The sequence below is a fragment of the Natronoarchaeum mannanilyticum genome, assembly GCF_039522665.1.
GTDB lineage: Archaea > Halobacteriota > Halobacteria > Halobacteriales > Natronoarchaeaceae > Natronoarchaeum > Natronoarchaeum mannanilyticum.
In genome coordinates, this window is record NZ_BAAADV010000006.1 from 1 (window position 1) to 57,671 (window position 57,671).

The window sequence follows — 57,671 nt, forward strand, 5'->3', positions numbered from 1 at the left end:
CTCTTCCAGTCCCTCGATGGCGAGATCGAGGTTGATGCTCAGATCGTACGTGTTCGTCATACCCTTCCCCCGTCCGCGACCGTGTCGGTTCTTCACTAAGATGTTGGAGTGGGCGAGGTCGTTCAGCTTCTCGCGGAACGTGTTCTGGGAGTTCTTCTCGAGATCGATCTGGTTGCAGATACGGCAGTACCGTCTGTATAGATCAGTCGTACCAGCGGGTGTTTCGTCTTCGGAAGCGGCGTTTGCGACGGCGATCAACGCAACCTTCCGTTGGATCGTCTCAGAGACGATGCCCTGTTTGGTCGCCTGGGTCTCGATGCGGCTCTTGGCTGACCGTACGTGCTCCTCCACGATCTGGTCGGCTTCTTCTTCGAGAGCGAGATCGCAGGCGTACCGAAGGAGACGAATCGCTTGTCTGGCGTCACCGGTGTCCTGAGCGGATAGAGCGGCTGTCAGGGGGATCACCTCGTTAGTGAGTACGTCGCTATCGAGATTCTGGTAAACCTCTTCGTCGCCGTCGAAGTAGGTCTCGTTGAGCGCTTCGACCGTGCGACGCGCCAGAATATTCTGGAGATCGCCGGCAGTGTACGGCGAGAAGTGGATCTCGCGCTCGCCGAGGGTGGATCGAACGTCGGCGTCGAGGTTGGATCGGAACTGGAGATCGTTCGTGATGCCGATCAGACTGAGCTTCGCGTGCTCGAACTCCGCCCGCGATAGCTCGTAGAGCACGTAGTCGTCGTCCCCGATCGCGTCGACCTCGTCGAGGACCAGGATGATCGTCCCGCCGATCTTCTCGAGTTCCTCGAGAACCATCTCGACGAGCGTCTTCCGCTGGTAACCCATTGGTTTATCCTCGCCAGGACCGCGACGGACCTCTCGAATGTCCTTCACCAGTTGACGAAGAACGTGATACGAACTATCGCACCCCTTGCAACGAACGTGTACAGTAGTCAGATCGACGTCGTTCTCTTCCGCCCAGTTCTCGAGCTGCGCCGTTTTGAGCTCTACGCCGACGGTCTTCCCCTGTCCGGTCGGGCCGTAAATGAGACAGTTGTGCGGGGTACCGCCCATCGTGACGGGCCGAAGTGCCATGTGAAGCTCGCTAAGCTCATCCTCCCGTTCGGGGAGCTCAGTGGGTCGATAGGTCTGGGGGTCGGGCTTGAGGACATCGATGTCGTCGACGATTGTAGTCGGAGCCTCAAACGATTCCATACTCGACACATATCGCGTTGATTCTTAAAACCCCCTGCCATAGTGAACAGAGTGACGGGGGGCCTCCCATAGTGTAAACGTCGGTATTCCAACTGGCCAGTGGTTCGTCTGATCCGGGGCGGGGGGAGGGGGTGCCAGAGTGTAAGTGCGAACAGACAGTGGGGCGACGAGGAGAACAGCAGTGCGTTTTAACTTAAATGCCCGTGTCTCCTTCCTTCCAGACCTCCCGAACTATTTCTAGATGCTGCTGATAATCCTTGTATTAGTGCATTTTATCGCCGTTCGCTGTTCTTCGAAGCTGTACTACTACTAGCATAAACAGTAAAATATATAATAACGCGGATGGGTCAGGGAGACCGCAATCGAACACGTGGTTGAAGCATTCGGGCTATACGAGTGCTCTCGGCGCTCTGCACGGCCGATAGCTGCTTCTCACAAATACGACCTGCAGTTCGAGTGGATCGGGGGTGGACCCGTCCTCTGAGGAGTTTACACTCTGGACCCCCCTCCCCCACCCTGCCGAGAATCCAACTGAGACGAGACCAGCAGGGCCAGTGCGATTTGTGTCGACCAGATATCACCGATCTCCTTCCGAATTGGCTCTATCACAGAAAGCACTGGAAATGCGGGGTGGGGGTGTAGTCCGTCAGCGACCACTGCCACTGACCGCTAGCTACTGATCCGGTAGCGCCGGGTTCCGAAACACGTCGACGCTCGTCGCGTCGTCCTCGACGAGCGCGGTGACGAAGTTCGTCGTGTCGATCTTGTCGGCCAGCAGCTGCCGACGGCGCTCGGCCCAGTCCTCGTCGCCGTCGAGGATCGAGACAGCCTTCTGGATCGCCCGTTCGTGGCGGCGTCCGTCGGCGTAGCTGAACACCAGCCCGTACTCGTCGCGCAGCTCGCGGACGTTCCCCATCCCCTCGATCGTCGAGACGAGGATCGCCGGCGTCCCCAGCACCGCGCTCTCGGTCGCCATCGTCGCGCTTTCGCCGACGAAGAGGTCCGCGCGGTACAGCAGGTCGTGGATCCGCTCGGGAGCGACCGACAGCTCGCGATCCTCGAGTTCCGGCGGGAGATCGCCCTCGGCCGTGATGATCACCCGCGCACCTTCGGCTTCGAGCCGCTCGACCGCGTCGGCGATGTCGTCGATCCCCTCGTCGCCGATGTCGTGGGCGGCCTCCCAGGAGACCAGCCGCATGACGACGAGCTGCTCGTCCGGCGCGAGCCCGATCTCCTCGGCGATCGCGGGGTCCGGCTCGAATCGGTCGGGATGGAGGTAGGCGAGCTCGTGGTAGCCGGGGTACTTGACGTGGTTCTCGCCGATGTCGTCCTGGTAGAACTCCGGACTACAGACCCGGTCGGCCATCGGGTAGACAAAGCGCTTCCGGTACGTCGCGTGCTCGGTATCGGTGAAGACGATGTCTCGGCAGCCCAGCGCCGCGGAGACGTGGACGACGCCTGGTTCGCCGATGGCCATCATCACGTCGGGGCCGATCTTGCGCGCGCGGCGGAACAGTCGCCACTCGTAGGCCAGCTGGATGGCCGCTTTCCCTGGGAGATTCGACGCCCGTCCGGCGATGACCTCGTGGTCGATCCCGTAGGCCTCCAGCAGGTCGATCGCGATGTCCTTCTCGCGTGCGAACACGTGGACGTCGTGGCCCCGATGCTCTAGCTCCTCGATCGCGTTCCGGAAGAAGTGGACGTGAGCGGGGTGCTGGATCGTGACGATCACGTCCATCGACTCGGGTGTGTCCGCGCCGGCGCCGGTGTCGACGCCGGTCTGCGTTCGGGAACCCGCCCCGCCGCGGTCGCCGCCGTCGCGATCGCCGTGACGTTGTCCGACCATGATCAGGCGACGACGTTGATGCCGCGCTTGGCGACGTTGATCGCGTAGTCCTTGGCCGATTCGATCGCCCACTCTCCGGGCGTTCGTGCCCACCGATTCGGATGGGTGAGCGCGCAGAGCCGGTCGACCTCGTCCGATCGCAACAGCGCCGCCAGCTCCTCGGTCGTATCGACCTGGATCCGCTTGTCGCCCTCGCCCATCGTGTGGTCCTTGATCTTCAGCGCGCCGTCCCGCCAGGTTCGACCCGTGTCGGAGAAGTACGTCACGTCCTCGAAGTCCATCGAGAGGTACGCCTCGCCGAGCAGGCCGTAGGTGTCGAACGTCGGCGTCCCGCCGTGTTCGTCGGATGCGACGACGCCGCTCGTCGTTCCTGATTTGCTCTCGGTCGTCCCCGCGTCGCCTCCCGCCGCCTTCGCCTTGCCGGTCAGTCCCCCGCCGTCCGTCGCCGCTCCAGCAGCGGCGGCCTCACTGTCCCCGCCCCCGGCGTCCCACATGTCCCGGTTGTCGTGGGCGGTCAGCGGGTTGCCGTGCATACATACTGTGTCGACCGACACGAGCGCCCGCATCCGGGCGAGCTCGGCGCTGAAGGACTCGTGTGCGGCGGCGACGTCGCCGTCGGCCCGGTCCATGTCCTCGTAGTGGTAGCCGACCTCGTGGCCCAGTTCCTCGATCCGACGGATCAGCCCCGGCCGGAACGTCTTGTCGATCGTCCGGACGTAGTAGGTGCTCGGGACGCCCCGCGCCGCCTCCAGGCGAGCCATCGCCAGAGCGTTCTCGGGCTTCCGGTCGACGTCGTGCCGGAGGATGACGAACTGGCCGGGGAGCTCCTCGTTGTCCGTCGCGAGGTACTCCCGTACCGTGAGGAACTCGTACTCCGACTCGAGGCCGGCGTCGAGGAGCTCCCCGTAGGTTTCGAAGGTGAAATCGCGGTTCATTTCGATCGTTGTTGGATCGAAGCGGCGTTCGGTGTTAGTAATCGGAGTCCTATTCGGGCGTCACGGGGAGTAAACGGCTGTTAGGCGAGAGAGTGCGGTGCTTACTCACCGAATCGGTTGTATTCTATTCACTCTGCTCTCCCACCCCACGATTTCATGTGTTCTTCGTCTCAGAACCTAGTTCGATCTGCTGGAACAAATCATCCGGCAATATAATCCTGTATGGTTGGTGGCTCTCTAGTGTGCGGATGTGGTTTGGTACCACTGGACATAATGTTTTCGCTGTAAAATTACTGATCTGCGAGAAGCCATCCGACTTCTACGAAACACATGAAGTCGTGGGGTGGTGGTGTGGGAACAAAAGAAACAAATGAAGCGGGTGGTTTTATAACTCCCGACACACAAGATGTCTCGATATGGATGACTTCGGCCACCTGACTCCGGAAGACGAGATCTTCCTCGATGAGGATGTCCTACGGGACGAATACGATCCTGATAGAATCCTAGAACGGAGTGACAAACTCAACGAGTACCTGAAAATGTTCAAGGAGGTCGTTCGAGGGAAACGACCGCGAAACGTGTTCGTCTACGGGCCGACTGGCGTCGGAAAGACGGTCGGAACGAAGGTTGTCTTAGATCGTCTCACAGAGGATGCAGAGGAGATCGATCAGGTTAGCGTTGAGGCCGTCCATCTGGAGTGCAAGGATCTGAACACTTCGTATCAGGTGGCAGCAAATCTCGTGAACAAGCTCCGCGTGAATACAGGACGGAGCACAATCAGTACGACGGGATATCCGGAGGGCGAAATCTATCGAATGCTCTTCCAGGAACTCCGTGAGGCTGACGACACCCACGTCATTATCGCTCTAGACGAAATCGATAACATCGGTTCCGACGACAATATTCTGTATAAACTCCCCCGATGTAACAACACGAACTCGGCACAATATGTTGATCCCGAGGACACGAAAGTCGGTGTGGTCGGAATAACGAACGACGGGACGTTTCGTGACCGTCTTGATCCGCGAGCTCAGTCTACGCTCTGCGATCACGAGATTCACTTCCCCCCGTACGACGCCAACGAACTCCGAACTATTCTAAATGACCGCGCGGGTGATGCGTTTAAACCAGGCGTTTTGGAAGACGATGTCGTTCCACTCGTTGCGGCTTTTGCGGCACAACGATCGGGATACGCTCGGACTGCTCTCGAACTTCTATACGCTTCCGGAAAAAGAGCCAGCGATGAGGGTGCCAGTAGCGTCACTGAAGAACACGTACGCAATGCCGAATCCCGCCTCCAACAAGGCGCTGTTGTAACCGAAATAAACGGGCTTTCACCGCAAGGGAAGTTGATCACGTACACGCTGGTTTTGATGGACGATAGAAATGAGCTCCCTGCGCGGATGGATAAGCTCTATGCGCGGTACAAAGACATGGCCAGGAGGATGGATGTAGATACGATCACGCCACGAAGCGTCCACAATATTCTAAATGACTTAATGATGAACGGCATCGTCACGAGTAAGGAAATCAATAAAGGCAGATCTGGCGGCAGACACTATCAGTACGAACTTGGGACGGAATATGACCTCGTCGCTGAGGGACTACAGGGTGATTCTGATATTGAGGATATCGACGACGGACTACTCTGATCTAATACCAGATGGCCGTCTCGGAGTTTGAACCTATTTTCGGCTTCTCTACATATTCCCCTTGATGTGTTTTCCTGCTTCACGAGGTCGTTATGAGCTAATACTCGGGTTTGGAGCTTTGCAGAACACATGAAGTAGTGGGGGTGACGTCCTCTTGATTTGACGTGTCTAAAGACTCCGGAAACGGTGGTGTGTCTGTGTGGCGCCGTAACTGCCGAGCAATCTCATCTGTATTATCAACACTCCCCGGATTGTATGTGTTTTCCGGCTTCATGTGATCTTCAGCGGCCGATAAACGGACTTGAGTTTTGAAGAACACTTGAAGTAGTGGGGTGCAACGCCTCTCAACGTGTACTCTGGACGTGATCTTTACCACACCCCAATTTGCAAGTGTTTAACGGCGTTAGAGGCGATATTGCGCCATATTTCAGCGGTTTCATAACACTTGTAACGAGGGTGTGTTCACCTGAAGACTCCGGAAACGGTGGTGTGTCTGTGTGGGTGTCGTAACTACCAAGAAATCTAATCCGCGCTCACGACACCCCTGGGTGCGTCCGGATAAATCTGCTGTACTGCGTCGGCACGGCCCGCCAAAACGAATTGCGGAAACGGGGGTTGTGACGTGAATCGAGAAGCGGAAGGGGCGGGATTTGAACTCGGGAAGACGGTCGCCTCGCTTCGCTCGGCGCTGCGACTTCCCTGCTCAAATCCCTTCGTCGACCGCTCACCAGAACAGCAGTTGCTCGGCGATGGAACGCCTCGCAGAATAGTTCTGGTGAGCGGAAGGGGCGGGATTTGAACCACGCGAAGCCGTGAGGCTCCCACCCGAAGGTGGTGCTCTGCCACTGAGCTACCCTTCCAAAGAGTGTGGGGTCAGCGGTGCAGTGGGCCAGGGGCACTGACGCCAACAGTTCGTAGGCCGGCTCTCCCTATTGTTATAGGGCGTATACCTGGGTAGTAATCGGCAATTACCGGCTGATTGAACGAAACAACCTGGACGGAACACCGGACCGATCGATACCCGAACCGGGCTACTCGAAGTCGCGCTCCTCGAGCTCTTCGTTCGCCTGCATGTCGAAGATCATCGCGAGCACGAGCGACAGCGCGCCGAGCAGCACGATCGGCAGGCCGCTCGACCGCGATTCGTCGTCCCCCCCGGACGCGACGTTGCGCAGCGAACGAACGATCCCGGCGAGGCTGCCGGCGGCGCCGAGCGCGTACAGGAACACGAGCGGGTTGAAGTCCCGCGCGAGGTACTTCACGCGGAGGCGCCAGATGAAGTTCGAGAGCAGCATGCCCGACACCTTCGGGATGTACTCGCGGTAACTGATGTGGCTCTCCTCGTCGTCGTACCGGCTCGGCACCGGCACGTCGGCCACGCGCAGCTCGTAGGCGTTGAGCTTGACCATGAGGTCGTTGCAGTAGCCGTAGTACTCGTACATGTCCTCGATCGGCGCCGCCTCCAGGGCGTCCAGCGAGATCGCGGTGTAGCCGTTCTGGGGGTCGCCGAGCTTCCAGTAGCCGCTGGCGATCTTGGTCAGCACCGAGAGAATGCCGTTGCCGATCAGCCGGAACGTCGGCATCTCCTCGCGGTCTTCGGCGTCGAGCAGCCGGTTGCCCTTGACGTAGTCCGCCCGGTCCTCGACGATCGGATCGAGCAGTCGGTCGAGCAGTTCGGGGTCCATCTGGCCGTCGCCGCCCATCACCGCAGTGATCTCGATCTCGTCCTCGCGAGCGCGTTCGTAACCGGTCTTGATCGCGCCGCCGACGCCGCGGTTCTCCTCGTGCTGGATCGGAACGACGCGGCGGTCGGTCTGGACGCCGCCGTCCGCCACCGCGACCGACGCCGACTCGTTGACCCGGCGGGCGTGCCGGCGGATCTCCTCCCAGGTGCCGTCGGTCGAGCAGTCGTCGACGACGTACACCCGGTCGGCGTAGTCGGGGACCGTCTCGATCACGTCCCCGACGAACCCCTCCTCGTTGTACGCCGGGATGACGATCGCGACGCTACGCCCGCGGTACATTGTCGGCCCTCCCCGGCGTCGATAGCCCGGTTCGTTCCGCGCCGCGAACAGTCACTGGCAAAAAGTGCTCCATTGGCTCGTCAGGACAGAAGCGGGAGCGCCCCATTGTTATTGGTCGCTTGTCCCCGTGACGGGGGCTGAACGACCGCTGACACCCCGTCTGCGGTCGGTAGCTGCCGAGACTCGTTGGTCGCTCGGCCGCGCTGCGTTCCCGCGAGCAGTCTCGCGATATCGCCGTCTGATGCTACGGGACGCGCCCGAATCAAACGCCCCCTAGCGGTCCTCTCACTGTTTTGGACGCTCCATTACTAAGCCCGCAACTTCGGTAAGCATCGGCAACGTCGCCGTGCGGTTCGGTGGCGATGGACTGAATCATGCGAAACAGCACCACGGCTGCGGTACTGTGTATAGTCTGCGCGCTCGCTCTGAGCGCCGGTAGCGTCGCCGCCCTCCCCGCGGCGGACGGCGCTACCCCCTCCACAGCGGTCGGCGCTACGCCCCCCACACTGGACGGCGCCGACGCCGATGCGTCGGTTTCCTTCCAGCAGGGCGGATCGGCGGCGATCCAGGAAGACGACTCGCAGACGTACGCGGTGACGCAGGGCGATCAGTGTATCACGATCCAGGCGCTCGGAAACGGCTCTCAGACCGTCGAAGAGTTCTACGACTACCGGAATCCCGAGACCCACGACGGGCCGAACAACGTCTACAGCTCCTACGGGACCCGGGACCTGCAGCGCGACGACACGACGACGATGTTCGTCTACGAGGGCAGCGAGGGGACCAGCCTCGTCGTCATCCACGAGCGCGTCGGCGGCGACTCCGACGGCGGCGCCGTGACAATGCAGTTCGACGGCCTCGCCGAGAACAGCGAGTGGGCGGTCAAAGACGACCTCTACAACGGGACCCGTCCGGGCGGCAACCTCGACGAGTGGAGCCACTCCGGAACCTCCGCCCGCGCCACGTGGGCCTACACCGACGGGCGCAACGACGGCGGCGCGCTCCGCGGGTTCGGCGAGGACGTGACGGTCACGCCGTACTTCAACGACCGCGCGGACTTCCGCGAGTACCCCGGCGACATCACCGAGTGGGAGGTCGTCTCGGCCGAGGACGGCGAGTACAACCGGTCCTCGCTGGACAGCATGACCGAGGAAGTGCAGGTCCTTGCCGGCGGCTGCGCCGAGCTCACGGTCGCTTCGCTCACGACCTCGCCGTCGGAGCCCTCGCCCGGCGAGACCGTCGACGTCCAGGCGACGGTCCAGAACGACGGCGCCGTCGCCGGTACGTTCCCCGTCGAGATCACCGTCGACGGCGAAGCGATCGACACTCGCGAGATCGAACTCGACAGCGGCGAGAGCCGGGATATCGCCGTCGAGACGACGTTCGACGAGACGGGCAGCTACGAGATCGCGGTCGCCAACACGACCGCGACCGTCGAGGTCAGCGACGACGCTGGCGGCGGATCGGGCGGCGACGTGCTGTCCGGCTTCGGCGTCGGCGCCGCGCTCGCGGCCCTCGCGGGCGCCGGTGCGATCGGGCTACGTCGGCGTCGCTGAGCCTTCTTAACGACTGTCGGGGGCTCCCTCGGCGGTTTTCGGTGACTCTTTTTGCGAACGATAGTAGGACGCGCCGGCAGCAAAAGTAGTCGCGGAACGTCAGCGGTCGCGAAACGAGGTCGTCAGTCGTCGGCGCCGCGCGTCCGAGCGGTGCTCTCAATCGTCGCCGCGCCCGATCGTGTGGACGCGGTGGTCGTCCAGCGCGTCGTCGGCGTCGGGATCGAGCGCGTCGCGGCCGTCCAGCAGGACGATCGGGTCGTCGAACGTCCCCCAGTCGAACCCCTCGAACTCGTCGTGGTCGGTCACCAGCACCGCGGCGTCGACGTCCATCTCTGCGACGTGATCGAGGTCGGCGAGGTAGACGTCGTCGAACGCCGAGAAGTCGTCGAGCAGTGGATCGACGCCGACGACGGTCGCGCCGAACTGGCTCAGCGTCTCGCCGAGCGCCACCGCCGGCGACTTGCGGGCGTCTGCGACTGCGCGGCGGTAGGACAGCCCGAACAGGACGACGACGGCGTCCTCTACGTGCGTGTCGGCGGCCGCCAGCTCGCGAACGAGCGTCCGGGCGGTGAACTCCGGCATCGACTCGTTGCGCTCGCGAGCGGCCGCCAGCAGCGGCGTCTCGGTGGCGCACTCGTTGACGAAGTAGTAGGGGTGGTCCGGCAGCGCGTGGCCGCCGGTGCCCGGACCGGGCTCGTGGACCTGGCAGTGGGGCTGGGTGTTCGCGGCCTCGATCGCCCGGCGCACGTCGGTCTCCAGCTCCTCAGCGAGGCGCGCCAGCTCGTTGGCCAGCGCGACGTTGACGTCCCGGTAGGCGCTCTCGATCACCTTCGCGCACTCGGCGACCGTGCTGTCGGGTACCGTCACGACGTCGCCGACGCGCAGCTCGTCGTAGACCAGCGCGGCGGCCCGCGCGCTCTCGGCGTCGACGCCGCCGACGATCTTCGGGTGGCTCCCGCGGAGATCCGTGAGCGCCCTCCCAGGTGCTGCCCGCGACGGGCAGGCGGCGACGCCGAACTCGTCGGCGCTGAGGTCGCTCCCGGCCTCAAGGATCGGCTGGACGATGTCCTCGCAGGTCCCCGGCGGCACGGCCGACTCGACGAGGACGAGATCGCCGGGATCGAGCCCGCCGGACACGTCCCGGAGCATCGTCCGGAGCTCCGAGAGGTCGGGCGCGTCGTCGTCCCGGACGCCGGTCTCGGCGACGACGACGTGGACGCTCGCAGCGTCGGCGACTGTCGGGAGGTCGGCGGTCGCGGTGAGCGCGTCGGCGCCGACGGCGGTCCTGAGAAGCGACTCCAGGCGCGGTTCGTGGGCGATCGGACACTCCCCGTCGGCGATCTCTCGAGCTCGCTCACGGTCGGTCGCGGCGGCCAGTACGTCGCCGGTCGTGCTCGCGTACACGATCGACAGCGGCAGCCCGATCCGGCCGAGCCCGTACACCGCCACGGGCACCTCTCCGGAGCGGAACGCCTCGCGCTGCCGCTCGGGCGCGGCGTCGCTACCGTAGAGGCGTCGGCTGGTCTGCCTGGAGACGGCTTCGCTCATTGCTTCGGGGTGACCTGCTTGGTCTCGGTCGCCTCGTCCTCGATCTCGCGGGCCAGCTTCAGCGCTTCGAGGCCGTCCTCGCCGGTGACGACGGGCTCGGTTCCCTCCTCGATCGCCTCGGCGAACGCCGCCAGCTCCTTTTTGAGGGGTTCGCCGTTGTCGACCGTGGGGTGCTCGACGATGTTCTCGTGGCGGTAGCGGACGTCGCCGTTCTCCTCGATGTACTCGGGGATCGAGTGGCGGTGGATCTGGACCGACCGGGAGATGTAGTCGACGTGGACCTGACAGCTCTCGGCGGTGATCGACAGCTCGCGGACCTTCTGCTGGGTCACGCGGCTGGCCGTCAGCGAGCCGACGACGCCGTCGTCGAGCTCGACCGTCGCGGTGACGTACTGGCCGTCGGCGGCGCCGGCGGCCTCGGTGACCGTCGCGTCGTCGCCGACCAGCGCCAGCAGGATATCGAGGTCGTGGATCATCAGGTCCAGCACTGCGCTGGCCTGCAGGTCCCGGTCGAGCGGCGGCCCGAGCCGGCGCGCGTCGACCGCGATCACGTTCAGGTCGGGGACGATATCGGCCAGCGCCCGGATCGCGGGGTTGAACCGCTCGATGTGGCCGACCTGCAGCGTGAGGCCGCGCTCTCGCGCGCGGTCGATGAGACGCCGGCCCGCGTCGAGCGAGTCGACGAACGGCTTCTCGACGAGCACGTGGGTATCGCGGTCCAGCGCCTTGCTGGCGGTCTCGTAGTGGTACGGCGTCGGGACGGCGACCGACACCGCGTCGACCGCGTCCAGCAGCTCTTCCATCCCCATCGCCGCCGTCTCGTAGGTGTCGGCGGCCGCCCGCGCGGCCTCCGAATCGGCGTCCGCGACGCCGATCAGTTCGGTCTCCGGCAGCTCTCGGTACACTCTGGCGTGGTGACGGCCCATGCTTCCCACGCCGATAACGCCCGTTCTGAGTTGGTCCTGGGACATGTGATCACTCGAAGTACGACTGCACGATGGTCGCGATCGTCCGCACGTCGTCGTCCGACAGCTTCGGGTGGACCGGCAGCGACAGCACCTCGTCGGCGGTCTGCTCGGCCACCGGCGCGTCGGCGTCGACGTGCTCGTAGGCTGGCTGTTCGTGGATCGGCGTCGGGTAGTACACCCCGGTGTCGATGCCCGAGCTCTCCAGATACTCACTGAGCCCGTCGCGATCCGACGAGCGGATCGTGTACTGGTGGTAGGCGTGGCGGGCGTGGGGCGGGTCGAACGGCGGCGCGACCGCCGACATCCCGCTCAGGCGGTCGGTGAGTTCGCGGGCGTTGCGCCGCCGAGCGTCGACGTACTCCGGGAGCTTCTCCAGTTGCGCGCGGCCGATCGCCGCGGCGATGCTTGTCATCCGGAAGTTGTGGCCGAGCTCGGCGTGGTCGTACGCGCCGTCCCGGCCGTGGTTGATGAACTGCGCCGCGCGCTCGGCGACGTCGGCCCGGTCGGTCGTGATCATCCCGCCCTCCCCAGTCGTCATGTTCTTCGTCGGGTAAAAGGAGAAGCAGGCGGCGTCGCCCAGCGAGCCGACGGGGCGACCCTGGTAGGTCGCGCCGTGGGCCTGCGCGGCGTCCTCGACGAGGTCGGCGTCGTACTCGTCGGCGAGCTCGGCCAGCGGCTCGACGTCGGCGGGCAGCCCGTACAGGTGGACCGCCAGGATCGCGTCGATCTCGCCGTCGTGGGCCTCGAACGTCTCCGCGACGGCGCCGGGATCGAGGTTGTACGTCTCCGGGTCGATGTCGGCGAACACCGGCGTCGCGCCGGTCATTCGGACGGCGTTCGCGCTCGCGACGAACGAGAACGGCGAGGTCACTACGCGGTCGCCCTCGCCGATCCCCAGCGCGTGCAGGGCGGCGTGGAGCGCCGTCGTGCCGTTCGAGGTGGCGACGGCGTGGTCGGCCTCGCAGTAGCTCGCGAACTCCTCCTCGAAGGTGCGGACGGTCGGGCCGTCCGCGACGACGCCGCTGTCGATCACCTCGCTGACGCGGCGCTGCTCTTCCTCGCCGAGGTCGGGGTCGGCGATCGGGATCGTCGTCACGGCGTCACCTCCGCGGCGGTAGCGGGCCGGCTTCCGGCGTCAGTAGCGGGCCGTCCCCCGGTGTCGGTGGAGGACTGTCCCTCGGCGTCAGCCGGAGACCGTCCCCGAGCGAGGAGCGAGGGCGTTGCTGGTCGGTCGTGCGGCTCCAAGGTAGCCAGGTATGTCGAATCCATGGTATATCCGGTGTCGGTACGCGTCTCGGACTACTCGCCGCTTATCAACGTGCCACCTTTGTTATGCGCCAGTTGCTTCGGGCGTAGAACACGTCTTATCGCCGCGCTGTCGGGCGAAACTCGTATCCACGAGCGCCGTCTAGATCGTCACATGGAGCGTTCTCACACCTCGCCCGGCTGCTCGTCAGGCGGTCCCGTATCGGTGCCTGTCCCTTTTAGCCACTATGTAACAAAGTAATGATTGAAAGACAGCATGCTGTAGAGGTTCGGAACCGCACCCAGGCGAGCGCCGAGCATGACACGTAATTAATGTCCCAACCCGACCGCGACGTACTCTCCCAAGACGTAGTGTTTGATCTGTTGAGCAGTCCTCGGCGACGGTTCGTGCTGTACTACCTCAACCAGGAGGACGGCGAAATCGAGATCGGCGAGCTCGCCGACGAGGTCGCCGCCTGGGAGAACGACACCGACGTCGACGACCTGACGAGCCAGCAGCGCAAGCGCGTGTACGTGTCACTGTACCAGACCCACGTCCCGAAGATGGAGGACGCCGGCATCATCGAGTACGACTCCGACCGCGGCGTCGTGGCGCTTGCCGACCAGGCCGACGACATCAGCGCGTACCTCTCGCGAGAGGAGGACGGCCGTCCCTGGCAGCGGTACTATCTGGGGCTGGCCGCGGTCAGCGCACTGTTCTATCTCGCAGTCGAGTTCGGCGTCGGCGCCCTCGCCGCCCTGGGGGAGTTCACCGCCGGTCTGTTGATAATCGTCGCGTTCGCGGCGATGGCGATCGTCCACCTGATCGACACCCAGCGCGGCGGCGGGGAGATCTCGACGGAACTGATCGACAACCGACAGCGGTGAGGCCTTCCGGTCGGTTCGCTCGCTCTTCAGTCGCAACTCTGCTTCCCGGCGGTGAACTCGTCGTCACTCCGGCTACGAAGTAACCCGATCGTCCTCATTCGCCCATCGATACGGGCGTTTCTCACTCGTCAGTCGTGTCACGTCGGTGTGTCGGCGGACGGAAAGAAGGAAGACGCTGCTACTCTCCGTCTCTCGCGTGCGCGAAATGGCGTACTCGGGAACGATGACGTCCTCGATCGCAGCGGTCGTCGTCCAGTCCCGGACCGTCAGAAGTGGGGGTAGTCGATCAGTGCTCTCGCGATCAGCCGCCGGCCGTCCCGTCGACGGTGATCCAGAGGTGCTCGTCGGCGCTCTCGGCGTCGGCGTCGTCGGGCGCGTCGCCCTCGTAGAGGTAGTAGTTGATCCGGAGCGTCTCGCCGGTGATCGACGGATCGACCGTGTGTCGGGTCTGTGCGGTCGCGCCGGCGTCGACCGACGTCTCCAGGCGCGTCATCTCGGACTCCTCCAGCGTCTCCAGCGATCCGTCGGTCTCCTCGACCCGGTGAGTCTCGACGACGACGGTGTACTCACGGTCTTCGTCGGCGCCGTTGGTGATCGAGACGACCAGTTCGTCGCTGGCGCCCGGCGGGAGTTCCTCCGGGTAGTCGCCGGCGACGAGATCGCCCGACTCGTTCTCGGCCAGCAGCTGGAACTGCGTCGTCGCGGCGCCGCTCTGGGGCGCGACCAGCGCGTAGCCGACCGCGCTCAACGCGACGACCATACTCAGTATCAACACGACGTTCAGCGCCCCGTCGAACCGGGTGTCCGGTGCGAACAGTCCGCGGTAGGCGTCCGTCGACGCGGCGTCGACCGGCGCCCGGAATCGCTCGCTCCGGGAAAGTCGCGATCGCCGGACGACTGCGACGAACATTCCGAGCACGGTGAACCCCCCCAGCGTCACGAGCACTGCCCGGGGCTCGAACCCCCACCGCGTGCTGGGGAGGGCGAGTCCGAACAGCGGTAGTACAGCGAGACTTCCGGCGAGCGACAGCGCCAGGCGCTCGTACCAGCCCGGCGTGCCGCCGTCCAGCAGTCCGTCGACCGACGACACCCCGATCGCCGTCGCCTCGTCGCGACGCGCGGGGAACGCCGCGGCGACGAGGGCGTACCCCGGCAGGAACAGGACCAGCGGAAGGCCGAGCAGCGCCCGAGCCGTTCCGCCGACCTCGAGGACGTACAGCGCGACGGCGCTCGCCGCCAGATACCCCAGAACGACGAGCACGTCGAGCGCGCCCGACCGGACCGACCGGCAGAGTCGGGTGCGCCAGGTCGTCTCGACGTCGCCGTGGGTCATCGATCGGGCGGAGCGGCGGAGCGGTCGACGTGTGACGCGCGCGCGGGAGACTCGATACTGGAAAGCGTCATTCGGGTCACTCGTTCGACCAACTGACCGGTCAACCGCATTGTAATAGCGTCCTTAGCCGTTCCCAGACGGTCTAACCGATCGAACGGCCCGATCAATCGGCCGATAGTGACCCGGATCGGCTCTCGATAGCGTCCGATCGGGCGTCGACAGTCGACATCCCCTCCGCGGCGAACGCGACGCATCGGATAGCCGCACCCGAGACGGCGTCCAGCAGGGATCGAGACACCGCGTCGCGCACGAACCGTGCCAAACGTAACCACCCCCGGAATGACGGTACGTATCGTCAGTTGGCTATCAACTACACCGGTACAGATGCAGGGAGTGGTGAGTATCTGTATTCAGACCGAAGTAAAACGAACATACTGTAGACGATACACGCAGTCGTCACAGTTTTTCGTGGCTTAAAGTATGATCGACTGGGGAATTCCGTTTTGACGATAGACATGTATTAAGCCGTTTGCCAATACCAAAAGGAAACAAGCGAGTGATACAATGAACGATGAGTGGGACGAGATCGGGTTCGTCATTAGTTCGAGGTACAGAGTGGAGGTGCTGCGGAGGCTATCGGAGGGACCGGCAACACCGACGCAGATAGCGACGGACTCCGGCGCCGGCATCGCGCACATCTCGCGGGCGCTGAGCAGCCTGCGGGAGCGCGACCTCGTCGAGCTGCTGGTGTCGGAAGACCGCAAGAAAGGGCGGGTGTACGGCATCACGGAACCCGGCGAGGAGATCTGGCAGCAGATCCAGGCCGAGAACATGGTCGAGTGACGCCGCGGGCGAGCTGGCGACGCGATCGACGCCGTAGCGCGAGCGCGGGGACGCACCGACCGTTTGCGAGGACGCGGGTCCGGCGACCGATAGCGGTGTCGGCGGTTACGGGATCCGAGCGCACTCCGTTCGCGCGCCGATCGTCGGGAGACCGGTCGGTCTCGACGGCATAGCCCGTCCGATTTCGGTCGATCGTCTTCTTAGAGCCGATCAGCGACGCCGCGACTGACTGACGAGCAGACGACGATTAGGTGGCGAGTGCGTCGCCGATCGACAGCCCGCTGCCAGATGCGAGGCCGAGAGAGCCGCCTCAGTTGTGTCCGAAAGAGGAACGGTCCTGTGCAGCGCCGGGGTCTAACCCCACAGCGGGAACGACGCGGTAACGCGGGCGGTGCGGTCGTGCGAAAACTGCTGGTCGTAGATAACCCGCCTGAACTACCGATCGCCCGTCACTCCTCGTCGTCCTCGTCTGGCTCCGGAGCGAGCATCTCCGGGTCCCGCTCGTACTTCGGCGTCTGTGCGAACTCTTCGATCCGCTCGCGATCGCTGTCGGACAGCCATCCTGTCATGAGGTCGTAGCTTCAACTTAGCAGTATAAATTAGTATCGGGACCTGTAGTGTTTCTTTGATTACTCCGGTGAAATGACTGCCAAACTTCATCGAGACGTCGCTTACGCTCGTCACAGGAAGCGTGCGGCACCGCCAGAGCTCCCCCGAGGCGGCTCTCTGTGCCGCTACGGTGCGCCTGTGGGTCACTAGTGCTTGCTTGGATCGTCGATCCAGGGATCAGCCCCAGCCGCTCAGCCGGCGTGTGCGGCGCCTGATCGATCAGTGAGGCTCACGGTACGCGACGGACGACGATCAGCCCATCGCCGTGGACGGTCACCGAACAGCCCGCGAGCTCGAACGAGAGCGTTCGCGGACGCGTCGCTTCACCTTCGAACAAGCGATCGAGCGCGTCGGGGTCGAGTACGTCGTACAACCGCTCGTCGAGCGACAGCGGATCCGTGCTAAGTGTGGTTGCGACGGCCTGTACTACGCTGGTGCTCAGTCGTCGCTCGCCCGCGAAATCGTGGCGCGTTCGGTGGTCGTCGGTCGGCGCGTCGGACGCGATCAGCGGACTCGCGGTGTTCTGTGCGGTCGCACTCTCGTCGTCGGTCGTCGAGGACAATGTCGTGTTACTGGTCATAGCGAAGGTCGACGGTCAACGTCGCCCGTATGTCCTCTCGTCGGGCCTCATAATCGTATCGCTCTCCGCTCGTCAGGTGACGGGAGAGCGGCTTACGGCGCCGAAACGGAGAGCGGTACGTATAGATTACTGGAGTATAGCGGCAACGTACTCCCGCTTGCGGCGCTGTACGGCTACTTTTCGAGGGGACGCCATCGATCGACTCGGAGCGGAAGACCGGCTTGCGGCGCGCGGTAGCATCTCCGTACCGCCGTTGTCGATCGTCGAGAGCGCGCCGGCGACGAGGAAAAACAGTTTTGGGCCGGCCGCCCGTAGGACCGGAACGTGAGCGAACACGACGACGTTGACGAGAGTTGTGACTGCAAGATTGGGCGAATCGTCGACCGCTACGACCTCCAGGATCTGAACGACGATCTCGCGGCGGACTGGACGGGTGCCGCGGGCGAACGACGGAGCCTGAGAGAGCTGGCTCGCGAGGTCGACCGGCGGGTCCTCCGGACGGCGATGGATCGTGCGGGAATGGAGTACAGGGACGGCGAGGTCGAGAACGTCTATCGGATCCTCACCGACGACGACGTCAGCAGCGGGAGTCGGACCGAGACCCGTCGCGAACTCGAACACGCTTCGGTGCCGATCGAGCAGGTCGAGCGCGACTTCGTCTCTCATCAGACCGTCCACACGCACCTAACCGACTGCCTCGAGGCCTCGATGGAGGAGCCGGACGACGCCGAGCGGATCGAGAGCGCGCGCGACACGCTCCGGGCGCTGCAGAACCGCACCGTCGCGGTGACTGACGATACGATCGGGCGTCTCGACGGCGCGGACGCGCTGTCGGTCGGCGAGTACAGTGTTCTCGTCGACGTGACGGTCGTCTGCGAAGACTGCGGCGGCCACTACACGGTCGGCGAGCTGCTCGACGCAGAGGGCTGTGACTGCGCCGACGTGTGAGCGTTCCGGCGTTCGATTGACGGGCTGTCCCCGGACTTTACACCAGTATGACTGTAACCGAAGTCGCCTGAAGCCGCCGGAGAGTACCAAAGCATAAATACAACCGTGATGAACAAATTCGTAATGAGCACTGGATCATCACAGCAGACAGCGGCTCCCCCGCAGAGCGTCACCGTTCGCGCACGGAACATCGGCGGCATCGACGAGACCGAAGTGACGCTGCACCGCGGTATCACGGCGCTGACCGGCCGGAACGCGACCAACAGGACGTCGCTGCTGCAGGCGATCATGGCCGCACTGGGCAGCGACGACACGTCGCTCAAAGCCGACGCCGACGAGGGACGGGCGATCCTCGAGGTCGGCGACGAGACGTACGAGCGGACGCTGCACCGACGCAATGGGACGGTCGTGACGGAGGGCGAGCCCTACCTGGAGGACAGCGGGATCGCCGATCTGTTCGCGTTTCTGCTGGAAGACAACGAGGCCCGCCGCGCGGTGGCGCGGGGCGACGACCTCCGGGACATCATCATGCGCCCGGTCGACACCGACGCCATCCGCGAGGAGATCTCCCGCACCGAGCAGGAAAAGCGAGACATCGATCAGCGCCTCTCGAAACTCGAGGACCTGTCCGCGAAGCTGCCCGACCTCGAACAGAAACGCACGCGGCTGACCAACGAGATCGAGGAACAACGGGCGGAGCTGTCTGAGGCCAGAGAGCAGGTCGAGGACGCCGAGGCGGGCGTCGAGGAAACCCGCGAGGAGAAAGACGAACTCGACGCCAAACTCGACGAGCTCCAGGAGACCCGCTCGGAGCTCGAACGGGTCCGCCGCCGGATCGACACCGAGCGCGAGAGCATCGAGGCGCTGGAGGACGAGCGCGACGAGTTGGCCGACGAACTCGAGGACGCTCCCGAGCGCCCCGGCGCGGAGATCGATCGGCTGGAAGCCGAGATCGACCGGCTCCAGAACGAGAAGGAGGAACTCACCGCCGAGATCAGCCAGCTCCAGAGCACGATCCAGTTCAACGAGGAACGGCTCGAGTCGGCCGGCGGCGCGGTCGACGCGAACGGCGGCACCGGCGGCGAGTCGGGCGGCGACGTGACCGACCAGCTGCTGCCCGACAGCGACGGCGAGACGGTCGAGTGCTGGACCTGCGGCTCCTCGGTCGCCCGCGACCAGATCGAGACGACGATCGAGCAGCTCCGATCGACCCGCCAGGAGCGCCTCGACGAGCGTAGCGAGCTCTCGACCGCGCTGCGGGAGACGCGCTCCGAACTGAGCGATCTGCGCGACCGCCGCGACGAGCACGAGCGCACCCGGAAGAAACTCGACAGCGTCGAGGAGGAGATCGAGGAACGCGAGGATCGCGTCGAGCAGTACGTGGAGCGCCGGTCCCGGCTGACCGAGGAGATCGAGGCGCTGGAAGAGGAGGTCGAGCGACTCGAGGAGGACGTCCAGGACGAACTGCTCGACCAGCACAAGGAAGTCAACGAACTGGAATTCGAGCTCGAGCGTCTGGAAGGGCAGCGCGAGGACGTCGATGAGGAGATCGCGTCGATCGAGGACCGCCTCGACGAGCGCGAGGAACTGGAGGAGCGACGCGAGGCCGTCGCCGACGAGCTGACCGAGCTCCGGACCCGGATCGACCGCATCGAGGCCGACGCGGTCGAGGCGTTCAACGAGCACATGGAGCAAGTGCTCGACGTGCTGGGCTACGAGAATCTCGACCGGATCTGGATCGAGCGCACCGAGCGCGAGGTCCGCGAGGGGCGCCGCAAGGTCGAGAAGTCGTCGTTCGACCTGAAGATCGTCCGCAGCACCGACAGCGGCGCCGCGTACGAGGACGACATCGACCACCTCAGCGAGAGCGAGCGCGAGGTGACCGGGCTGGTGTTCGCGCTGGCGGGCTACCTCGTCCACGACGTCCACGAGACGGTGCCGTTCATGCTGCTGGACTCGCTGGAGGCGATCGACTCCGCCCGGATCGCCGATCTGATCGAGTACTTCCGCGACCACGTGCCGTACCTGACCGTCGCGCTGCTCGAGGAGGACGCCGCCGCGCTGGAGGCGCCCCACGAGCGCGTGACCGAGATATAGAGCGCAGGGGCGTCGCGGCCGCGCTCGACGCCTCCTGACGGACGGCGCCGAGCTTTACAAGCGCGTCTCGAAGCGCCTGGAGAACTACAGCCACCGCATTCAGACCGTTTCGGCGCTCCGGCGCGCCCGTCAGCACGACGTGGCGAAGCGGCCGGGCCAGTCGGTCCAGTACGTCGTAGTCGACGACGCGCGGTCGCGGGAACGGGTGCGACTGGCGTTCGAGCTGATCGACGACTACGACGCCGACCTGCTCGTCCGGGCCTGCGAGAGTGTCGTCTCGCCGCTGGGCTGGAAGCGCAAGCGGATTCGGCGGTATCTTCGGGACGGAGAGAATCTGACGCTCGGAGCGTTCGAGTAAGGCGCTGAAAGAGAGATATCAAACGGGGAAACACCGGCCGGGTCGCCTCACCCCCACACCGCGTTTCCGGTGGGTTGGTGATTTTGCTACCCCTGCAGCACGATCCGGCTGCCAGACACCGTGTTTCCGGTGGTAGGCGTACGGCGAATGAGGTCAGCAGACTACTTAACCTCGGATATAGATAGTAGGGTTTATATGTTATAGCTTGTTATATCCCTTCAAGTGGATCAGCATACCGAATAGACGATCACAGACCGTCTTCCGCCAGTTGAACTGTCGGAGGTCTGGTCGCTCTCAGTGTTCTCCGGGTCCTCGCAGTACGAGTTCCACCCGGGCTGTTTAATCAGTCTAACCGTATTTCCGGTGGTGACAATTCCTGCATATACCGTGGAGAACTGCTCTCTATTTGTCTGTCCCACCGGAAACGTGGTGTGTGTCTCTCGTCGAAATAGTAAAGGCGCATCCACCGGAAACGTGGTGTCAAAGAATGACCGACCCAGAAGAGTTCTTCCGGCGCGACGACGCTATCTTCGCGAACAAAGAGTTGCTCGAAATCAATCATCTACCGACTAACGACCGCATCGTTGGCCGGGATGAAGAGATCAAACAGCTCGCGAATGCAACGAACCCTGCAATCTTCGGGCAGTCTCCCAGCAACGTTCTCCTGTACGGGAAGACTGGGACGGGGAAATCGCTGTGCGCAAAACACGTTTCACGAACACTCGTCGATATCGCTGACGAGGAGGGCATCAACGTCAGGTACGTGTATATCGACTGCGCCCAGGACACGACTGAAACACAGACAGCTCGCTCTATCGCCTTCGGGTTCAATGACCCCGACGAAACTGGAATCACGATACCGGAAAAAGGGATCAGCACGTCAGCGTACTACAAACGGCTCTGGGAGATTCTCGATCAACAAACGGACGTCGCTATCGTCATCCTTGACGAGATCGACAAACTCGACTCTGATTCGATTCTCATGCAGCTATCACGTGCCGGTGAAGCCGGAAAGATCTGCGACTGTAAGATTGGTGTGATCGGTATCAGTAACAAAATCAAATACAAGGATCGGATGGACGAGCGGGTGAAATCTAGTCTCTGCGAACGTGAGTTCGTGTTCCCTCCCTATGACGCGAATCAGTTGCGCGAGATCATGGACGCTCGAAAGGACGCGTTCCACGACGGGGTTCTGGAGTCTGGCGTGATCCCGAAAGTGGCCGCGCTCGCAGCACAAGAGCACGGTGATGCCCGAAAAGCGATCGATATGCTCCGCTACGCCGGAGAGATTGCGCAGTCCAGGGGAGATGGGACCGTCAAGGAATCGTACGTTACCGAAGCTCGCGAACAAGCCGAAACCGACCGGTTCCGAGAACTTATTCGGGGTGCAACGCCGCATTCGCGTTACGTTTTGCAGTCGCTCGCACTGCTTTCGTTGAACAGCGAAAGCGACGATCAGTTTCGAACGACGACCATCTACGACATGTACGAACGAGTCTGTGGTGAACACGCGTCCGAACCCTTTCTCTCCGCCGCGTTCGTGATCTCCTGAAAGAACACGCCTTTCTTGACGTCGTCGAGCGATCTCGAGAAGGTGGTGGCCCTAAGGGGAATTACACTACACATCGGTTGCTCGAAGCCTCAGAGACCGTTCAGGAAGTTTTGCTAGATACGGAGTGACGCAACCACCGGAAACACGGTGTGTCTTCGGGTGTTGTCCCCGCACTTCGACTGACCACGTCGATCAGCAGTTCCTCGTTCTAGGAGAGACTCTCCACCGAGTTTCAGAGACATCAGACACCTATTCCCCGAGCTCCCGCAGATACTCCGGCGGCACGCGATCGGTCGTGTACGTCTCCCGGCCGCGCTTGACGACTCGCAGGCCATCCTCCCGCATCGCGGCGGCGTCGATCGCGAGCACCGCGGGATCGACGGCGTGACGGCGTCCGACCTCCCGAGCTTCCGCGATCGATCCCGAGAGGTGGACCTTCTGGCGACTCATCGGTCGCAGTCCCTCCGCGCGGATCGACGCCAGGTTGTCGGGCGCGGTGCCGTGGTAGAGCTCGTCGGGGACCGGCGTCGCCTCGGCGTCCAGGTCGACGTCGACGGAGTGGCCGTAGGCGGCGCGGACGCGATCGACGTCCCGCTCGAACCGACCCTTCGGGTCGGTGGCGATCACCGCGGCGACGTGCTCGGGGCGCGCCCAGTCGTACTTCCCGACGGCGGCGTCGACGAGCGCGTCGTACGGCGTCCATCCCTGATCGTCGAGCTCGAGTCCGGCGTCGCCGGGGAAGTGCCGCAGCGCGCCGCTGAGAAACTTCGATAGCCGGGTTCGGCGGTCGCTCCCCAGGACGACGGTGCCAGCGTCCGAGCAGATCGGGCAGGAGTCGCCGACGACGTAGCCGTGGGCGTCGCACTCGCGAACTTCTGTCATCAGGTGAGCGTAGCCCTCAAGTCACTTCAATAGCGGCGTCCTGAATCGAGATTGGAGTAAACGGCAACTAACTGTCAACCCACGTATTAGCAGAGATATACTAATTTAGGGAGTTCCGCTACGAGTAGCAAATGGGTACACGTTCGGCACGCGATTCGGTGGTGATTCCGACCGGGTTCGATCCGGGGAGCTATCCCTGCGTCCGATCGCTCTCGCGCCGGGGCGTCCGCACGATCGTCGCCTCCGAGCACGAGAACGTCATGGCCGCGGCGTCGCGGTTCTGCGACGAGTCGGTCGTGATTCCGCCGCCGGATGACGATCTCCTCGCGTACAGGGACGCGCTGCTGGGGCTCGCTGCTCGGCCGTCAGTTCGGACGATCGTCCCGGTACGGCCCCGCGACCAGTATCTCTTCGCGAGGTACCGGGAGTCGTTCGAGAACTACGTCTCGGTCGTGACGCCGCCGCTGGAGACGCTGAACGTCGCGATCGATCGCGTTCGACTGATAGAGGCCGCCGAGCAAGCGGGCGTACCGGTGCCGGACACGCGTCGGCTCGGCGAGGTCGACGACTGGTCGGGGAAACAGATCGTCAAAGCCCGCTACAACCTCCTGGCGGACGAGTACCTCGACGGGTACTCGGAACGAGATTCGGACGTCGTCAAGGAACTCGAACACCTGGCGCCGGGAGAATGGCCCGATCGGGAGGAGCTCCACGACGAGATGCTCCACGAGCCGATCGTCCAGGAGTTCGTGGAGTCGACCGACGAGTACGTGTTCTGTGCCTCCTACGACCGCGGCGACGCACTCGCGACGTTCCAGCACCGACAGGTCCGCGGCGACTCCTACACCGGGGGCGGCGGTGTCTATCGGGAAACCGTCGACATCCCGGAGCTCGACGCGGTCGGGCGGCAGTTGCTCGATCACCTCGACTGGCACGGCCCCGCCTGCATCGAGTACATGCGGGGCGCCGACACCGGCGAGTTCGTGCTCACCGAGATCAACCCTCGAATGTGGCAGTCGCTGGCCTGCGCGGTCCACTCCGGCGCGGACTTCCCGTACTACTACTGGCTGCAGGCGACGGATCGCGCCGACGAGATCGAGCCCAAGTACGACGTCGGGACCGGAAGCCACCTGCTGTACGGCGAGATCGGTCACCTTCTGTCGATCTATCAGGAGAATTCGCCGCTTGTCGATCGACCGTCGCTCCCCGGCAGGGCGCTGGAGATCGCCACCTCCTGTTACGCTGTCCCGCAGTTCGACACGTTACGACTGGACGATCCGATGCCGTTCCTGAGCGGCGTCCAACGCGTTCTGAGCGGCGACAGATGATCGCGTACAGCGGGTGCGATCGCTCGGCGAGCGTACCTCGGTCCGAGAATCCTCTCAGAGCACCGAATCGCGGGGGTGCTTCTCAACCGGCCCGCGCGGCGTCGTCCCGCGAGCGGGCTTGGGAGCTACGTCAGCACGCGGCCGACCAGCACGCCGAACCCGAAGCGGATCAGACTCGCTGATCTACCCCCTGTCGCTGGCCTGCTACCCGATTCGTCTCGCCTTTCTGTTCGTCCTCTCCTTTCGGATTCGTCGCCGGCTTCGACGGGGACACGTGACGGACTCTGATGTCGTCGTTCAGCTCCGACATCGTCTTGACAGTAACGTCGTCGTTCTCTCTGAGCGATGCGAGCGTCTCCAGAAACGATTCGATCTGCGGGAACTGGTACTCGTTGCTGAGATCGTACAGGTGACACCAGACGTGCAGCGACGAGCCGTCGTCGATCGCGGCGTCAACCGCCGTGCGGAGATACCGCTCGTGGAGCCGACGACGAACGCGAACGGGAAGCCACCGAAAGGCTAGATGTGTCGCTCGCTGACCGGACGGTAACGACGCGGCGGTGAGCGTCGGCTGCGAGGCGCAGTACGTTTCGACGATCCCATCTTCGATCTGTGGTTCCCCGACGTGCGGGGGACCGAGCAACAGTTCTCGAAATCGACTGATACCGGTGGCGGCACTCTCGTCGGTCGGAACGCGGATGATTCCGATGCCTTGTTCGCGCAGAACGTCGGACGAGGGCTCGTAGTGGCGCGGCGGTACGAGAGACGTGGTCCGTCCGTTCGCCTCGCTCTCGTGGAGGTGCTGGGAGTATTCGATATCCCTCCGCTGCGTGTCCTCATCTGCTTCGCCGCACAGCACGTGCGAAAACGTGTGCGTGCACAGCTCGTGGTCAGTCCGCCGGGCAGCGATCTCGTCGATCATGTCGGGCGCGTAAAACAGTGGATCCGTCTCACTGTCGGTCCCGGGATCCGCTTCGAACCAACCGTCGTCGTACGGTCCCGGGTGCGATCCGGCGCACTCCTCGAGGAAAAGGTGGCCGACGACGTCGAAGGAGACGGGGATCCGATGCGCGTCGCAGGCGTCCAGCAACTTCCGCAGGTACCGCCGTTCCTCTCGTCCCCGCTCGCTCAGGTGGTCGTACCGCTGCAGGTCGTGGACTCCCCAACCCAGCTCGATCTCGATGCTGATCGTGACTGTCGCGGCCATACTCGCGACCTCTTAGGGATCGTTCTTAGTTACTGTATCTATACTATAGATATACTTTCCATACTAGTGTGGGATTGGGAAGTGCGATCAAAATAGGATCCGACTCCGAAAGTCGGTCGTCGACTACACTCGACGGCGACGGGCGACAATCGCCGCGCCCAGAAGGCTACCGATCGCCGCGGCGACGCCGAAGCCGGGCAACTGAGCATCGTTCCCATCCTGGTCGGTGTCAGTTTCGCCAGTCGTTTCGTTGCTCGCTTCTGTGACCGTCACTTCCACGGCTTCGTCGCCGACCTCGATCGCGTGCGTCCCGGTCTCGTTCAACGTCACGGTCGTCGTGACCTCGGTCTCGGCGCCGGCGTCGAGCGTGACGTCCGTCTCGTCGACGACATCGCCGTCGATCGCGATCGGGACGGTGAACGTGTCCTCGACGTTGCCGTCGTTCTCGACGGTCGCCCCGATCTCGAAGCTCTCGTCGGCCTCGACGTCGCTCGGCGCGGTCACGTCCGACACGTCGAACGAGGAACACGGACCGGAACGGAGTTCGATCGGCCGGAAGTCGAGTGACGTGCGCTCGGTGCCGTCGCCGCCGCTCGAAAGCGCTTGCCAGTCGGTGATCTCGCCGGGATACACGCGGAAGTCGGCGTTATCGTTGAACGCCGGATCGATCGTGATATCGACGTCATTGTCGTCGAGTCCGCCGCGGAACACCGCCCCGTCGGTGCTGTTCTCGCTGTACACCCACGTGATCCGGCTCGACGTCTCTCCGTGGTCGAACTCGTCGGACGGGCCGCCGCTGAGGTCGTCGCTGTAGCTGTCGTCCTCGACGGCCCACTCGCCTTCCTCGGGGAGGCTGTCGAACTGCATCGTGACCGCGCTGCCGTTCGTACCACCGTAGACGCGGTCGTGGACGAGCACGAGGCTGGTCCCCTCGGTTCCCTCGTACAGGAAGAGGATGCTCGTGTCGTCCCGCTGGAGGTCCATCGTCCCGAGCGAGCTGTACGTGTAGCTCGAGGGCTCGGTCTCGGGCGTTCGGTAATCGTAGAACTCTTCGACCGACTGCGATCCGTCGCCAAAGGTCGAGATCGTCGTACAGTCGCCGTCCTGGAGGACCGAGTAGTTCCCGGGAGCGGCACCGTCCTGCTGTTGCAGGGCCGCTTGGCCGGCGCCTCCCGCGACTGGACCGGCGGCGATGGAGAGGATCGCGATCACCGCGACGAACGTCGCGGCTGCCGTGGACAGGTTGCGTATCGTCATCAAGGCGTGAGACGAGTCGTCGTAGACACTCTTCGTTATGAATCGTATACTGTCCAGCAACTATCCGTCGGCAAGACCGAACTATCCGTCGGAAGCGCTCGCGGTCGGCGACGCAGTACCGTACCGCTCGTCGGCGTCGACGACTGAACGATACACGGATCGAAGTCGCTCCGCCATCTGCTCGCTGCTAATATCCCTCGCGTGTTTGCGCCCGTTCGAGCGCTCGCGTGCGCGGAGAATCTCCACTGTGGCGTCGGTCAATCCCTCGTCCGTCCGGCGGACAGCGGAGGGATCGACGCCGTCGAGACGCTCTGCGACGTCACCCACGTCCGTCGAGACCACCGGCAGATTGCAGGCCATCGCCTCCTTGACGACGTTCGGCGACCCCTCGCGGCGCGAGGTCAGCAGCAGGCAGTCCGCGGCGTTCATGTAGTCCGACATCTCCGCGTGCGCGACGTCGCCGACCGTCTGCAACTCGACGGGGCTGGAGAGTCGATCGGTCGCGGCGTCGGCGATTCGCTTCGCTCGCGGGTAGTTTTTCACCTCTCGATCCGGGCCATAGGGGAACAACACGTGATGAGCGTCGAGGTCCCACCCGACGCGATCGATGGCGGTCGATCGGTCGAGCGGTTCGAACTTGTCGAGCTCCACGCCGTGAGGGATGACGTGGTACTCACAGTCCAGTCGCTCGCCCATCGACTCCGACATCACGATCGTAGCGTCGCAGCGGGGAGCGCACCGCTTGCTCAGCCAGCCGAACTGTCCCTCGAGATCCGAGCCCCACAGAGAGAGCACGACGGGCAGGTTCGGCTGTGCGAGCGCCATCGGCGCGGTCAGCCCGTAGTTGACGTGGATGAGATCGTACTCGCCGAACGACCGCCGTAGTACCTTCGGGTGCAGTCGCAGGTAATCCAAGACCGACCGGGAGGAGTCGCGGTCAAACTCGCCGGGGACCGAGAGATTCGTGCAAGTGACGCCCTGTGATTCGAGCGCTCGTACCTGTAGCTGGAAGCACGGAGACGACTCCTTCGTCGTCAGATTCAGCACGTGCATCGGTTAGTTGAGGTTTTGAACGTTGTAGCATTGTTATGAATCCCCTGAGCAGCTCTACCGCGTTTATATCCCAATATTAAACAAATTCTCAACCATAATCGGTGCAAGCTCTTAATATGTGAACTACTCCACGCTACCGTATGAGTGATATCCGACGGATTAGAGAACTTGTCCGGAAAGGATGGGCCGAGCCTCGGTCGATCCCGCCGTTCGTCTTAAAAAAGACGCTAGGGATCGAACCGTGGAAGTTCGGACGGCACGCGGTTCCGAACGCCCTATCCAAAGCAGTCTACCGACGAGCTTCAACCAAGGAACCGCAGCGGACGATCTGGGACGAGGAGTGGGACCTGCTGATACTTTTGGACTCCTGTCGGCCCGAGTGGCTGTGCGAGGGTGCCGAGAATCGCGACTGGATCGACGATGTTGAGACGGTTTGGTCCGTCGGTAGCCACTCTGCGGAGTGGACAGAGAAGACGTTTGCCGACGAATACGGACCGGAGATGGAAGACACGATCTACGTGACGGGGAACCCTTACTCCGCTGATGCGCCCGTCTCCAGATTCGCCGACTTCGAGAACGTCAATGAACGTGAGTGGGAGGTAGACTCCGCAGTACCGCCGGCGCACGTCGTCACCGACCGTGCGGTGAAAATGGCCCGCGAGCGGGACTGGAGTCACTGTATCGTACACTACATGCAGCCCCACAAGCCGATTTTCGAGCAAGGGGAGTCGAGGGGTGACTCCCGATTAGATGAACGGTGGCAGCCGAACGCTACATTCTGGCGCCAGTACATTGATGGTGACGTCTCGCTGAGGGAGCTTGAGGGTGCGTTTATCTCGAATCTGGAGTACGTCCTTGAGGAGGTCGAGATTCTGCTCGAAAACGTTGACGCGCCGTCGGCGGTCGTAACCAGCGATCACGGCCAGGCGCTCGGCGAGCAGTTTCTCTGGAGCCACCGCCGAGGAGTCAAACACCCCTCCATGCGGCATGTTCCCTGGGTAGAGTGTTCCGCGACGGATACTCGCAGTTTAGAGCCGAAGGTCTATCGACAGGCGACGTACGAAAAGGAGCAGCGACAGGAACAGTTGAAACAGTTGGGATATCTTTGACGCCGGCAGACGCAGCCTGGCAACGCGTATCGAACAGCTCACCGATCAAGTAAAGAGCTTCATCGCCCGCCGGACATCTATAAGACCGCCGAGAGAAACGCCGGCGGACCACACGAGTACACCGAAAGCGACGACGCCGAATAGCCGCACGGGTCCGGAGACGAACGGCAACAGCAGGTAGACGCCGGCGCCCATCAGCAACGACACCGCGCCGACGCCGATCGTCGTTCTGACGGCCTGCCCGAACCGGAGCGGGAGCTCCCGGCTGATGATGTAGATGTTCACGGAAGTGTAGACCGAGTACGTCACCACCGTCGCCGCGGCGGCACCGACGACGCCGAAGGCGGGGATCAACAGCAGGTTCAGCAGGAAGTTCGAGATCGCGGTCGCCGACTTGACGATCGCCCGGTCGCGCGCGCGTCCCAGAAAGTCGAGGCCGTCGCTCGTGATCCTGTTGATCGCGCTCATTAGAATATAAAGACTGAGAACCTGCAGCACGGGAACGGCGCCGAGATATCCCGCTCCGAACACGTGACGAACCATCGGCTCGGCGACCAGCACCAGACCGACGACCGCGGGGACGTACAGGAGCAACACGTGTTCGAGCGACTGCTCGTAGAGGCGGGCGGCCCGTCTGTCCTGGTCGCTTGCCTGCTGCTCGCCGTACATCGGTGAGACGGTGAATCCTAGCGCCCGCGCCGGGACGGTACAGACGCTCGATACCTGCTTTCCGATGGTGTAGAACGCGACCGCGGCGGGGTTCACGAGAACGCCGATGAGGATCGTGTCGACCCGCTTGTCGAGCACGCCCGCCCCTCTCGTCGCGGTCAGCGGAACGCTGTACTCGACGATGCGTCGAAGCAGTCCGTCTTCCCGCTGGGCGGCGCGATCGAACGTCCGATAGATCCTGTAGTACAGAATTCCGAATCCGACGGCGACGGCGAGGAACAGCCCGATGACGTATCCCGCAAGCGCGCCGACGACGCCGAAACCGAGTAGGACGAACCCGACGGCGAAGATCACGCGACAGACGGCTGAGAGCGTGTTGACCAGGGCGCTGTAGTCGACCCGATTGAGCCCTTGAAACACCTTGACGAGATACGTTCGCAGCGCCTGGAACAGCACGTATCCGAGTCCCAGCGCCAACAGCGCGGCGAGACCGGGCTCGTCGAGCAGCTCGGCGATCCAGGGGCCGCCCAGCGAGACGGCCGTTCCGGTCACCAGCGAGAGCGCGAGCAGGATCCCGAGCGACGACGTGACGACGTGGGGAACCTGTGCGGGCTCGTTTTCGGCGTACTCGGTCACGTAGCGCGCGACCGACGACGGGAGACCGAGCGTTCCGAAGATCGTCACGACGCCGAGCACCGAGAGCGACAGGAACAGTAGTCCGTACTCCTCGGGCGTGAGCAGCGATCGCGCGAGCACGACGATCAGAAGACCGTTGGCGACGACGTTGACGAGATTCGCGCCGAGCGTCGCTTTCAGCCCCCGTGAGATCCGATCGACGATCGACATCCGTCAGCGACCCCGTGTTTCGCTCGACGGCGCGTCGAATCGATTCGAGGCGTCGACGGCGCCGTCGCGATTCGAATCTTGCTGGGAACTGTGTGGAGACCATCCGAGCGGGAGTAGACGAGCCAGAAACCGTCGACACTCTCGTTCTTGAGGGCGTTTACAACGCCCGGTCGCGCACATCCGGCGGAGATGTGACGGAAAGGGTTCTGACAGCATTCTGGTGGCGTACATCCTGTGAGCGGGTCTTCTGGGGCACTTCCCGCATTCGGACCTTTGTTATGGTGTATCTGTCCCGCGTTTCGTCGCGACCACCCTATCATGCAGTCGTAGACGAACAGGTAGTGGCCGATCGCACCGTTCTGAGCATCCGGCGTCACTGCAACTCACTCCTGATAGGCTGTGCTTACCCACTTTTGATAGACTTCGATCATCAGATGCTCGCGGGCTGGTCCGCGATCGGGAAGATAGTATCGCAGTTACCTGCGTATTTTTTCGCTCCCTTCGTTTACTTACCAGTCTGCTGCTCTTCGACTCAATTAGTTTATTTTATTACCCATAAGCTAACTTTCGTTAGGGAGATAAAAATATTTATAACCAGTAGAATCCACCTACCATCCGGAATGGCTGACGAATCTAAAAGATCGCAAAGGAAGGAAGCGGTTAACCGGCGCTCGTACCTGAAGGCGACTGCGGGAGCGGCGGGGATCGCCGCGTTCGGGCTGAACGCGGCCGCGGCGGCCGACGACTACGAGGAAATCGTCGTCGACGCGGGCGACACGTACAGCGTCTCCCTCGGCGACGGGGACACGCTCGAAAACGTCCTGATCGACATCTCCGCGTCGGGGGCGGGCTACAGCATCAACGCGGACGGCGACGGGTGGGCGATCCGCAACGTCGGCGTCAGGGGGACGTTCGACAGCCACTCGAACGACTCGCAGATCACGCTCAACACGCCCTCCTCGGACAGTACCGGCGTCGTCGAGAACGTCTATCTCCCGGGCGCATCTAGCCCCGGCCACAGCTACGACGGCGCCAAAGGGATCTACGTCTTCCGCGATCACGCTGGGGACATCCTGATCCGCAACGTGAACATCAAGCGGATGCAGGACAACGGCATCTACGCTTCCTCGCCCGGACACGACGCCGACAACGCCCTCGGCGGTACCGTTCGCGTCGAGGACTCGTACTTCGAGGACAACGCGACGGTCGGGATCCGCCTCGGAACCAGCGGGTCGTACGCCGAGAACTGCGTGATGGTCGGCGGTATCCACCGCGGCTTCTGGGCGTACTACGAAGAGACTGAGCTGCGCAACTGTGATCTGCTGGACAACGGCACCGACATCGTCGTCGGGGGCGGCTCCTACGATAAGCAGGCCGAGGCCAGCGTCATCGCCACGGACTCCCGCTGGGAGAGCGAGGATCTGGAGTACGATTCCAACGACATCCAGGGCGAGTCGCAGGGGACCCCGGAGGACCGAGTGCCCGAGGGGGTTCCCACGTCGGCCGAAGCGGCTGCGTCCGGAAGTGCCAGCTCCGGTAATACAGGCGGTTCCACGGACTCGGATAGTTCCGACGATACCGGCGACGAATCAGCGCTACCGCAGGGCGACTTCGCTCTGACGGTGTCGACGGACGGCGACCTCGCCGAATACATCGTCGAACTCGACGCCGAGGACGTGACGGCCGGCGAGGGAGCGGACACGCACGACCACGACTACGAGGATCGCGCGTTCGAGCGCAACGGCAACTGGTACGTCCACGGGTACACGGCCGGCGGCACCGAAACCTTCCAGGTCACGGGCGGAGAGATACTCCGCCTCGGCGCCGCACAGGGCTCGCCGCTGTTCACAGCCGATGGGCAACGTCTCGATACGGGGGCGGTCGACTCGATCTCGTCGATTCCGGACGTTGAGGACGGCGCCGATACCGACGGCGACCGGAGCGACGACCAGAACACCGACAGCGACGCCGACTCCGGGAGCGATACTGAACTCGCGAACAGGGTCGTCGTCGACGGGACGCAATCGGACGACGTAAGCACGTACAAGTTCACCGTCTCCGGAACGGTCGAATCGGACCCGGAGGGGACGACGCTCGTCAACGGCGGGTCGGACTGGGACACGATCGAAGATAACGTCTCGGAGGACTCCGTCGTCGGCATCGTCAGCGAAGGCGAAGACGCGTACGTCTACTCGGGCGAGGTCACGAACATGGTGATTCGTGGCAATGCGACCGTGACGATCCAGAACGAGTAGTCCGCGAACCTACCGTGGTTTTTTCAGGATGAGATTGTACGCCCGCTCGTAATCCGCGAGCGACTGCAGATCTTCGGCGTCGATACGACCGACGAACGGGTCCGCCGTGATCGACTCCGTGAGCGCCGCGACGATCTCGAAGCAGTGCTCGTCAAATCGATCCAGTAGTTCCGCTCGAGTCTCGTAATCGAGCGCGTTCGCGTGCACTTCCAGGGAGATGACCGTGGGGCCGTCGGCGCGAAGCACCGTCTCCATTCCTCGCAATACCTCGGTTTCGTATCCCTCGATGTCCATCCTGACGGCAACGACGGAGTCCGGGGCACGGCCGTGCTCGGCGAGGTACTCGTCGATCGACCACATGTCGACCGCGACCGTCTCGCCGGTATCATGGTTCTCCTCGATCGACATTTTGGACCGGACCTGGTTGAGATTACTATGGCTCGACAGCTGGAGTTCGGCCGTCCCGCGCTCGGGACCGACCGCAGCCCGTTCGACGCTGGCGGCGTCCAGCCGATCGTTCAGCGCAAGGTTCGTTTCTAGGAGTTCGACGTTTCTGTCGTCCGGCTCGAACGCCACCAGTTCCGCCCCCTCGCCGAGGGCATCCATCTCGATCAGGGAGAAGTAACCGATGTTCGCGCCAATCTCTATAGCGAGACCGTTGTCGTTCTCGTCGTCCAGACGCCGCAACTCCTGCTCGAAAATCTCCGTTCCCACCTGTTCGCGTCCGCCGTACAGAAATAGATCTCGGGAGATTCCGTTGTCGGAGAGGTCGAGTCGCATCTTGTTACCCCAGATCTCACGCTCGATACCGTTGCCGTACCGCCAGACGAGGTACCGCAGATAGAAATCGTAGATTCGCCATCCCGTCGCCGCGGCGACGAGGTACCCGACGGCAGCGCCGAACCGCCGCCGTCGAAGTAACAGCCGAAACTCGCACAGCCCGTGCTTCGCCCACCACGCCTTCTCCCTCGGATCGGATAGAAACGCGAATCCCTTGCGCGCTAGTTCCATAGTATGTACCAGACGGATCGAAATGCAGGTGGATAGTTAGTAGTGCGCTAAAACTTCGAATCGGCCCTTCGGGGCCGTTGTGACGCCGGTCGTCCGATACCCGAAGCGTCAGCCGTCCGTCCCCTGAATGCGGAACAGCCGAAATTCGCCGTTCGACTGCACGCGTGCGACTCCCGGCCGCTCTCCGATCGAGACGAGTTGCATCCGCGTGTATCGTAGTTCGTCGTACGCCTTCACCTCGCGCTCCCAGTCGAGCCGTGTCATGGTGAGGTACCGATCCTCGCTAGACTGCCCGGCGAGTCCCTTCTCAATCTCCGAGCCGTTCACTGCCCCGTACTCGCCGGTACGGCCCAGTTCGGCACGCTCGATGTCAGCGTATCGGTTCGGACCGGCGCGGATCCCGACGAACTCGACGTCCGGTTCCTGGTGATTGAACGCGGTTTCGTGGCCGGACATGGTCATCTCCGTCACGTGCGGTGAGGAGAGATAGATGAACGTCGACGGGAACACGGTGATCAGGGACAGCACCAGAACGATCCCAAAGCCGGTGATCGCCGCGCCATGGACGGCGCCGGTCGACCAGCGTCGCGAAAGAGCGCACGCGCCACGAGCGATCGCAGCCGCCCCGAGGATCGTCACGAGCAACATCATCAGGCCGAACACGCGGAAGTACATTCCCGAAACGGAGCCGAAAAAGTACAGCGCGAAGATTCCCGACAGGCCGAGTAGGCTGACGACGAAGTACGGGATCATCCCATGAGTCGCCCGCGTGAGCGTCCGATCGCCGTCCCGCAGCGTCTGCAAGACGAGTAATCCGACCAGCGCCATGAACACGAGACTCGCACTGAACAACTTCAGGAAGATTCCCAAGAAGCTCCCGCCGATAGCGGTAAGCGATGCTCCCTGCGTAGCGACGTCCTTGGCGGCGCTACCACCGCCGAGGAAGAACTCCAGCGCGTTCGTGACGGCGTACCCGATCACGCCCGAGAAGAAGCCGTGGTTCGATATCCAGACGAGAAACGCGGCTACCAGCACCGCGGTCTGGACGTAGAGCGGCCGGTGGGACGCGATCGGATGGTCGGTCCGCCAGCGCCGGTAGAGAACCTGGAGCCCGCAGATCCCGACAAAGAAGGGCAGCAGGTGCGCGACGAGCTGTGGATGATAGACCACGAGCGCGACCGACGTCAGTGCGAGCGACGCGCCGACAGCGGACGAGGACAGCAGCGACGCCGGACTGCGGACGTATTTCAACACGAGATACACCGCGACCGACGAGAACAGGATCGCCTGCGACATCGCGTGGGGCTGCAGGTGAGTGCTGAGCGAGGTGATCGGCAGGAACATGAACGCCGAGAAGGCGGCAGCGGTCGAGCTGTACCGGCTCTCGAAGACGAGCGGCGTCGACAGCGTCACGAACGTGAAAAAGAGCACGGACAGGACGACGACGACCAGCAACATCGCGTGGGCGAGATCGATCCCGAACGCGACGTCGAACAGTATCGTGACGCTGTGCATCCCCGGGTATCGCAGGTCAGTCGGCAGAAAGTTCCCAACCTGAATTCCGCGCGCCCATCCCAAATGCGTGAGACCGTCGCCGCCGCTGTAGAACCAGTAGCCGCGCAAGACCGGGAGGCCGGCGAACGCCATCGTCGCGATACCGCCCAGCCCCAGCGCCGTCCGCCGAAGCCACCGGTTCGAGGCGCGGAGCGCGACGAACAGCGAGACGAACATCGCACAGCCGTACAGCGCCCAGAACGTCAGCGGGGTGGCCGCGTACAGCGACAGTTCGTAGCCGGTCGCCGGATTCGAGTGCGCAGTGGCGACAGCACCGACGAGAGCGAGAAAGCCGAGCACGAGCAGTCCTCTATCTGCGAGCGGCGCCGAACGTGAGCGTTGCATTCTCTACCGTTTCGTCCGGCAACGCGTACCTTGTTATAGTGGGTATTCCTGAAAGTAACTGGTAGTTACCCTGAAAGCGGAGACTCGACAGAACCGTCACGGCGTCTACGGTTCGAAGGGCTCGTCCGACACGTCGATCCAGAGGTAGACGTGCCGATACGCGGTCTCCGCACTGGGGGTCCCGGGGGCATCACCCTTGTACAAGTAATAACTGAGCCTGAGATCCTCGCCAGTCGTCTCGGGCGCGACGGCGTGGTCGTCGTAGCGCCGCTCACCGGGATCGAGCGCCAGCGAGCTACGTCGAAGTTCGCTCATTTCGAGAACGGTTACACCGCCGCCGCTAGCGTCGGTGTCGACCCGCTCGACCTGCGTGACGATCGTGTACTCGGTTTCGACCTGCTCGTTGTTCTCGACGCCAACAGTCAGATCGCGTTCCTCGCCCGCGGTGAAGTTCTCGGGGTAGTCGCCAGCGACGTACTCCCCGCTTTCGTTCTCGGTCACCAGCGTCAGCTCCGAGTAGCGCTCGCCGTCCTGGGGGGCCGCGAACGCGTAGCCGACGACCGCGACCGAGAGAACGACACTGAGGACGAGCGCAACGTTCACGGCCACATTCACGCCGTTTCCGTCGAACATGAAACTCCGGAGACGCCGAAGCCACGCCCGGAACGGGACCTCGAAGCGCACGTCGGGATCGACGGCGCCGCGACGGGTTGCGCTCGCAGCGGCGCCCACGAGGACGAACAGAGAGAGCCCGGGAACGACCACGTCGGCGGCGTACGGCCACGGCGAGAACGCGATCGCCAGCGCGAACAGCGGCAGTACGGCGAGACTCAGACCGAACGACAGCGCGGCGCGCTCGGCGCCGTCTATCTCGGAGTACTGGACGGGGACGACGCTCCACCCGCCGGCTCGCCGTCGATCCTCCGGGACGGACGTCCGCGGGAACAGCGTCGTGACGAGGACGTAGCCGGGGAGGAACAGCAACAGCGGTGCTCCAAGGGCGACCCGAAGCGGCGGCGACTCGACGCCGACGACCGTGAGGGCGAGGTTGACGACGACCAGGAACGCGAGCGTCGCGCTCACGTCCGAGGGTATCCGCGTCGCCAGTCGCGACGCGGCGTCGGTCGCTGACGTCGGGAGGTCAGGATTGCTCATCGATGCCTCCCTGCGCCGACCCGGAAATCGGCGTTCGCTACGCGAGCACGACAACGGCACTTCGGGACTCTATACATCTGCTTGTGCAACTGTCCGGAGTGGTGCGGTTTTGTTATGGCTTGTATACGGGCCCTTGCGACGGGGTAATGGGCCATTTCGACGCACCACCGCGAACGGCGCCGCTGATGCCGCAGCGCCGGTCGAGCGCGCTGACGCCGAAGGAGCCGGGTAACAAACAGCTGCAACGACCGCTGTTCGACCAAGAATGAAATATCTGATTTTCGCGAACACGCCGGCGCACGTCCACCTGTACAAGCACGTCGTCGGCGAGCTCCGGACGCGAGGGCACGACGTGCTCGTGCTCGCGCGGGACTACGGCTGCACGGTCGAGCTGCTCGAGTGGTACGACCTCCCCCACGAGGTGTACGGCTACTGCGACACCGCGAAGGGGTCGCTGTTCGCCCGGCTGCCCGCACACTACGCCAGGGCGCTCTATCACGTCCGCCGGTTCGACCCGGACCTGATCTTCGGGATGGGCGGGTACGCCGCCCACACGGCGGCGCTCACGCGGACGCCGTCGGTGCTGGTGCTCGACTCGGAGTCGACGTCGCTCGATCACGCCGTGTCGACGCCGCTGGCTCGCGCCGTGCTCACACCCGATACGTTCCGCAAGGAACTGGGCGAGAACCACCACGTGTTTCCCGGGTTCAAGGAGTGCGCGTATCTCCACCCGGAGGTGTACGAACCTAACTCGTCGATCCGCGACCGTCTGGACGTCGGCACCGACGAGCCGTACGCGATCGTCCGGCTGAACGCGTTCGGCTCGCACCACGACGTCGGCCAGGGCGGGATCGACGAGGCGGACTGTCGCGAGCTGATCGACAGCCTCGCCGAGCGATCGACCGTGTTCGTCTCCGACGAGGGGAGGGACATCGACCTCGCGGAGACGCCGGCGGAGCCGTTCTCGCTGCATCCGGCGCTGCTCCACGACGCGCTCGCGGAGGCCGAGCTGCTGGTCGCCGACACGCAGACGATGGTGACCGAAGCGGCGCTGCTGGGGACGTCGGCGATCCGCTCGAACTCGTTCGTCGGCGACGACGACATGGGGAATTTCCTCGAACTCGAGGAGGAAGGGCTCATCTTCAACCTCGCCTCGTTCGGCGAAGTCCTGGAGCACTCGGAGATGCTGCTCGACGCCGACGGCGTGGCAGCGGAGTGGGAGCGGCGTCGCGACGCGTACCTCGCCGAGAAGTGTAACTTGACGTCGCTGCTCGTCGACGTCGCGACCGAGCGCGGCGACGCCGAATCGGTCGACGGCGTCCGGCGATTCGGCGAAGCGCCGCCGAGCGAGCGCGAAGCGGCACCGGTGGTCGACTGGGCCTGATCGGTTCGGTGCGACCTCGTGATATCGCGTCGCGACGCCGCTCGTCAACCCTCTTCTCGACGCCGCGTCAGCCTCGGATGCGGCGTCGGGCGATCGACACCGCGGCGAGTACCGACAGCGCGGCGACGGCGATCGCGGGCCCGAACCCGGGTAGCGCGTCGTCACCGTTGTCCTCGGGACCGTCTCCGGGGTCGGTTCCGTTCGGCTCTCCGTCGGGTCGCGCCTCGACGGTGACGGTCGCCCGCTCGTCTTGTACCTCGACCGTGTAGTTGCCCGGCGCGGCGAACTGCTGTTCGTACTCGATAGCCCGGTTCTCCCCGGGCGCTGCGGACACCACCCGAGCGTCGACGCGCTCGCCGAACACCCGTAGCGGGATCGTTCGCTCGCCGTCGAACTGGCCGTCGTTCGCGACGGTGACCCTCACGTCGACGGTCTCGCCCTCGCTGATCCGCGTCTCTGAGAGGTTGACGCCGACGATTTCGAGTGACTGTCGCGGGGCGACCGCGAGATCGGCGAACGCCGACACGTTCGCTCTGAATCGGTAGACATCGCTCGTCTCCTCGATCAGTTCGGTCGCGACCGGTCGCCACTCGCCGGCGCGCTCGTAGAGGACGACCGCGGTGTCGTCCCGAGCGCTCGGGTCGAACGCGGCCTTGCTGACGGAGAACGTGACGGAGGCGTTCGATCCGTCGGGAAGATCGCCGGACATAGAGAGAGCTGTGAGAGGATCGGCGCCGTCGACGCCCTGAGGCGGGACGCCGGAGTCAGCGCCGCCGAACCCGAGCGCGAACGAGCCGTTCGCGACCTCAACCGACACGCGCTCGAACGTCACGTTGTCGGACGGTCCTGCGGGCGGCGTGAGCGCCACCGGGTGGTCGGCTCGTGCGCCTGTGACCGACGCCTCGATCCCGTCGCCGGTCCGGTCGTAGCTCACCGACGCGCCGTCGCAGGTGCCGGTCCGGATCGTGATCGGGGCGTCGAGCGACGGGAGCGACGTCCGGTTCGCCGAGAAACCGTCGCTCGACGCCACGGCCAGCGACTCGACGCCGCGATCGACGCCGAAGGCGGGGTCGATCGTGACGGCGAAGCGCCCGTCGAGACCGCCGTTGATCGCCCCGCCGTCCGTGCGGCCGGCCCGCCAGGACCAGGCGCCGCGCGCCCATCCGGGGCCGCGCGTGAAGTTGTCCGCTCGGCCGGCGGCGTCGTCGCGGACGGCCCACTCGGCGTCGGCGGGGAGCCCGACGAACTCCATCGTCGCCCGCCCGCCGGAGCCGTTGGTTTGGCCATCGTCGTCGGACCCGTTGATTTGGCCGTGCACGACGCCGAGGCTCAGCCCGTCGGAGCCCTCGTGCAGGAACAGGACGCTCCCGTTCGCGGACTGGAACGATTCTGTCCCGTAGGAGCTGCGGCCGGGTTGCGAGTCGAGGCCGGTCGTCACGTTCGAGCGGTAGTCGTAGAACGACGCGACCGTTCCTCCGGATCCGAACGGCTCGATCGGCCGGCAGACGCCGTTCTGTTCGACGACGTACGACGTCGTCTCGTGGTGGTCGGCGACCGCAGTCTGACGCGGTTCCTCGGCGGAGCGGGCGCCCGGCGGCTGGGCGACGGCAGCGACGAGCGACGCGACTAGCAGCATCGCGAGGAGCGTTCGACCAGCTTTCATCGTGACCGGTCACCACCGGGGATCGGACTGCGGAGCCGATTTTGTTCACGATCGCCCGGACGCTCGCAGTCAGCGTCGAGGTCCACCTCTCGCTCGGGGTCGGCGTCCGACTCGAACCACCGGTACAGCGCGCGCGGCGATCCGACCCACGCGCCCAGCTCCAGCGCGCGCTCGACCAGCCAGCGGTAGAGGCGTCGGTAGCCCGGGAACTCGCGGTCGCTGAAGTACCGGGGATGCCACAGCGCGGTCGCGACGGCGTCGTTGCGCGCCGCCTCCCCGAGGATGCGGTCGCAGACGTCTCGGGCGTCGTCGTACCGCTCGCCGGGATCGGGGAGCGCCTGCTCCATGATCGTCAACGGGAACGCGACGAACTCGTCGTCGAACGGCCGCAGCGGCCGGTAACCGTAGTCGAAGCCGACCGTCTCGCCCGATCCCAGGCTGGCGTCGTACCGCAGCCCGATCGCCCGGTGGTGGCGCCACGTCTCCGGGAAGGAAAGTCGAAGATGGTGTTGTCTGCCGCCGGCGATCCGATCGCCGAGCACCGATTCGATGCGATTCTTTTCCTCGCGTAACCGACCTTGGTCGTCCGGCGAGTGGTACGAGCCGTGCAGGCCGACCTCCCAGCCGCCGTCGTCGAGCTCCCGCACGGCGCGCGCGATGTCGGGCGCCTCGACGTCGTACCGGCCCAGGTGCTCGATCCAGTGTGTCGGCGACGTCCAGTCGCTCGGTGGGCGGTCGCGGAAGAGGTGCTGCTCGTCGAGGAAGTAGAAGGCCGACCGGACGCCGAGGTCCGCCTCCAGTTCGGCGATCGATTCGAACTGCCAGTAGGGGTTTGCCGACGACAGCGCCGTCCGGGCATGATACAGTGGCCGTTCCCGAAGCGCGTAGTACAGCGACGGCAGGCCCTTGTACGGCCGGTCGACGTCGTGGGTGAGACAGAGCGCGAACTCGGCGTCACCCGGCAGCGGCGCGTCGACGCGGGTGGCGTCCTGGTCGTCGACGAGCTCGTCGACGACCGAGGGCGGGTGGTGGCCGCCGATCGGCGACGAGGAAGCGGTCACTGTCCTACCTCCCGTTCGAGCGTTCGGACGATGCGGCTCGCGGCGGTACCGTTGCCGTACAGGTCTGGCTTGGGCGGCAGGTCGCCCGCGGAGCGGATGGCGTCGGCGATTTGCTCGGCGTCGGCGCCGACGAGCCGGTTCCAGCCGGCGTCGACGGTCTCGGTCCACTCGGTCGTGTCCCGCAGCGTCACGCAGGGCGTGTCCAGGTAGAACGCCTCCTTCTGGACGCCGCCCGAGTCCGTCGCGACGCAGCGGGCCCGCTCGACGAGGCTGACGAAGGAGAGGTACCCGACCGGGTCGACGATCTCGACGCTCTCGGTCGCGCGCTCCCATAGGTCGAACTCGCGGAGCGCCGCGACCGTGCGCGGATGGGCGGGAAGGACGACCGGATACGGGCAGTCGCCGAGTCCGTCGACGATGCCGGCGAGTCGGTCCGGGTCGTCCGTATTTTTCGCGCGGTGGACGGTCGCCAGCACGAACTCGTCGGGCACGTCGATCGTCTCGTGGACGTCGATCCTTCCGCCCTCGTCGAGGCGATCTCCAGCGTCGTCGATGCCATCTCCACCATCGTCGAGGCGATCGCGGACCTGCAGTAGCGTGTCGTACATGACGTCGCCCGGGACCGTCACGCCCTCGACGATGCCCTCGCATTCGAGGTTCTTTCTGGCCGCCGTCGTCGGGGCGAACAGCAGATCCGAGCAGTGGTCCGTGAGCACGCGGTTGACTTCCTCGGGCATCGAGAAGTCGCCGGAGCGCAGTCCGGCCTCGACGTGCGCGAGCGGAATCGATTCTTTGGACGCGACCAGTGCCCCGGCGAGCGTGGAGTTCGTGTCGCCGTACACGAGCACCACGTCGGGACTGGCGTCGAGGACAACGCGTTCGAGTTCGACCATCATCTCGGCGGTCTGAGCGGCGTGCGAATCAGAGCCGACGCCGAGGTGATGGTCCGGCTCGGGGATCGCCAGCTCCTCGAAGAACACGTCAGACAGCTCGGCGTCGTAGTGCTGGCCGGTGTGGACCAGCGTCTCGTCGTGATCCTCGCGGAGCTGCCGGGAGACGGCGGCCGCCTTCACGAACTGCGGGCGGGCGCCGACGATCGATAGCACGTTCATCGTTCTGGGTCGGTAGCTCGTCGTGCGTTCATCGTTCGAGCTCGTGGAGCTGCCCGTTCACGTCGGGTTCGAGCGACGCGTTGTCGAGGCGGTCGAAGATCATCGCGAGCGTGAGACAGAGGCTGCTCAGCAGGACGGTCAGCAGGGCGAGCAGGGCGTCGAGCGGCGTCGGCGTCGCGGCGAGGACCGACCAGCCGGCGTACGCCAGCCCGCCGGCGATGCCGACCGCACCGAGCGCGTACAGCAGTACGAGCGGGTGGAAGTCGGTGACGACGTACTTGACCGTGAATCGCCAGAGCGCGCGACGGGCGAGCAGCCGGGAGAGACGAGGAACGAACCGCCGGTACCTGATGTGGCTCTCCTCGTCGCCGTACTTCGCCGCCATCTCCACGTCCGTGACGCGCATCCCGTGGACGTTCAGCGCGACGAGCAGGTCGTTGCAGAACCCGTAGTCGTCGTGCAGGTCGTCGAGGTCGATCGCCGTCAACGCACGCGAGGAGATCGCCGTGTACCCGTTCTGGGGATCCGACATGCGCCAGTACCCGCTAACGACCTTGGTGAGGAAGGTCAGCAGCGTGTTGCCGAACAGCCGCCACGCCGACATCTGATCGCGGTGCTCGCTCCGAGAGAGCCTGTTGCCCTTAGCGTAGTCGGCCTCGCCCTCGACGATCGGGTCGATGATTCGATCGAGAATCTCGGGGTCCATCTGGCCGTCGCCGTTCATCACCGCCGTGACGTCGATCCCCTCGTCGCGGGCGCGCTCGTAGCCGGTCTTGATCGCGCCGCCGACGCCGCGATTTTTCTCGTGGCGAATCGGCACGACCCGCCCGGCTACCGGCCGCCCGCCGTCAGCGTGGACCTTCTCCTGCTCCGGCCCGTCGACCCAGTCGTTCGCCTCGCGGGCGGCCTCCCTGATTTCCCGCCAGGTGCCGTCGGTCGAGCAGTCGTCGACCACGAACGCCCGGTCGACGAACTCGGGGAGCGTCCTGATGACGTCCCCGACCAGCTCCCCCTCGTTGTACGCGGGCACGACGACGCCGATCGTCTTTCCCTTATACATGGTTACCGCCCGTCGTCGGCTCCGGTCGCAGCCGAAGGGCCGACGCGCAGCCGGACCGGCGAATCCGCTTGTTGCGATTAGTCGTCGAGTGCTCCCCCATTACCATCACCTGTTCGTGATCTAACGGAGAGAAGATCCAGTTAGTTATGGACGGTATTCCGATCGTTACGGCGAATATACGGCGGAGAGTCGACGAATATCCGGATCTGCTACGGACCCGATCCGTCGACAGGGGCAGAGTACCGCGCCACCCACCCGTCGGCGTCGCGACCGCCGCGCCCTCCAGATTCGGTGCCGGCCAGTACGTACGTCCCGGGCGTCGCGTCGGCCAGTCCCGCCCGGACGGAGCCGCTGTCGGAGAGTGTCCGCAACCACTCCCGGCGGCCCGCCGCGTCGGTCGTCACGAGAAGCGTGCGCTCGCGGCCGGCGGTGATCGTCGTCCCCAGCAGCGCGTACCCGCCGTCGTCCGTCCGGACGAGCTCGACGGCGAGGTCGTCGGTTCCCTCACCGTACGTTCGCTGCCACTCGACGGTCCCCCCGGCGTTGAGCTTCGCGAGCCAGGCGTCTTTCCGCCGGTCATCCCCGATTATCGTGTGGCCGGCGATCGCGAACCCGCCGTCGTCCGTCTGCACGATCGACCGGGCGACGTCGACATCGCTCCGCGAGAGCGTCCGTTCCCAGGCGATGGCGCCGTCGGCGTCCGCGCGAGCGACCCAGCAGTCGGTTCCGTCGCCGAACGTCGAGCCGACGATCCCGTAGCCGCCGTCGCCGGTTACGACGACGTCGCCGAGTGCGTCGCTCGAACTCCGATTATAAGTCCGGACCCACTCGAACCGTCCCTCGGCGTCGGTTTTGAGCAGCCACATGTCCTGGCCCTCGTCGGCGTTCGACTGCGTGCTGCCCGCGATCGCGAACCCGCCGTCGCGGGTCTGGACGAGCGCCCTGCAGAAGTCGAACGCGGACCCGCCGAACGTGCGTGTCCACTGCCGCGTCCCGTTCTGGTCCGTCCCGACGAGGAAGACGTCGCTTTCGTCGGTCGACGTCGACGTCCCCGCAAACGCGTAGCCTCCGCCGACGACGGGCGCCACGGATCGAGCGACGTCGGTGCCGTCGCCGCAGGCCACGTGCGAGGACCACTCGACGGTTCCTCCGGCGTTGATATTTGCGATCCAGGCGTCCTGTCCGTCCGTGGCGGCGCCGACGGCGACGTAGCCGCCGTCGCCGGCCGCGGCGACGTCGCAGACTTCGGCGTCGTCCGCCGCGAGCGAACACTTCCAGTTGAGTTCGGGGCCGCCGACAGTGTCACCACCCGCTGCGCCCGCGGCCGAAACGACCGGTAACGCGGACAGTGCGCTGACAGCGGCGCCGGTGCTGTGCAGGATGAGCCGTTTCAGCCGATCTCCGACCGACGTCCGGTCCGTCACGGACGATCGACTGCCAGAGGTCTCGTCCGGAACGGGACGCGAGCTCGCCCGAGACGTACCTTCGTCGGTCGACGTACCTACCGGGCTCTCGCGCAACTCACCGTCGCTGTCGGCGCGGTGGTTGCTACTAGATTGCATACCTCCGGCTACCGTATATCTACATATAGTTATAGTCGCTATACGAACAATACTCGACTGGTAGCCGGTGAGCACGCGACCGACTCGGTGAGACCAGTTCGTCGGAGCCCCACTGTAACCGCGCTGCAGTGGAACTGCGATCCGGCGTCCGATGATAGATCGATGTTGCAGGCGTAGGCGACGATCGCGGGTCGCACCTCGTCCAGCCTCTATCGTCGCGATTATTGGGTGTACGGCGTCAATCCGGAGCACGGGCTTCGGTTCGCGACAGCGCTCACAAAATCGGCGGTCGCGAGGAGACCCGTCCCGAGATGTCGGTGAGAACAGTCCTCAAGTGGTCGGTTCCGCGACGACGCCGCCTTCTCTGACCGCGGTTCGATCGCAACACTCCATGCACCCCTGCACGTTGTCGTGGTTGTCTCCGAACACTCGGACGAAGTTCCGGGTGACGAATCCACCGCAGTTCTCACAGTGTGGCATGTGACGTTCGGTCCGACGGGAGCATAGGCCATAGTTACAAGCCGTATACCCCGTGCCTGTCTGTCGGCAGGTCGGAAGTATACAGTGTTTAACGCGGTCTTTGGCGGCGGATCGGCAGACTGGAACTGCCGTTGCCGTGATAGACCATTTCTAGTCTGATAGGCTAGTAACGGACTCTATCGACGACAGACAGCCGTAACATCCACCGCCGAAAACCAATCAACGTTCGATTTTGGATATTCACGATATCCAGGAACCCGTCGAGGTATCTTCTACGACATCAGATCGGCCCGACGGGACTTTTCTCCGGTATGAGCCCGTTATCGAGGGTTACCGAAGATTACATATCGCGGGGTTCGCCCAAAGAATGGGTCGATACGCTATGCGAGGGGCGCCACGAGTGATTCCCAAAGCCATAATAATTCGATTTCTGCGGCATTACCCCTTCGTCGAGCAATTTTTGGATATTCGTGAACTCGTCGAGGTATCTTCTACGGCATCAGATCGGCCCGACGGGCCTTTTCTCCGGTATGCACCCGTCGTTGAGGCATTCATATCGCGGATTTCGTCCAAAGAAAGGGCCGATATGCACTGTGCAAAGGCCACCACACGATACCTATATCGAAATGTGGTTTATTGTTGAGGATTGTAGAGGTACAGGTCATCAAACCAGTGATATTCAGGGAATTAGCTTGAAACAGATTACTATGTCTTAGAGGAGAAAGACACAGTAAGTACAAGTGGGTGGCCGCCGTCGGCCGACGCGAATGGAGGACTCGGACGAGCAACCGGCTGATCGGGACGCAATCCCCGGAGAAGACGTCGGGGTGAGCACAATAGAGACGGCCGTCCAGGCGCGTCTCGACGCGCTCGATGCTGGCAACTACCGGGCGAACACCGAGCTCGTACTGGAGGGGTTCGCCGAGTTCCTTCGCGAGGAGCGAGGCGTCGACGACCTGAAGGAGCTGACGGTACTGGACTGCCGGCGCTACGCTCAGCACCTGCGCAACCGTGCAGACGATCCCGACGACGCGCTGTCGGCGGCCTCGACCCACGCCAACGGGCCGTACTTCACGATCGTGCGCGCGTTCCTCTCGTGGTGCGTCGACGACGAACGACTCGACGCCAACCCGGCCCGGCCGAACCGGGTCCGCGACGCCCTCCCGGAGTACCACGGCGATCGAGATCGACAGTTCTGGTCATCCGAAGCGCGGGACGCCCTGCTCGACGCGCTCGACGAGCGCGTTCGCGTAGAGCTGGACGAGTCTCAAGACCCAGACCCGACGCCGTTTCGCGACCGTGCGGTCGTCGCGATGCTGGCGTTCACCGGCGTCCGCGGCGCCGAGGTGTTCGCCGATCCCCGCGACGAGCACCGCGACGGCCTCCGCTGGGGCGACGTCGACCTCGACCGCGGCGTCGCCCGCGTGCTCGGGAAGACCCGCGAGCGTCAGTCGATCGCGCTGACCGACGGCGTCGTCGACGCGCTCGACCGGTACCGGCGCGTCCTGGCGCCGCCGACCGACGAGTGGCCGGTGTTCCCGACCCGCCACCGGCCGTCGCTGGCCGGCGCGGCGCGAGAGGGGCTCGCCGATCGTGGATGGGCGGGCGAAGATATCGAGGCCGCGCTGGACGAGCACGGTTCGTCGGAACTGCTGCGCCGCCACGGGATCGCGCCGCCGGCGCTCTCGAAAAACGGCGCCCGGAATCTCATGCAGCGGCTCTGCGAGTCGGCCGGCGTCGACGTCGACGGCGAGTACCTCAAACCCCACGGCGGCCGCCGGGCGCTGGGCGATCGGCTGTACGCCGCCGACGCCGAGCTGGCCCAGGAGACGCTGCGCCACGAGTCGATCGAGACGACCCACGACGCCTACCGGGAACAGAACGCCGTGGAGCGACGCGAGCGGATCGAGGACGTACTGGACGAAGAGTGACGTCGTAGAGAACCGGGGAGACAGATGGGTCATTTCGAGTATTCTGACTCTGTCCGGGATCCCCTCCGCCTCGTTTTCGTCGTCGTATTTCTCTAAAGGAATTTTGAGGCGCTGAGCGGCCGGTCTTCACTTGCAAAAGTGGTGTGTACTGCTCGGAGATGACAGCGATATCGTTTCGAGTGTTCTGAGTCTGTTGGAGATCCCCACAGTCCCATTCCAGTCATTAGCGCATCGGAAGGCCCGTTTAGACGCTGAAGTTCCGATCTTCACTCGCAAGAGTGGTGTGGGGTTGCTCAGAGAGTGAGAGTACATTTCGTGTGCTTTCCGTGAGCCAGAGGGAGAGAAATGGACGGATATTGCGAGAAAAAGGGAGGGTATTTCGTGTGCTCCGCTACGTGATTCACCGCAATATAACGCTAATAGGCCCTAATCATAGCGGTTGGCTAATAGAAGAGATACACACGAAGCTCGCGAATGCAGGTACTATTATATGGGCGAGACCAGACCAATCTTGTAACATACGAAGCAAACGAAGTCAGGTTTTAAGTAGCATGTGAATAGTATACTGAATATGACGAACCCGTTCGATGATATGACGGATGACATTTTTGCTGATAAAAAAGTACTCACAGAGAGCTATCAGCCCGAGACGATTCTAGAGCGGGATGAAGAGATAGAGGAGTACCGCTACGCCTTGCAGGACGTGCTATTTGGCCGTGAGCCAGAAAACGTCATGCTGTACGGGAAAGCCGGACTCGGGAAAACAGCGGTAACGAAGTATATGATGAGCGCTCTTCGAGAGGAAGTTCAGGAGCGCGAGCAAGCTGACGAGCTGTTCATCCACGAGATCAACTGCAACGGGAAGACCGTCTTCATGGTAGTCCGACAGTTGGTGAATACGTTACTACCAGAGAACGCTAGTCCGTTCCCAAAACGGGGCCTTGGAACCGGAGACGCATTCGAGGAACTCTATCGACAACTCGATCGTATAGGAGGAACGCACCTGATGGTGTTTGACGAGATTGATCATCTTGACGAGGTGGATACGCTGCTTTATGAGCTACCTCGGGCTCGATCGAACGGCCATATTTCGGAAGCGCAAGTGGGGATAATCGGCATCAGCAACAACTACACGTTCCGGAAGACGCTGTCGTCGAAAGTGAAAGACACGTTGATGGAAACAGAAATCGCATTCAGCCCGTACGATGCGACCGAACTTGGGACGATTCTCAGCGATCGAGCGAACCAAGCCTTTGCCGAGGATACGTGCGACCAGTCGGCGATCCGTAGAGCAGCGGCACTTGCGGCACAGGACATGGGGAATGCACGGCAGGCGATTGACCTATTGCGCGTCGGTGGAGAAGTAGCACTTCGGCAAGGTGCTAACCGCGTTACGGACGAGCACATCGGTGAAGCACGAGAACGTGTACAACGAGGTCGGCTCAAAAATAGGATTTCTGACCAGACGGACCACGCACAGTACGTTCTCGAAGCGATCGCGTATCTCGAGCAGCGTGAAAAAACACCAGTTCGATCGAAAGAAATCCAAGACGTGTACGAAGAAGTTGCCTCAGCCTGCGGGGCCGATCCGCTGACGACGTTGAAGAGCATACAAGACCATCTATCAGACCTTCACATGCTTGGATTCCTCCATCGATATGAGCGGAATCAGGGCCTGAGCGGTGGTCAGTACTACGAGTACGAACTCAATCTCGATCCAGAGATCGTAATCGAAACGCGCAAGGAAATAGAAGGGCCAGCGGTTGACGAAAGGTAGCACACGAAATCTACTGTCTTCCCCTCCATATCGACTACCCGCTGTCTCGTCGAAAGCACACGAAATGTACTCTCTTTCTCTCGCAGTAAGCACCGTCACTCACGCGGTCGAAGTAGAAAGCACACGAAATGTACTGTCTCTCCCAGTAGGTACGGCTCTGGGAAGTCGAAAAAGCACACGAAATGTACTGTCTCCCTCTCAGTCGGCACGGTCCCCGGTAGGTCGAAAAGCACACGAAATGAACTATCTCTCAGTCACCCAACAACCAGAGAGCCGTCGCTAGTCTTCCTTCCGCGCCGCCAGGATCGCCTCCACCAGCTCGTCCTCGTGCTCGCTGGCCACCCGCAACACGGCGTCGTGGAACTCCCGCCCGGTCAGATCCCGGACGTCGTGCTCGGCCCGCAGTCGGGCGTCGACGAGCGCCTCGGCGTCCTCGAACTGCTGCCAGGCGTCCGAGCGGACGTACACCGAGTGCTGTTCGGTGTCGTCGAAGCCGAACGCCGAGCCCGCGATCGACGGGGCGGGCTCGTCGTCCGACGGTTCAGTCTCCCCCTCGGCGTCGACACTCTCCGGAATGTCCCCACTGTCCGCAATGTCCACACTGTCTGCAATGTCTGCACTTTCTACAATGTTTGAACTGTCCACACCATCTGCACTTTCCTCACCGCTCCCGACATCCGTCGTTTCCGATGCTCCCGCGCCGTCCGCAGTGTCTGACCTATCCATCTCTTGCCTCTCGACGTCCGCCGACGTAGCCGTCTGCGCTCCGTCGCTGTCCGTGCTATCCGTGCCGTCCGAACCGCTACCGCCGTCCACGCTGTCTGAACTTTCTACAATGTTTGCACTGTCTGCACTTTCTGGAATGTCCGCAATGTTTGAACTGTCTACAATGTCTGCACTTTCCGAGCTTTCTACACCGCTCGTTTCCCCTTCGGCGTTCGCGCTGGCGTCGCCGTCTGTGGACTCGCCGCTCTCCGGCTCGTCGGTACTCTCTTCCTCCTCCTCGTCCTCGTCGACGGCGTCGCTCAGCCCGGCGAAGCGGTTCTCGTCAGGCATCGGTGACACCTCCGTCCTGGACGACCGCGGCGAGCTCGTCGAGCCGATCGAGCATGTCGCTGTCGGGGTCGTAGGTGGCGAGCGGGACGCCCTCGCGCCAGGCGCGGCGGAACGAGATGCGCTCGCGGATACCCGGTCCCGGCGAGACGCCGAACTGGTCCGACCGGGCGAACTCGGGGAGATATTCGCCGAACTCCGAGTCCTCGAGGTCGCCGATGATGCGCTTTTCCTCGTTGTCGCCCGAGAGCTTGTTCGGGACGATCGCCGCGATGTCGATCCCGACCTCGCGGTCGATAGGGACGATCTGCTGGGTGTACATGCGCTCGAACCCTGACACGCTGGGCTCGGCCATCTGCAGCGGAACGATCACGTTCTGGGTGGCGATCAGCGAGGCGTCCGACAGCGGCCCGAGGTTCGGCGGCGAGTCGATCACGACGCGGTCGTACCCGTCCTCGACGAGCGGTTCGACGATCCGCCGACGGACCCACAGCTCCGCGAAGCGGGTGTTGCGGATCGTGTCAGCGACGGTGTCGAGGTCCTTGTGCCCCGGTAGCACGTCGAACTCCGTCTCGCCGGCGGCCGGGCGGATCACATCGCCCGGCGTCGTCGGATCGTCGTCGTCGAGCACGTGCCCGAGGTGGACGTCGGCCTCGTAGGCGTCGGCCAGTCCGACGCCCTCGGTCGCGTTCCCCTGCTGGTCGAGGTCGACCAGCAGTACGTCGTCGCCGCGGGCGGCGAGTCGCTCGGCGAGGTTGATCGCGATCGTCGTCTTTCCGACGCCGCCTTTCTGTAGCGCCACGCTGACTGCGTTCGTTCGGTCCATCGTTACAATGTGTGGAATGTCTGGAGTGTCTGGAATGTGCGCACTGTGCTCCGGTCGATACGTATCGATGCGCAACCAACTGGTATATAATTACCGCACGTGTGGGGACGAGACGCGCATAGAATGTCTACAATGTGTAAACATTGTAGTTCGGTGCAGATCGTTCGGTCGACCGCGGCGTCCCACCCGGAGATGCGAACGGTCGTCTCCGATCCGATCGTCGACCTCAGCCTCATCGATAATTCGTATCCACATTCCCCACCCCACGCTGTCGATCAGAACTATGCGTCGACCGACCTGTGACGAATGCGACGTTGATCCGGAAGCCGACGCCCCCGGTGTAGTGTCGAGAGACGATCACCCCGTCCGGGGTCGTGGCTCCGCCGACGGTAGTAAGCCGACGTGTCTCGGCGCGGGGACGGTACCGTGCCCGCACCGCAGGTCACGAGCCGAGTAGGGTCGAGTTCGCGCTTCCGCGCGTGCGCGCAAATGGACTGATGATCCGGTAGTGCATACTTAGCTTAGACGCCGCATAATCGCCCGCAGCGGTAAGCCTCGCGTCGAGCGACGCGATCCGCTGTAGCGAGTTTATAACTAAGGGTGACACACCCCGTTTGAGGAACGAACAGCACTGATGATTAAGTACCCCTCGGCGGTGGCATCCGATATAAATGTATCATCAGGGGAAGGAGCGGTCCCGACGAAACCATGTCAAACATGAACACATACAGCCGATCGAAGCAACACACGGACGAAGAAGAGGGAGAGTCCCGCGAAGGGTCGACGTGCTCCGAGTGTAACTCGGGGACGCTCGTCCACAACTCCGACCGGCACGAACTCGTCTGCGACGAGTGCGGCCTGGTCGTCGAGGACGAGTCGATCGACTACGGGCCGGAGTGGCGCGCGTTCAACCACTCCGAGCGCCAGGAGCGCTCGCGCGTGGGGGCGCCGACGACGGAGCTGATGCACGACCAGGGGCTGACGACCAAGATCGACTGGCGGGACAAGGACGCCCACGGGCGGACGATCCGCCCCGAACAGCGCAGCCGGATGCGGCGGCTGCGAAAGTGGCAACAGCGCATCCGAACGGGCGACGCCGGCGAACGCAACCTCAAGCAGGCGCTCTCGGAAATTTCGCGGATGTCGAGCGCGCTGGGCGTCCCTCACTCGGTGCGAGAGGTCGCCAGCGTCATCTACCAGAAGGCGCTGGACGCCGACCTGATCCGCGGCCGGTCGATCGAGGGCGTCGCGACCGCGGCGCTGTACGCCGCCTGCCGCCAGGAGGAGATCCCGCGCAGCCTCGACGAGGTCGCGGAGGTCTCTCGGGTCGAGCGCAAGGAGATCGGCCGCACGTACCGGCACATCTCCCAGCAGCTGAACCTCGTGATGGAGCCGGTCGACCCCAAGCAGTACCTGCCGCGCTTCTGCTCGCAGCTCGAGATCGACTCGGAGGTCCGCCAGCTCGCCAAGGAGATCGTCGACGTGACCGTCGACAGCGGCCTCCACTCGGGCAAGTCGCCGACGGGCTGTGCGGCCGCGGCGATCTACCTGGCCGCCCAGCGCTGCGACCAAGAGCTCACCCAGCGCGAGGTCGCCGACGTCGCGCAGGTGACCGTCGTCACGATTCGAAATCGCTACCAGGAGCAGGTCCAGGCGATGGACGACCAGTAATCGGGACGGGTTCGCTACCGCACGAGGGGGAGCTGCGCGGCGACACCAGCTGTTTTGAGAAAGCGACGGGAGAAATCGAACAGCGCGAAGTCCGGAGATAGCTACCGTAGCGACGTTTATTCCGGCGGATACACCAGAATATCGCCGTCGCTGTAAACCACCACGAGATACTCCTCGAGCGGGAACGAGATCCGGCCGCGCGCCGACGTCGCGGCGTCGCCACGATCGAAGATCTCATCGAGTGCGTCCGGATCAACGTACCTGTTCAGAGGCTCGATATCGATCGGGTCGCGCCCCGAAACTGACGCGACGGCCTCGATGACGGTGATGCTGAGGGCGGCGTCGTCGGACCACTCGAAGCGGTGCGCGTCGGATCGACGCTCGTCGCGGCCGTCGTGATAGTCTGTATTTCTCATGGGGACTGGGTCACGCCAATACTGGTCGGTAACGCTCCCTGTCCTATGGTAATACATCGCACGAAATAAAAATATTATGGCAGACGTCGCGAACTTGCCGTCAACGCTGCAGGTATCGCGCCGATCAGCCCGTCGTATCGATCAACTCCTCATTTCGATCGATCAATCGGTTCGGTCAGTCCATCGGTCGATCGAGTTCGGCGTCCATCGTCCGGGCGAGCCAGCGATCGGCTCGTCGGCCGCCGCAGTAACTGACGACCGATCTTTCGGGGTCGTAGTCGATTACGCCGGCCGACGAGAGTTTCGGTAAGTGAGTGTGCCGAAGTGACAGTTCGATCTCGTCGCGGGGCGGGATCTCGTCTGACACCCGCCTCTCGAGTGCGGCCAGCTCGTTGACCAGTTCGGTTGTCGAGAGCGCCGTCGCCGGCGTTTCGACGATGCAGTACAGCGCGTATCGACGCCGCGCCGTCGAGAGACACGAGAACAACCGGTCGAACTCGATCGGCCCGTCGTCGCGTTCGGCATCCCCCTGTTCTCCCCTAGATCCGTATTCCTCCGACATTGCTGCGAGTTGCTTCGCTCACTCACGTAAGTATACGTCACCTTGGACGACCAAGGTGACGAGTAGAAGCCACCTACCGGTGCCACGAAACCGACGATCGACGCCGACGGGACGGAACAGTCCGGAGGCGGGCGACTGCTGTTGTGGCGACGCCGACGGGATCCTTTCGGACGGCAAACCCGTAGCGGGGACTTACCTGACGGCGGTTTCGAGTAGCGATGCGATTGATTCGGTTAAGATGCGCCACCTAGTCACGTTCGGAAGCATCACCTTGGTTTAATTAACTTTAAAATGCGGGGCGTTGATTACCCAATCGGACAGAACGGGGACGCCGAGGGACTCGCCGACCAGTTACGGGGAGGAGAAACGGCAACGTGCCTACAAAAAACATGATGGGGATGTACGAATCGTGCGAGTACGCTACCAACCAGCAATCGTCGACCCGCGAGACCGGGCCGTATGACCAGCAGTGACATGGACGTTCCGGAGGCGGAACGTACGAACGACGAGGGCGAAGTCGAATCCGAGGAGGAGCCGGCCGAGGCGGAGCAGTCCGTCGAACCGGAGCCGCTCCCGCTCGATATCGTCTTCGAGATACTGAAGAACAAACGCCGGCGCCTGGTGCTTCGGTACGTCAGGCGCGAGGAGAACGGCACCGTCGATCTGGGCGAGCTCGCCGAACACGTGGCTGCCCTCGAGAACGACAAGTCGGTGTCGGCGCTGACGTCGGGGGAGCGAAAACGGGTGTACGTCGGGCTCTACCAGTGCCATCTGCCGAAGATGGACGACGCCGGCATCGTCGAGTTCGATCGCAACCGGGGGACGATCGAGCTCGGCGAGAACGCCGACCAGCTCGACGAGTATCTAGACAACCAGTCCGAAGAGGAGACGGTCTGGCCCCGCTACTACCTGAGCATCACGCTGATCGGCGGCGGGCTGTTCCTGATCGGCCAGGCCGGACTGTTCCCGGCCGACTGGGTCCAGACGGTCATCGTCCTCGCGATGCTCGTCGCGCTGGCGGGCTGTGCCGTGCTCCAGTCGCGCGAGGACTAAGGGCCGGTCAGCGCCGCGTCCGCCTTTCACGACGACGCACACGACTGAGCAGCCGCCGGCGAAGCCAGTGCTTTCAGCCGCGGTGGGCACGGGCGACGTTGCCGTCGACGATGGGGCGCTGTGCGGGGATGACGTTCGTCGGTCGCCGCCGACGGTCAGTCCAGATGCCGACGAGTCCGTACTCCGGAGTAAGATAGTTCACAGGTCCTAAAACCAACCTATCCGTGCTAGGTACCTTCTGCCGAACTGGCACCCGATCAATAACAAAGAGTGGCGCACGGGACAGGGGCAGTATCCAGTTCCCGGAACCGCCGGGGCGTACAGCGCGAGAAACCCATGTCCGCAACGCACTCACGACACGACCAATCGCACCGACACTCGAACCGCTTCCGCCGCAACTCGAACTGCACTCGCCGTCGCTCGAGCCATCTTCGGACTGGTGCTGATGGCCGCCGAGGCGCCGACACGGGGGGTGGATGACGATGTGCGGCATCACCGCCCGGATCGGGCGCGGCGACGCCGTCGACGAACTGCTGACCGGCCTCGAGAACCTGGAGTACCGGGGGTACGACTCCGCCGGCGTGGCGATCAAGAACGGCCACGGCCTCGCCGTCCACAAGCGCGAGGGGAAGATCGACCAGCTCAAGAGCCGCGTCGAGCAGTCGCCCCCCGAGGGGTCGATGGGGATCGGCCACACCCGCTGGAGCACCCACGGGCCGCCGACCGACGCCAACGCCCACCCCCACACCGACTGCACCGGGTCGATCGCGGTCGTCCACAACGGCATCATCGAGAACCACGAGGCGCTGAAGGCCGACCTCCGCGAGCGCGGCCACCGGTTCGAGAGCGACACCGACACCGAGGTGATCCCGCACCTGCTCGAGGAGCACGTCGACCGCGGGCTCGAACTCGACGTCGCCTTCCGCCGGATGGCCGAGCAGCTCCAGGGGAGCTACGCCATCGCGGCGATGACCGACGAGGCCGACGCCGTCTACGCGACCCGGCAGGGCTCGCCGCTCGTGCTGGGGATCGACGACGACTGCCACTACCTGGCCAGCGACGTCCCCGCGTTCCTGGAGTTCACCGATCGGGTCGTCTACCTCGAGGACGGCGACGTCGTGACCGTCACCGACGAGGGGTACGAAATCGTCGACAGTCAGGGCGACCCGCTGGACCGCGAGGTCCGGACGGTCGACTGGGTCGCCGAAGACGCCGAGAAGGGACGGTACGACCACTTCATGCGCAAGGAGATCAGCGAGCAGCCCACCGCGCTCGCCCAGACGATCGAGGGGCGGATCGACGCGAGCGAGGAGGGCGAACCGATCGTCACCGACGGTAGCGAGGCGGCCTCGAGAGGTGACAGCGTCTCCACCCCCGGTGCCGACGGCGTCAGCCTGGAGGAGTTCCCGCCGGGGACGTTCGCGGACGTCTCGGCGATCCAGTTCGTCGCCTGTGGCACGAGCTACCACGCCGCGCTGTACGGCCAGCAGCTGCTCGCTCGGCGCGGCGTCAGCGCCCAGACGTTCCGCGCCGGCGAGTACGCCATGTCGCCGGCGCCCGTCGACGACGACACGCTGGTGATCGGCGTCACCCAGAGCGGCGAGACAGCAGACACCCTCGAATCGCTGCGCCGGGCCGCCGAAGGCGGTGCCCGCACGCTCGCGCTGACCAACGTCGTCGGCTCGACGGCCGCCCGCGAGTGCGACGACGCGATGTTCATCCGTGCCGGGCCCGAGATCGGCGTCGCCGCGACGAAGACGTTCTCCTCGCAGGTCGCCTCGCTGGGGCTGCTGGCCGAGCGGCTCGCCCGCGACGTGGCCGACTCCGAGAGCGAGGACAGCCGACAGCTGCTCGCGGAACTGTCGACCCTTCCCGAGACGGTCCAGCGCGTGTTAGACGAGACGCAAGCGATGGAGGTCGTCGACCGCTACCGGGCGATGGATTCGTATTTCTTCATCGGCCGGGGCGTCGCCCACCCGGTCGCGATGGAGGGCGCGCTGAAGTTCAAGGAGATCACCTACGAGCACGCCGAGGGCTTCGCCGCCGGGCAGCTCAAGCACGGCCCGCTCGCGCTCGTGACGCCGAACACGCCCGTGTTCGCGGTGTTCACCGGTCGGCATACCGACAAAACGCTGAGCAATGTCCGGGAGGTCCAAGCCCGCGGCGCGCCCGTGATCGGCGTCGTCAGCGAGGACAACCGGGAAGTGATCGACACCGTCGACGCCGCGCTGACGATCCCCGAAGCCCATCCCGACGTCGCCGCCGTGCTCGCGAACGTCCAGCTCCAGCTGGTCGCGTACCACGTCGCCGACTACCTGGATCGCCCGATCGACAAACCGCGCAACCTCGCCAAGAGCGTCACCGTGGAGTGAGTCGCCGATGTCAACGATGGACCCAGAGCAGGTGCACGTCAGCTGGCACCGCGACGGCGGCGACCGACAGGTGATGATCGGCCTCGACGGCGAGGACGTCAAGCTCGCGATGACGTTCCCCGTCGACCTCTCGCGGCGCGAACTGGAGACGATCCTCGACGAGCGCGACCGCGAGATCGACCACTACTTCGAGGCGCTGGCGCGGGTGCGCCAGCGGAACGCGAAAGCGAGCGAGAGTGCGAACGTGAACGAGGGGACGCAGCAAAACGAGAAGGTTCGGGAGTAGCGGTTCGGTTTTCTCGGGGTAATTTTTGTAGTGGTGGTTGATCGGTAAGGTACAATGCAAAGGAACCACCGTTGCGAGTGTTCCCGTTCTTTACGGACACCCCAGTTTGCGAGTGTTCTTGATCAGCGGTCTAGCGTAGTCCTCAGTCCCCGAGGAGTTGCTGGAGTTTGCTCGGGATTGTTCTATTCGTTTCCGGATGACCGGGGACGTCAAGCCGTTCAAGAGCTTGGACGGCCATTTCTGTAGACAGCGAATCGAGTGAGTACTCGAATCGGGTTTCTTCTCCGATCCCCTCTTGGACTTCTGCTCGTTTGATCAGTCCTAGCATGTGCATATTCGAGAGATAATCGTGAACTCGGCGACTCGCATTCACCTCTCCGATGATCTCTTCGGCGTACTGTCTGTACACCGGATACAACTCCTTTCGTCCGACTGGCGTCTCGTTCTGGAGGTGTAAGGTCACCAGCGCCGCGATCGTCATATGCTCGTGCTTGTCCATGGACTCGATCGCCTCTAGCATCCGATCCCGTTCGAGCT

At 63.8% G+C, this 57,671-nt stretch carries 45 protein-coding genes, 1 tRNA gene and 1 pseudogene (1 of these 47 running past the window's edge); 18 read left to right on the forward strand and 29 right to left on the reverse strand.

The features are described 5' to 3' along the window. The 3 genes from ABDZ81_RS12810 to ABDZ81_RS12820 all read right to left on the reverse strand — a co-directional run. A partial coding sequence (locus tag ABDZ81_RS12810) for a Cdc6/Cdc18 family protein (RefSeq protein ID WP_343774387.1) occupies positions 1-1,212 on the reverse strand: 1,212 nt, incomplete at its 3' end. 673 nt (positions 1,213-1,885) lie between these two features. Next, positions 1,886-2,950 (reverse strand): DUF354 domain-containing protein, encoded by a 1,065-nt coding sequence (locus tag ABDZ81_RS12815; protein ID WP_377074093.1) that lies wholly within the window; start codon positions 2,948-2,950, stop codon positions 1,886-1,888. Positions 2,951-3,060: 110 nt separating this feature from the next. Continuing rightward, positions 3,061-3,993: a polysaccharide deacetylase family protein gene (locus tag ABDZ81_RS12820; protein ID WP_343774389.1), complete on the reverse strand. Its 933-nt coding sequence runs from the start codon at positions 3,991-3,993 to the stop codon at positions 3,061-3,063. A 416-nt stretch (positions 3,994-4,409) separates the two neighbouring features. Here ABDZ81_RS12820 and ABDZ81_RS12825 point away from each other — a divergent pair, with 416 nt between their 5' ends. Next, positions 4,410-5,645 (forward strand): Cdc6/Cdc18 family protein, encoded by a 1,236-nt coding sequence (locus tag ABDZ81_RS12825; protein WP_343774390.1) that lies wholly within the window; start codon positions 4,410-4,412, stop codon positions 5,643-5,645. Between the two features lie 780 nt (positions 5,646-6,425). Here the strand turns inward: ABDZ81_RS12825 and ABDZ81_RS12830 are convergent. Beyond that, positions 6,426-6,505: transfer RNA gene (locus tag ABDZ81_RS12830), tRNA-OTHER, on the reverse strand. A gap of 171 nt (positions 6,506-6,676) precedes the next feature. Next, positions 6,677-7,669, reverse strand: coding sequence for a glycosyltransferase family 2 protein (locus ABDZ81_RS12835; protein WP_343774391.1), 993 nt, complete (start codon positions 7,667-7,669; stop codon positions 6,677-6,679). Between the two features lie 374 nt (positions 7,670-8,043). On the opposite strand from ABDZ81_RS12835, the gene ABDZ81_RS12840 reads away from it, so the two are divergent. Further along, complete coding sequence (locus ABDZ81_RS12840) at positions 8,044-9,225, forward strand: CARDB domain-containing protein (protein WP_343774392.1); 1,182 nt, start codon at positions 8,044-8,046, stop codon at positions 9,223-9,225. Between the two features lie 156 nt (positions 9,226-9,381). On the opposite strand, the gene ABDZ81_RS12845 is transcribed toward ABDZ81_RS12840, so the two are convergent. Genes ABDZ81_RS12845 through ABDZ81_RS12855 form a run of 3 tightly spaced genes read right to left on the reverse strand, consistent with a single transcriptional unit; the run spans position 9,382 to position 12,837 of the window. Beyond that, a complete protein-coding gene (locus ABDZ81_RS12845; RefSeq protein ID WP_343774393.1) occupies positions 9,382-10,773 on the reverse strand; it encodes a nucleotide sugar dehydrogenase in 1,392 nt (463 codons plus the stop codon). Next, positions 10,770-11,744 carry a Gfo/Idh/MocA family oxidoreductase gene (locus tag ABDZ81_RS12850; RefSeq protein ID WP_343774394.1) on the reverse strand — a complete coding sequence of 325 codons (975 nt, stop codon included), beginning with the start codon at positions 11,742-11,744 and terminating at the stop codon, positions 10,770-10,772. Before ABDZ81_RS12850 ends, ABDZ81_RS12845 begins: the two co-directional genes overlap by 4 nt. A 4-nt stretch (positions 11,745-11,748) precedes the next feature. Beyond that, a complete protein-coding gene (locus ABDZ81_RS12855) occupies positions 11,749-12,837 on the reverse strand; it encodes a DegT/DnrJ/EryC1/StrS family aminotransferase (RefSeq protein ID WP_343774395.1) in 1,089 nt (362 codons plus the stop codon). Positions 12,838-13,319: 482 nt separating this feature from the next. On the opposite strand from ABDZ81_RS12855, the gene ABDZ81_RS12860 reads away from it, so the two are divergent. After that, entirely contained in the window at positions 13,320-13,874 is a 555-nt protein-coding gene (locus ABDZ81_RS12860; RefSeq protein ID WP_343774396.1) for a DUF7344 domain-containing protein, read from the forward strand. A 301-nt stretch (positions 13,875-14,175) separates the two neighbouring features. Here ABDZ81_RS12860 and ABDZ81_RS12865 read toward each other — a convergent pair whose 3' ends face one another. Further along, complete coding sequence (locus tag ABDZ81_RS12865; protein WP_343774397.1) at positions 14,176-15,207, reverse strand: DUF1616 domain-containing protein; 1,032 nt, start codon at positions 15,205-15,207, stop codon at positions 14,176-14,178. Positions 15,208-15,771: 564 nt separating this feature from the next. On the opposite strand from ABDZ81_RS12865, the gene ABDZ81_RS12870 reads away from it, so the two are divergent. Further along, on the forward strand, positions 15,772-16,050 hold the full coding sequence (locus ABDZ81_RS12870; RefSeq protein ID WP_343774398.1) for a winged helix-turn-helix domain-containing protein: 279 nt from the start codon (positions 15,772-15,774) through the stop codon (positions 16,048-16,050). An 838-nt stretch (positions 16,051-16,888) separates the two neighbouring features. On the opposite strand, the gene ABDZ81_RS12875 is transcribed toward ABDZ81_RS12870, so the two are convergent. Beyond that, positions 16,889-17,239, reverse strand: coding sequence for a HalOD1 output domain-containing protein (locus tag ABDZ81_RS12875; protein ID WP_343774399.1), 351 nt, complete (start codon positions 17,237-17,239; stop codon positions 16,889-16,891). A 324-nt stretch (positions 17,240-17,563) separates the two neighbouring features. Between ABDZ81_RS12875 and rdfA the strand changes: the two genes are divergently transcribed. From rdfA to ABDZ81_RS12895, 4 genes and pseudogenes are all read left to right on the forward strand, one after another. Then, positions 17,564-18,187: a rod-determining factor RdfA gene (gene rdfA, locus ABDZ81_RS12880; protein ID WP_343774400.1), complete on the forward strand. Its 624-nt coding sequence runs from the start codon at positions 17,564-17,566 to the stop codon at positions 18,185-18,187. 123 nt (positions 18,188-18,310) lie between these two features. Next, positions 18,311-20,284 (forward strand): archaea-specific SMC-related protein, encoded by a 1,974-nt coding sequence (locus ABDZ81_RS12885; RefSeq protein ID WP_343774401.1) that lies wholly within the window; start codon positions 18,311-18,313, stop codon positions 20,282-20,284. Between the two features lie 139 nt (positions 20,285-20,423). Continuing rightward, entirely contained in the window at positions 20,424-20,642 is a 219-nt protein-coding gene (locus tag ABDZ81_RS12890; RefSeq protein WP_343774402.1) for a hypothetical protein, read from the forward strand. A gap of 487 nt (positions 20,643-21,129) precedes the next feature. Continuing rightward, positions 21,130-22,322, forward strand: a pseudogene (locus tag ABDZ81_RS12895) (orc1/cdc6 family replication initiation protein). Positions 22,323-22,443: 121 nt separating this feature from the next. On the opposite strand, the gene ABDZ81_RS12900 reads toward ABDZ81_RS12895, so the two are convergent. Further along, entirely contained in the window at positions 22,444-23,076 is a 633-nt protein-coding gene (locus ABDZ81_RS12900; protein WP_343774403.1) for an RNA 2'-phosphotransferase, read from the reverse strand. Positions 23,077-23,207: 131 nt separating this feature from the next. Between ABDZ81_RS12900 and ABDZ81_RS12905 the strand changes: the two genes are divergently transcribed. Beyond that, complete coding sequence (locus ABDZ81_RS12905) at positions 23,208-24,404, forward strand: carboxylate--amine ligase (RefSeq protein WP_343774404.1); 1,197 nt, start codon at positions 23,208-23,210, stop codon at positions 24,402-24,404. Between the two features lie 169 nt (positions 24,405-24,573). Here the strand turns inward: ABDZ81_RS12905 and ABDZ81_RS12910 are convergent, their stop codons facing one another. The 3 genes from ABDZ81_RS12910 to ABDZ81_RS12920 form a co-directional block, all read right to left on the reverse strand. After that, positions 24,574-25,611, reverse strand: coding sequence for a polysaccharide deacetylase family protein (locus ABDZ81_RS12910; protein WP_343774405.1), 1,038 nt, complete (start codon positions 25,609-25,611; stop codon positions 24,574-24,576). Between the two features lie 123 nt (positions 25,612-25,734). Next, entirely contained in the window at positions 25,735-26,868 is a 1,134-nt protein-coding gene (locus ABDZ81_RS12915) for a CARDB domain-containing protein (RefSeq protein WP_343774406.1), read from the reverse strand. A gap of 81 nt (positions 26,869-26,949) precedes the next feature. After that, positions 26,950-27,921: a glycosyltransferase family 4 protein gene (locus ABDZ81_RS12920; RefSeq protein WP_343774407.1), complete on the reverse strand. Its 972-nt coding sequence runs from the start codon at positions 27,919-27,921 to the stop codon at positions 26,950-26,952. Positions 27,922-28,061: 140 nt separating this feature from the next. Between ABDZ81_RS12920 and ABDZ81_RS12925 the strand changes: the two genes are divergently transcribed. Continuing rightward, complete coding sequence (locus ABDZ81_RS12925) at positions 28,062-29,030, forward strand: hypothetical protein (protein ID WP_343774408.1); 969 nt, start codon at positions 28,062-28,064, stop codon at positions 29,028-29,030. A gap of 45 nt (positions 29,031-29,075) precedes the next feature. Here ABDZ81_RS12925 and ABDZ81_RS12930 read toward each other — a convergent pair whose 3' ends face one another. Next, the gene (locus tag ABDZ81_RS12930) at positions 29,076-30,545 is read right to left on the reverse strand and encodes an oligosaccharide flippase family protein (protein WP_343774409.1); all 1,470 of its coding nucleotides are present in this window, start codon (positions 30,543-30,545) and stop codon (positions 29,076-29,078) included. Between the two features lie 620 nt (positions 30,546-31,165). Here ABDZ81_RS12930 and ABDZ81_RS12935 point away from each other — a divergent pair. Then, entirely contained in the window at positions 31,166-32,800 is a 1,635-nt protein-coding gene (locus tag ABDZ81_RS12935; protein ID WP_343774410.1) for a right-handed parallel beta-helix repeat-containing protein, read from the forward strand. Between the two features lie 9 nt (positions 32,801-32,809). Here ABDZ81_RS12935 and ABDZ81_RS12940 read toward each other — a convergent pair whose 3' ends face one another. The 3 genes from ABDZ81_RS12940 to ABDZ81_RS12950 all read right to left on the reverse strand — a co-directional run bounded on the left by ABDZ81_RS12940 (position 32,810) and on the right by ABDZ81_RS12950 (position 36,865). Then, the gene (locus ABDZ81_RS12940) at positions 32,810-33,811 is read right to left on the reverse strand and encodes an FkbM family methyltransferase (protein ID WP_343774411.1); all 1,002 of its coding nucleotides are present in this window, start codon (positions 33,809-33,811) and stop codon (positions 32,810-32,812) included. Positions 33,812-33,919: 108 nt separating this feature from the next. Further along, positions 33,920-35,710: a hypothetical protein gene (locus ABDZ81_RS12945; protein ID WP_343774412.1), complete on the reverse strand. Its 1,791-nt coding sequence runs from the start codon at positions 35,708-35,710 to the stop codon at positions 33,920-33,922. A gap of 105 nt (positions 35,711-35,815) precedes the next feature. Further along, the gene (locus ABDZ81_RS12950) at positions 35,816-36,865 is read right to left on the reverse strand and encodes a DUF1616 domain-containing protein (protein WP_343774413.1); all 1,050 of its coding nucleotides are present in this window, start codon (positions 36,863-36,865) and stop codon (positions 35,816-35,818) included. A gap of 265 nt (positions 36,866-37,130) precedes the next feature. On the opposite strand from ABDZ81_RS12950, the gene ABDZ81_RS12955 reads away from it, so the two are divergent. Continuing rightward, positions 37,131-38,249 carry a DUF354 domain-containing protein gene (locus tag ABDZ81_RS12955; protein WP_343774414.1) on the forward strand — a complete coding sequence of 373 codons (1,119 nt, stop codon included), beginning with the start codon at positions 37,131-37,133 and terminating at the stop codon, positions 38,247-38,249. Positions 38,250-38,316: 67 nt separating this feature from the next. Here the strand turns inward: ABDZ81_RS12955 and ABDZ81_RS12960 are convergent, their stop codons facing one another. From ABDZ81_RS12960 to ABDZ81_RS18165, 6 genes are all read right to left on the reverse strand, one after another. After that, positions 38,317-39,912 carry a COG1361 family protein gene (locus ABDZ81_RS12960; protein WP_343774415.1) on the reverse strand — a complete coding sequence of 532 codons (1,596 nt, stop codon included), beginning with the start codon at positions 39,910-39,912 and terminating at the stop codon, positions 38,317-38,319. Then, positions 39,909-40,973, reverse strand: coding sequence for a polysaccharide deacetylase family protein (locus ABDZ81_RS12965; RefSeq protein WP_425541912.1), 1,065 nt, complete (start codon positions 40,971-40,973; stop codon positions 39,909-39,911). The genes ABDZ81_RS12960 and ABDZ81_RS12965 overlap by 4 nt, the downstream gene beginning before the upstream one ends. Continuing rightward, complete coding sequence (gene wecB, locus ABDZ81_RS12970) at positions 40,970-42,085, reverse strand: non-hydrolyzing UDP-N-acetylglucosamine 2-epimerase (RefSeq protein WP_343774416.1); 1,116 nt, start codon at positions 42,083-42,085, stop codon at positions 40,970-40,972. The genes ABDZ81_RS12965 and wecB overlap by 4 nt, the downstream gene beginning before the upstream one ends. Positions 42,086-42,113: 28 nt before the next feature. Continuing rightward, positions 42,114-43,145 carry a glycosyltransferase family 2 protein gene (locus tag ABDZ81_RS12975; RefSeq protein WP_343774417.1) on the reverse strand — a complete coding sequence of 344 codons (1,032 nt, stop codon included), beginning with the start codon at positions 43,143-43,145 and terminating at the stop codon, positions 42,114-42,116. 209 nt (positions 43,146-43,354) lie between these two features. After that, complete coding sequence (locus ABDZ81_RS12980; RefSeq protein ID WP_343774418.1) at positions 43,355-44,569, reverse strand: hypothetical protein; 1,215 nt, start codon at positions 44,567-44,569, stop codon at positions 43,355-43,357. A gap of 468 nt (positions 44,570-45,037) precedes the next feature. After that, on the reverse strand, positions 45,038-45,187 hold the full coding sequence (locus tag ABDZ81_RS18165; protein ID WP_256394041.1) for a DUF7563 family protein: 150 nt from the start codon (positions 45,185-45,187) through the stop codon (positions 45,038-45,040). A gap of 767 nt (positions 45,188-45,954) precedes the next feature. Here ABDZ81_RS18165 and ABDZ81_RS12985 point away from each other — a divergent pair. Together ABDZ81_RS12985 and ABDZ81_RS12990 are read left to right on the forward strand one after the other, a co-directional pair. Further along, positions 45,955-47,118: a tyrosine-type recombinase/integrase gene (locus tag ABDZ81_RS12985; RefSeq protein ID WP_343774419.1), complete on the forward strand. Its 1,164-nt coding sequence runs from the start codon at positions 45,955-45,957 to the stop codon at positions 47,116-47,118. A 571-nt stretch (positions 47,119-47,689) separates the two neighbouring features. Beyond that, positions 47,690-48,895 carry an orc1/cdc6 family replication initiation protein gene (locus ABDZ81_RS12990; RefSeq protein WP_343774420.1) on the forward strand — a complete coding sequence of 402 codons (1,206 nt, stop codon included), beginning with the start codon at positions 47,690-47,692 and terminating at the stop codon, positions 48,893-48,895. Between the two features lie 279 nt (positions 48,896-49,174). Here the strand turns inward: ABDZ81_RS12990 and ABDZ81_RS12995 are convergent, their stop codons facing one another. After that, positions 49,175-49,951 carry a DUF7970 domain-containing protein gene (locus ABDZ81_RS12995; RefSeq protein WP_343774421.1) on the reverse strand — a complete coding sequence of 259 codons (777 nt, stop codon included), beginning with the start codon at positions 49,949-49,951 and terminating at the stop codon, positions 49,175-49,177. Next, positions 49,944-50,774: a ParA family protein gene (locus ABDZ81_RS13000; RefSeq protein ID WP_343774423.1), complete on the reverse strand. Its 831-nt coding sequence runs from the start codon at positions 50,772-50,774 to the stop codon at positions 49,944-49,946. Before ABDZ81_RS13000 ends, ABDZ81_RS12995 begins: the two co-directional genes overlap by 8 nt. Positions 50,775-51,491: 717 nt before the next feature. Here ABDZ81_RS13000 and ABDZ81_RS13005 point away from each other — a divergent pair. Continuing rightward, complete coding sequence (locus tag ABDZ81_RS13005; protein ID WP_343774424.1) at positions 51,492-52,445, forward strand: transcription initiation factor IIB; 954 nt, start codon at positions 51,492-51,494, stop codon at positions 52,443-52,445. A gap of 116 nt (positions 52,446-52,561) precedes the next feature. On the opposite strand, the gene ABDZ81_RS13010 is transcribed toward ABDZ81_RS13005, so the two are convergent. Both ABDZ81_RS13010 and ABDZ81_RS13015 read right to left on the reverse strand, forming a co-directional pair. Further along, on the reverse strand, positions 52,562-52,918 hold the full coding sequence (locus ABDZ81_RS13010) for a HalOD1 output domain-containing protein (RefSeq protein ID WP_343774425.1): 357 nt from the start codon (positions 52,916-52,918) through the stop codon (positions 52,562-52,564). 118 nt (positions 52,919-53,036) lie between these two features. Next, positions 53,037-53,423 carry a DUF7344 domain-containing protein gene (locus ABDZ81_RS13015; protein WP_343774426.1) on the reverse strand — a complete coding sequence of 129 codons (387 nt, stop codon included), beginning with the start codon at positions 53,421-53,423 and terminating at the stop codon, positions 53,037-53,039. 459 nt (positions 53,424-53,882) lie between these two features. Here ABDZ81_RS13015 and ABDZ81_RS13020 point away from each other — a divergent pair, with 459 nt between their 5' ends. The 3 genes from ABDZ81_RS13020 to ABDZ81_RS13030 all read left to right on the forward strand — a co-directional run bounded on the left by ABDZ81_RS13020 (position 53,883) and on the right by ABDZ81_RS13030 (position 57,134). Then, positions 53,883-54,476 (forward strand): DUF7344 domain-containing protein, encoded by a 594-nt coding sequence (locus ABDZ81_RS13020; protein WP_343774427.1) that lies wholly within the window; start codon positions 53,883-53,885, stop codon positions 54,474-54,476. Positions 54,477-54,958: 482 nt separating this feature from the next. Then, a complete protein-coding gene (gene glmS / locus ABDZ81_RS13025; RefSeq protein WP_343774428.1) occupies positions 54,959-56,848 on the forward strand; it encodes a glutamine--fructose-6-phosphate transaminase (isomerizing) in 1,890 nt (629 codons plus the stop codon). Between the two features lie 7 nt (positions 56,849-56,855). Further along, positions 56,856-57,134, forward strand: coding sequence for a hypothetical protein (locus tag ABDZ81_RS13030; RefSeq protein ID WP_343774429.1), 279 nt, complete (start codon positions 56,856-56,858; stop codon positions 57,132-57,134). A 142-nt stretch (positions 57,135-57,276) separates the two neighbouring features. Here ABDZ81_RS13030 and ABDZ81_RS13035 read toward each other — a convergent pair whose 3' ends face one another. Beyond that, a protein-coding gene (locus ABDZ81_RS13035) for a Cdc6/Cdc18 family protein (protein WP_343774431.1) crosses the window boundary here: on the reverse strand, positions 57,277-57,671 show its final stretch. 856 nt of this gene lie beyond the right edge of the window; the window shows 395 of its 1,251 coding nt (coding positions 857-1,251); the start codon falls outside the window, past its right edge; it ends in the stop codon at positions 57,277-57,279.

Coding starts and splice junctions, on each gene's coding strand:
- wecB (WP_343774416.1), bottom strand. CDS start 42,085: ATGAACGTGCTATCGATCGTCGGCGCCCGCCCGCAGTTCGTGAAGGCG.
- ABDZ81_RS12820 (WP_343774389.1), bottom strand. CDS start 3,993: ATGAACCGCGATTTCACCTTCGAAACCTACGGGGAGCTCCTCGACGCC.
- ABDZ81_RS12950 (WP_343774413.1), bottom strand. CDS start 36,865: ATGAGCAATCCTGACCTCCCGACGTCAGCGACCGACGCCGCGTCGCGA.
- ABDZ81_RS12860 (WP_343774396.1), top strand. CDS start 13,320: ATGTCCCAACCCGACCGCGACGTACTCTCCCAAGACGTAGTGTTTGAT.
- glmS (WP_343774428.1), top strand. CDS start 54,959: ATGTGCGGCATCACCGCCCGGATCGGGCGCGGCGACGCCGTCGACGAA.
- ABDZ81_RS12960 (WP_343774415.1), bottom strand. CDS start 39,912: ATGAAAGCTGGTCGAACGCTCCTCGCGATGCTGCTAGTCGCGTCGCTC.
- ABDZ81_RS12985 (WP_343774419.1), top strand. CDS start 45,955: ATGGAGGACTCGGACGAGCAACCGGCTGATCGGGACGCAATCCCCGGA.
- ABDZ81_RS12825 (WP_343774390.1), top strand. CDS start 4,410: ATGGATGACTTCGGCCACCTGACTCCGGAAGACGAGATCTTCCTCGAT.
- ABDZ81_RS12930 (WP_343774409.1), bottom strand. CDS start 30,545: ATGTCGATCGTCGATCGGATCTCACGGGGGCTGAAAGCGACGCTCGGC.
- ABDZ81_RS12990 (WP_343774420.1), top strand. CDS start 47,690: ATGACGAACCCGTTCGATGATATGACGGATGACATTTTTGCTGATAAA.
- ABDZ81_RS12995 (WP_343774421.1), bottom strand. CDS start 49,951: ATGCCTGACGAGAACCGCTTCGCCGGGCTGAGCGACGCCGTCGACGAG.
- ABDZ81_RS12915 (WP_343774406.1), bottom strand. CDS start 26,868: ATGACGATACGCAACCTGTCCACGGCAGCCGCGACGTTCGTCGCGGTG.
- ABDZ81_RS12935 (WP_343774410.1), top strand. CDS start 31,166: ATGGCTGACGAATCTAAAAGATCGCAAAGGAAGGAAGCGGTTAACCGG.
- ABDZ81_RS12845 (WP_343774393.1), bottom strand. CDS start 10,773: ATGAGCGAAGCCGTCTCCAGGCAGACCAGCCGACGCCTCTACGGTAGC.
- ABDZ81_RS13000 (WP_343774423.1), bottom strand. CDS start 50,774: ATGGACCGAACGAACGCAGTCAGCGTGGCGCTACAGAAAGGCGGCGTC.
- ABDZ81_RS13010 (WP_343774425.1), bottom strand. CDS start 52,918: ATGTATTACCATAGGACAGGGAGCGTTACCGACCAGTATTGGCGTGAC.
- ABDZ81_RS12910 (WP_343774405.1), bottom strand. CDS start 25,611: ATGGCCGCGACAGTCACGATCAGCATCGAGATCGAGCTGGGTTGGGGA.
- ABDZ81_RS12835 (WP_343774391.1), bottom strand. CDS start 7,669: ATGTACCGCGGGCGTAGCGTCGCGATCGTCATCCCGGCGTACAACGAG.
- ABDZ81_RS13030 (WP_343774429.1), top strand. CDS start 56,856: ATGTCAACGATGGACCCAGAGCAGGTGCACGTCAGCTGGCACCGCGAC.
- ABDZ81_RS12920 (WP_343774407.1), bottom strand. CDS start 27,921: ATGCACGTGCTGAATCTGACGACGAAGGAGTCGTCTCCGTGCTTCCAG.
- ABDZ81_RS13005 (WP_343774424.1), top strand. CDS start 51,492: ATGAACACATACAGCCGATCGAAGCAACACACGGACGAAGAAGAGGGA.
- ABDZ81_RS12865 (WP_343774397.1), bottom strand. CDS start 15,207: ATGACCCACGGCGACGTCGAGACGACCTGGCGCACCCGACTCTGCCGG.
- ABDZ81_RS12900 (WP_343774403.1), bottom strand. CDS start 23,076: ATGACAGAAGTTCGCGAGTGCGACGCCCACGGCTACGTCGTCGGCGAC.
- ABDZ81_RS12945 (WP_343774412.1), bottom strand. CDS start 35,710: ATGCAACGCTCACGTTCGGCGCCGCTCGCAGATAGAGGACTGCTCGTG.
- ABDZ81_RS12850 (WP_343774394.1), bottom strand. CDS start 11,744: ATGTCCCAGGACCAACTCAGAACGGGCGTTATCGGCGTGGGAAGCATG.
- ABDZ81_RS12925 (WP_343774408.1), top strand. CDS start 28,062: ATGAGTGATATCCGACGGATTAGAGAACTTGTCCGGAAAGGATGGGCC.
- ABDZ81_RS12905 (WP_343774404.1), top strand. CDS start 23,208: ATGGGTACACGTTCGGCACGCGATTCGGTGGTGATTCCGACCGGGTTC.
- ABDZ81_RS12885 (WP_343774401.1), top strand. CDS start 18,311: ATGAGCACTGGATCATCACAGCAGACAGCGGCTCCCCCGCAGAGCGTC.
- ABDZ81_RS12840 (WP_343774392.1), top strand. CDS start 8,044: ATGCGAAACAGCACCACGGCTGCGGTACTGTGTATAGTCTGCGCGCTC.
- ABDZ81_RS18165 (WP_256394041.1), bottom strand. CDS start 45,187: ATGCCACACTGTGAGAACTGCGGTGGATTCGTCACCCGGAACTTCGTC.
- ABDZ81_RS12870 (WP_343774398.1), top strand. CDS start 15,772: ATGAACGATGAGTGGGACGAGATCGGGTTCGTCATTAGTTCGAGGTAC.
- ABDZ81_RS12875 (WP_343774399.1), bottom strand. CDS start 17,239: ATGACCAGTAACACGACATTGTCCTCGACGACCGACGACGAGAGTGCG.
- ABDZ81_RS13015 (WP_343774426.1), bottom strand. CDS start 53,423: ATGTCGGAGGAATACGGATCTAGGGGAGAACAGGGGGATGCCGAACGC.
- ABDZ81_RS12955 (WP_343774414.1), top strand. CDS start 37,131: ATGAAATATCTGATTTTCGCGAACACGCCGGCGCACGTCCACCTGTAC.
- ABDZ81_RS12975 (WP_343774417.1), bottom strand. CDS start 43,145: ATGTATAAGGGAAAGACGATCGGCGTCGTCGTGCCCGCGTACAACGAG.
- ABDZ81_RS12940 (WP_343774411.1), bottom strand. CDS start 33,811: ATGGAACTAGCGCGCAAGGGATTCGCGTTTCTATCCGATCCGAGGGAG.
- ABDZ81_RS13020 (WP_343774427.1), top strand. CDS start 53,883: ATGACCAGCAGTGACATGGACGTTCCGGAGGCGGAACGTACGAACGAC.
- ABDZ81_RS12815 (WP_377074093.1), bottom strand. CDS start 2,950: ATGGACGTGATCGTCACGATCCAGCACCCCGCTCACGTCCACTTCTTC.